The sequence below is a fragment of the Pseudoalteromonas umbrosa genome (assembly GCF_030125375.1).
Lineage (GTDB): Bacteria > Pseudomonadota > Gammaproteobacteria > Enterobacterales > Alteromonadaceae > Pseudoalteromonas > Pseudoalteromonas umbrosa.
Genome location: NZ_JASJUU010000022.1, coordinates 1 through 57,671, shown reverse-complemented (window position 1 = coordinate 57,671; position 57,671 = coordinate 1). Strand labels below are relative to the sequence as shown.

49 protein-coding genes and 1 tRNA gene (1 of these 50 running past the window's edge) are annotated in these 57,671 nt (G+C 43.5%); 29 read left to right on the top strand and 21 right to left on the bottom strand.

Features of this window, described 5'->3' with window-relative positions; genetic code table 11:
* Nucleotides 1-514, bottom strand: partial view of a (2,3-dihydroxybenzoyl)adenylate synthase gene (locus QNM16_RS25155; RefSeq protein WP_284022958.1) — the start only. The gene continues 1,085 nt to the left of window position 1, outside the view; only the first 514 of its 1,599 coding nucleotides appear in the window; its start codon is at nucleotides 512-514; its stop codon lies beyond the left edge, outside the window.
* 4 nt (nucleotides 515-518) lie between these two features.
* Entirely contained in the window at nucleotides 519-1,748 is a 1,230-nt protein-coding gene (locus QNM16_RS25150) for an isochorismate synthase (RefSeq protein WP_284022957.1), read from the bottom strand.
* 302 nt (nucleotides 1,749-2,050) lie between these two features.
* Here QNM16_RS25150 and QNM16_RS25145 point away from each other — a divergent pair, with 302 nt between their 5' ends.
* Nucleotides 2,051-3,676 (top strand): cyclic peptide export ABC transporter, encoded by a 1,626-nt coding sequence (locus tag QNM16_RS25145; protein WP_284022956.1) that lies wholly within the window; start codon nucleotides 2,051-2,053, stop codon nucleotides 3,674-3,676.
* 278 nt (nucleotides 3,677-3,954) lie between these two features.
* Nucleotides 3,955-6,321: a TonB-dependent receptor gene (locus QNM16_RS25140; RefSeq protein WP_284022955.1), complete on the top strand. Its 2,367-nt coding sequence runs from the start codon at nucleotides 3,955-3,957 to the stop codon at nucleotides 6,319-6,321.
* A 64-nt stretch (nucleotides 6,322-6,385) separates the two neighbouring features.
* On the opposite strand, the gene QNM16_RS25135 is transcribed toward QNM16_RS25140, so the two are convergent.
* From QNM16_RS25135 to QNM16_RS25115, 5 genes are all read right to left on the bottom strand, one after another.
* Nucleotides 6,386-7,066 (bottom strand): 4'-phosphopantetheinyl transferase family protein, encoded by a 681-nt coding sequence (locus QNM16_RS25135; RefSeq protein ID WP_284022954.1) that lies wholly within the window; start codon nucleotides 7,064-7,066, stop codon nucleotides 6,386-6,388.
* Nucleotides 7,067-7,153: 87 nt separating this feature from the next.
* Nucleotides 7,154-7,549: a hypothetical protein gene (locus tag QNM16_RS25130; RefSeq protein WP_284022953.1), complete on the bottom strand. Its 396-nt coding sequence runs from the start codon at nucleotides 7,547-7,549 to the stop codon at nucleotides 7,154-7,156.
* Entirely contained in the window at nucleotides 7,549-9,186 is a 1,638-nt protein-coding gene (locus tag QNM16_RS25125) for a S41 family peptidase (RefSeq protein WP_284022952.1), read from the bottom strand. The genes QNM16_RS25130 and QNM16_RS25125 overlap by 1 nt, the downstream gene beginning before the upstream one ends.
* A 189-nt stretch (nucleotides 9,187-9,375) precedes the next feature.
* Entirely contained in the window at nucleotides 9,376-10,008 is a 633-nt protein-coding gene (locus tag QNM16_RS25120; protein ID WP_284022951.1) for an endonuclease, read from the bottom strand.
* A gap of 55 nt (nucleotides 10,009-10,063) precedes the next feature.
* Nucleotides 10,064-10,777 carry a hypothetical protein gene (locus QNM16_RS25115; RefSeq protein ID WP_284022950.1) on the bottom strand — a complete coding sequence of 238 codons (714 nt, stop codon included), beginning with the start codon at nucleotides 10,775-10,777 and terminating at the stop codon, nucleotides 10,064-10,066.
* A gap of 178 nt (nucleotides 10,778-10,955) precedes the next feature.
* Here QNM16_RS25115 and QNM16_RS25110 point away from each other — a divergent pair, with 178 nt between their 5' ends.
* Complete coding sequence (locus QNM16_RS25110) at nucleotides 10,956-11,336, top strand: hypothetical protein (protein ID WP_063361578.1); 381 nt, start codon at nucleotides 10,956-10,958, stop codon at nucleotides 11,334-11,336.
* Nucleotides 11,337-11,761: 425 nt separating this feature from the next.
* Nucleotides 11,762-12,940 carry a DUF3103 family protein gene (locus QNM16_RS25105; RefSeq protein ID WP_284022949.1) on the top strand — a complete coding sequence of 393 codons (1,179 nt, stop codon included), beginning with the start codon at nucleotides 11,762-11,764 and terminating at the stop codon, nucleotides 12,938-12,940.
* 150 nt (nucleotides 12,941-13,090) lie between these two features.
* Here QNM16_RS25105 and QNM16_RS25100 read toward each other — a convergent pair whose 3' ends face one another.
* Nucleotides 13,091-14,722 (bottom strand): endonuclease, encoded by a 1,632-nt coding sequence (locus QNM16_RS25100; RefSeq protein WP_417710663.1) that lies wholly within the window; start codon nucleotides 14,720-14,722, stop codon nucleotides 13,091-13,093.
* A gap of 269 nt (nucleotides 14,723-14,991) precedes the next feature.
* On the opposite strand from QNM16_RS25100, the gene QNM16_RS25095 reads away from it, so the two are divergent.
* From QNM16_RS25095 to QNM16_RS25080, 4 genes are all read left to right on the top strand, one after another.
* On the top strand, nucleotides 14,992-16,812 hold the full coding sequence (locus QNM16_RS25095) for an assimilatory sulfite reductase (NADPH) flavoprotein subunit (protein WP_284022948.1): 1,821 nt from the start codon (nucleotides 14,992-14,994) through the stop codon (nucleotides 16,810-16,812).
* Nucleotides 16,813-16,863: 51 nt separating this feature from the next.
* The gene (cysI, locus tag QNM16_RS25090; protein ID WP_284022947.1) at nucleotides 16,864-18,588 is read left to right on the top strand and encodes an assimilatory sulfite reductase (NADPH) hemoprotein subunit; all 1,725 of its coding nucleotides are present in this window, start codon (nucleotides 16,864-16,866) and stop codon (nucleotides 18,586-18,588) included.
* A 38-nt stretch (nucleotides 18,589-18,626) separates the two neighbouring features.
* Complete coding sequence (locus tag QNM16_RS25085; RefSeq protein ID WP_284022946.1) at nucleotides 18,627-19,367, top strand: phosphoadenylyl-sulfate reductase; 741 nt, start codon at nucleotides 18,627-18,629, stop codon at nucleotides 19,365-19,367.
* Nucleotides 19,368-19,543: 176 nt separating this feature from the next.
* The gene (locus QNM16_RS25080; protein ID WP_284022945.1) at nucleotides 19,544-20,053 is read left to right on the top strand and encodes a DUF4124 domain-containing protein; all 510 of its coding nucleotides are present in this window, start codon (nucleotides 19,544-19,546) and stop codon (nucleotides 20,051-20,053) included.
* Nucleotides 20,054-20,093: 40 nt separating this feature from the next.
* On the opposite strand, the gene QNM16_RS25075 is transcribed toward QNM16_RS25080, so the two are convergent.
* Genes QNM16_RS25075 through QNM16_RS25065 form a run of 3 tightly spaced genes read right to left on the bottom strand, consistent with a single transcriptional unit; the run spans nucleotide 20,094 to nucleotide 22,065 of the window.
* The gene (locus QNM16_RS25075; protein ID WP_284022944.1) at nucleotides 20,094-21,194 is read right to left on the bottom strand and encodes an NAD(P)/FAD-dependent oxidoreductase; all 1,101 of its coding nucleotides are present in this window, start codon (nucleotides 21,192-21,194) and stop codon (nucleotides 20,094-20,096) included.
* 5 nt (nucleotides 21,195-21,199) lie between these two features.
* Entirely contained in the window at nucleotides 21,200-21,658 is a 459-nt protein-coding gene (locus QNM16_RS25070) for a PaaI family thioesterase (RefSeq protein WP_284022943.1), read from the bottom strand.
* Nucleotides 21,659-21,675: 17 nt separating this feature from the next.
* Nucleotides 21,676-22,065, bottom strand: a complete 390-nt coding sequence (locus tag QNM16_RS25065) for an RNA-binding S4 domain-containing protein (protein WP_284022942.1) — start codon at nucleotides 22,063-22,065, stop codon at nucleotides 21,676-21,678.
* 163 nt (nucleotides 22,066-22,228) lie between these two features.
* Here QNM16_RS25065 and QNM16_RS25060 point away from each other — a divergent pair, with 163 nt between their 5' ends.
* A complete protein-coding gene (locus QNM16_RS25060; RefSeq protein ID WP_284022941.1) occupies nucleotides 22,229-22,501 on the top strand; it encodes a hypothetical protein in 273 nt (90 codons plus the stop codon).
* 81 nt (nucleotides 22,502-22,582) lie between these two features.
* On the opposite strand, the gene QNM16_RS25055 is transcribed toward QNM16_RS25060, so the two are convergent.
* A complete protein-coding gene (locus QNM16_RS25055) occupies nucleotides 22,583-23,566 on the bottom strand; it encodes an extracellular solute-binding protein (protein ID WP_284022940.1) in 984 nt (327 codons plus the stop codon).
* 51 nt (nucleotides 23,567-23,617) lie between these two features.
* On the opposite strand from QNM16_RS25055, the gene QNM16_RS25050 reads away from it, so the two are divergent.
* Nucleotides 23,618-26,341 carry a putative bifunctional diguanylate cyclase/phosphodiesterase gene (locus QNM16_RS25050; protein ID WP_284022939.1) on the top strand — a complete coding sequence of 908 codons (2,724 nt, stop codon included), beginning with the start codon at nucleotides 23,618-23,620 and terminating at the stop codon, nucleotides 26,339-26,341.
* An 87-nt stretch (nucleotides 26,342-26,428) separates the two neighbouring features.
* The gene (locus QNM16_RS25045) at nucleotides 26,429-27,250 is read left to right on the top strand and encodes an arylamine N-acetyltransferase family protein (protein ID WP_284022938.1); all 822 of its coding nucleotides are present in this window, start codon (nucleotides 26,429-26,431) and stop codon (nucleotides 27,248-27,250) included.
* A gap of 25 nt (nucleotides 27,251-27,275) precedes the next feature.
* On the opposite strand, the gene QNM16_RS25040 is transcribed toward QNM16_RS25045, so the two are convergent.
* Nucleotides 27,276-27,938, bottom strand: a complete 663-nt coding sequence (locus QNM16_RS25040) for a DUF2959 domain-containing protein (protein ID WP_284022937.1) — start codon at nucleotides 27,936-27,938, stop codon at nucleotides 27,276-27,278.
* 87 nt (nucleotides 27,939-28,025) lie between these two features.
* On the opposite strand from QNM16_RS25040, the gene QNM16_RS25035 reads away from it, so the two are divergent.
* Genes QNM16_RS25035 through dtd form a run of 3 tightly spaced genes read left to right on the top strand, consistent with a single transcriptional unit; the run spans nucleotide 28,026 to nucleotide 30,297 of the window.
* Nucleotides 28,026-28,898 (top strand): virulence factor BrkB family protein, encoded by an 873-nt coding sequence (locus QNM16_RS25035; protein WP_284022936.1) that lies wholly within the window; start codon nucleotides 28,026-28,028, stop codon nucleotides 28,896-28,898.
* 9 nt (nucleotides 28,899-28,907) lie between these two features.
* On the top strand, nucleotides 28,908-29,858 hold the full coding sequence (locus QNM16_RS25030; protein WP_284022935.1) for an alpha/beta fold hydrolase: 951 nt from the start codon (nucleotides 28,908-28,910) through the stop codon (nucleotides 29,856-29,858).
* Between the two features lies 1 nt (nucleotide 29,859).
* Nucleotides 29,860-30,297 (top strand): D-aminoacyl-tRNA deacylase, encoded by a 438-nt coding sequence (gene dtd / locus QNM16_RS25025; RefSeq protein ID WP_284022934.1) that lies wholly within the window; start codon nucleotides 29,860-29,862, stop codon nucleotides 30,295-30,297.
* Here the strand turns inward: dtd and QNM16_RS25020 are convergent.
* On the bottom strand, nucleotides 30,294-30,989 hold the full coding sequence (locus QNM16_RS25020; RefSeq protein WP_284022933.1) for a spermidine synthase: 696 nt from the start codon (nucleotides 30,987-30,989) through the stop codon (nucleotides 30,294-30,296). The two genes, dtd and QNM16_RS25020, sit on opposite strands and share 4 nt — an antisense overlap.
* 163 nt (nucleotides 30,990-31,152) lie before the next feature.
* Here QNM16_RS25020 and QNM16_RS25015 point away from each other — a divergent pair, with 163 nt between their 5' ends.
* On the top strand, nucleotides 31,153-32,046 hold the full coding sequence (locus QNM16_RS25015; RefSeq protein ID WP_284022932.1) for a bifunctional GNAT family N-acetyltransferase/hotdog fold thioesterase: 894 nt from the start codon (nucleotides 31,153-31,155) through the stop codon (nucleotides 32,044-32,046).
* A gap of 44 nt (nucleotides 32,047-32,090) precedes the next feature.
* Here QNM16_RS25015 and QNM16_RS25010 read toward each other — a convergent pair whose 3' ends face one another.
* The 7 genes from QNM16_RS25010 to cysG all read right to left on the bottom strand — a co-directional run bounded on the left by QNM16_RS25010 (nucleotide 32,091) and on the right by cysG (nucleotide 40,206).
* Nucleotides 32,091-33,110 (bottom strand): phospholipase A, encoded by a 1,020-nt coding sequence (locus tag QNM16_RS25010; protein ID WP_284022931.1) that lies wholly within the window; start codon nucleotides 33,108-33,110, stop codon nucleotides 32,091-32,093.
* Between the two features lie 174 nt (nucleotides 33,111-33,284).
* Entirely contained in the window at nucleotides 33,285-34,055 is a 771-nt protein-coding gene (gene cysQ / locus QNM16_RS25005) for a 3'(2'),5'-bisphosphate nucleotidase CysQ (protein ID WP_284022930.1), read from the bottom strand.
* Nucleotides 34,056-34,067: 12 nt separating this feature from the next.
* Complete coding sequence (gene cysC / locus QNM16_RS25000) at nucleotides 34,068-34,664, bottom strand: adenylyl-sulfate kinase (RefSeq protein WP_063361557.1); 597 nt, start codon at nucleotides 34,662-34,664, stop codon at nucleotides 34,068-34,070.
* Between the two features lie 11 nt (nucleotides 34,665-34,675).
* Nucleotides 34,676-36,370 (bottom strand): SLC13 family permease, encoded by a 1,695-nt coding sequence (locus QNM16_RS24995; protein ID WP_284023006.1) that lies wholly within the window; start codon nucleotides 36,368-36,370, stop codon nucleotides 34,676-34,678.
* Nucleotides 36,371-36,434: 64 nt separating this feature from the next.
* Nucleotides 36,435-37,850 (bottom strand): sulfate adenylyltransferase subunit CysN, encoded by a 1,416-nt coding sequence (cysN, locus tag QNM16_RS24990; RefSeq protein ID WP_284022929.1) that lies wholly within the window; start codon nucleotides 37,848-37,850, stop codon nucleotides 36,435-36,437.
* Entirely contained in the window at nucleotides 37,850-38,749 is a 900-nt protein-coding gene (gene cysD, locus QNM16_RS24985; protein WP_284022928.1) for a sulfate adenylyltransferase subunit CysD, read from the bottom strand. Before cysD ends, cysN begins: the two co-directional genes overlap by 1 nt.
* Nucleotides 38,750-38,784: 35 nt before the next feature.
* Nucleotides 38,785-40,206, bottom strand: a complete 1,422-nt coding sequence (gene cysG / locus QNM16_RS24980; protein WP_284022927.1) for a siroheme synthase CysG — start codon at nucleotides 40,204-40,206, stop codon at nucleotides 38,785-38,787.
* Nucleotides 40,207-40,597: 391 nt separating this feature from the next.
* Between cysG and deoC the strand changes: the two genes are divergently transcribed.
* The 14 genes from deoC to QNM16_RS24910 form a co-directional block, all read left to right on the top strand.
* On the top strand, nucleotides 40,598-41,356 hold the full coding sequence (gene deoC, locus QNM16_RS24975) for a deoxyribose-phosphate aldolase (RefSeq protein ID WP_284022926.1): 759 nt from the start codon (nucleotides 40,598-40,600) through the stop codon (nucleotides 41,354-41,356).
* A gap of 306 nt (nucleotides 41,357-41,662) precedes the next feature.
* Nucleotides 41,663-41,739: transfer RNA gene (locus tag QNM16_RS24970), tRNA-Trp, on the top strand.
* Between the two features lie 128 nt (nucleotides 41,740-41,867).
* Nucleotides 41,868-42,245 (top strand): preprotein translocase subunit SecE, encoded by a 378-nt coding sequence (gene secE, locus QNM16_RS24965; RefSeq protein ID WP_023400589.1) that lies wholly within the window; start codon nucleotides 41,868-41,870, stop codon nucleotides 42,243-42,245.
* Between the two features lie 4 nt (nucleotides 42,246-42,249).
* Nucleotides 42,250-42,807 carry a transcription termination/antitermination protein NusG gene (gene nusG / locus QNM16_RS24960; protein WP_023400588.1) on the top strand — a complete coding sequence of 186 codons (558 nt, stop codon included), beginning with the start codon at nucleotides 42,250-42,252 and terminating at the stop codon, nucleotides 42,805-42,807.
* A gap of 185 nt (nucleotides 42,808-42,992) precedes the next feature.
* On the top strand, nucleotides 42,993-43,421 hold the full coding sequence (gene rplK, locus QNM16_RS24955; protein ID WP_010387320.1) for a 50S ribosomal protein L11: 429 nt from the start codon (nucleotides 42,993-42,995) through the stop codon (nucleotides 43,419-43,421).
* A 6-nt stretch (nucleotides 43,422-43,427) separates the two neighbouring features.
* Complete coding sequence (gene rplA, locus QNM16_RS24950; protein WP_023400587.1) at nucleotides 43,428-44,132, top strand: 50S ribosomal protein L1; 705 nt, start codon at nucleotides 43,428-43,430, stop codon at nucleotides 44,130-44,132.
* A 336-nt stretch (nucleotides 44,133-44,468) separates the two neighbouring features.
* On the top strand, nucleotides 44,469-44,963 hold the full coding sequence (gene rplJ, locus QNM16_RS24945; protein ID WP_284022925.1) for a 50S ribosomal protein L10: 495 nt from the start codon (nucleotides 44,469-44,471) through the stop codon (nucleotides 44,961-44,963).
* A 72-nt stretch (nucleotides 44,964-45,035) separates the two neighbouring features.
* Nucleotides 45,036-45,398 (top strand): 50S ribosomal protein L7/L12, encoded by a 363-nt coding sequence (rplL, locus tag QNM16_RS24940; protein ID WP_023400585.1) that lies wholly within the window; start codon nucleotides 45,036-45,038, stop codon nucleotides 45,396-45,398.
* Nucleotides 45,399-45,662: 264 nt separating this feature from the next.
* Entirely contained in the window at nucleotides 45,663-49,688 is a 4,026-nt protein-coding gene (gene rpoB / locus QNM16_RS24935) for a DNA-directed RNA polymerase subunit beta (protein ID WP_284022924.1), read from the top strand.
* 104 nt (nucleotides 49,689-49,792) lie between these two features.
* Entirely contained in the window at nucleotides 49,793-53,974 is a 4,182-nt protein-coding gene (gene rpoC / locus QNM16_RS24930; protein WP_284022923.1) for a DNA-directed RNA polymerase subunit beta', read from the top strand.
* Nucleotides 53,975-54,403: 429 nt separating this feature from the next.
* Nucleotides 54,404-54,778, top strand: a complete 375-nt coding sequence (gene rpsL, locus QNM16_RS24925; protein WP_010387308.1) for a 30S ribosomal protein S12 — start codon at nucleotides 54,404-54,406, stop codon at nucleotides 54,776-54,778.
* A 102-nt stretch (nucleotides 54,779-54,880) separates the two neighbouring features.
* On the top strand, nucleotides 54,881-55,351 hold the full coding sequence (gene rpsG / locus QNM16_RS24920; RefSeq protein ID WP_063361551.1) for a 30S ribosomal protein S7: 471 nt from the start codon (nucleotides 54,881-54,883) through the stop codon (nucleotides 55,349-55,351).
* A 27-nt stretch (nucleotides 55,352-55,378) separates the two neighbouring features.
* Nucleotides 55,379-57,493: an elongation factor G gene (fusA, locus tag QNM16_RS24915; protein WP_039611449.1), complete on the top strand. Its 2,115-nt coding sequence runs from the start codon at nucleotides 55,379-55,381 to the stop codon at nucleotides 57,491-57,493.
* 57 nt (nucleotides 57,494-57,550) lie between these two features.
* A partial coding sequence (locus QNM16_RS24910) for a GTP-binding protein (RefSeq protein ID WP_284023005.1) occupies nucleotides 57,551-57,671 on the top strand: 121 nt, incomplete at its 3' end.

Here is a 57,671-nt window from a genome sequence, read left to right as displayed (position 1 = left end):
TATGCAAATAACCCTGCTTAAGTTCACTGTTACCTTTGCTGTGATCTGTGATGATCTTATTTAAACAAGCAAAGCGATTAAATAATTCATGCGTGAACTGTTCATCACCAAATAAAGCGTGTGCAGAGGAGACGATCATGGCTTTGGGCTGCAAGATCTCACAGTAACTTTGTAACTCTGTGCGTTGATGATTGAACAGAGCACATACTGGGGCAACGCCCAGTTTGATCAAAGCAAAGTAAGTGATGTAGAACTCGATGCAGTTAGGCAGTTGCACGACAGCAGTATCACCTTTTTGCAAACCTTGTTGAGCGAGGTAGCCTGCAAGATTATCACTGTAAGTATTTAGCTCACTGTAACTAAGCTGGCGCTGACCATCCGCCACGGCAATGCCTTGGCTATTATTCTCAAGCTGATCAGATAAAATACTGGTCAGCGGTTTATCTTGCCAATAACCTTTGGCTCGGTACTGTTGAGCCAGCTCTGCTGGCCACGGAGTATATTCAATACGCATAATATTACTTATTAAACTGAGTATAAGCTTGCTGAACAGACAATGCGTTCAACATGGTTTTGAGTTTTGCTTCGGTTTCTAGCCATTCAGAGCTAGGATCAGAGGCGGCGACAATGCCAGCACCTGCGAATAATTTGGCAACATGTGCTTTGAGTTCTCCACACCGGATCACCACTACCCACTCACCATTACCGTGCTGATCGCACCAGCCGATGATCCCAGAGAAGAGGTCTCGACCATGACCTTCAAGATCCAGAATATGCTGATAAGCAGGTTTTGTTGGTTTGCCACACAGTGCGGGAGTTGGATGCAATTGATTGGCGAGATCTAAAATATGGGTGTTGGGATCTTTTAAATGGCCTGAGATCACCGTCGATAAATGCCACATGGTGGCGGTGTGCAGCAATGAGGGCTCTGCTGGGATCGATAAGTTGTCGCACACAGGCTCCAATAATTGACGCATGTCATCAATGACGACGGCGTGCTCGTATCTGTCTTTTTTAGAATTAAATAACGCTGAGCGTCGCTGTGCTTCGACTTTGCTGCACGGGTCTCTTGGGATAGAGCCTGCTAACGGGTTACTGGTGACCGTTTCATCTTGTTTTCTCAGCAGTAGTTCAGGGCTGACGCCCATTAGCACAGAGTCATGTTCCGTTGGAAATGCAAAGTGATAACCTGACTGGCTTTGTGTCAGTAATTGATTTAACACATGTTTGCCATTGATAGGGTGTTCGAAGCCGAGCTCAACCTGTTTGCTGAGCACGATTTTTTCTAGTAGCCCTTTGTCAAACAGATGTTTTGCTTCTGACACGGTTTGTTCAAAGTGCGCTCTATCTTGCAGATATCGGATCTCAGTGAGCTGATTATCTTGATGAGTGGTATCAGCGGTTTGGGTATTCAACCACTGGCTGAATACACTTTTATCCCATTTCGCAACTTGCTTAGGAATAATGAACTGTGCTGTTTGATATTTGCAAAAAGGCAGAACGCCAAAGGCAATGACGTTCTCGCTGTCGTCTTGGTGTGCTTGTAATTGTGCCTTAAGTTCATTGACCAAATAATCTGTGTTGGCGATGGGTAAATTAAATCGATGTTTAATACCATGGCCAAGCAAGCAGCTTTCACCGGAAACAAATAGACAATCTTGATCTAGGTGGAACTCACCCAAAGACTGAGCCTGCGCTAAGTTAGATATTTCGCCTGCATGCATAATTAAACCTTTTTGCGTTGTCATTTAACTGCTGCCGATATAACGGTCAGCCGTGAATGTGTGTTAAAGACGTGTCAATCACAAAAAGATTTAGTGTTCTAGTATATAGTTCTTTGAAGTCTTTACTTTGGTTGTAAGCGCAATGAGTTTTAGCCGCTGCGATGAAAGTACTGGTACAGCAAAGGGGTTATGTGACGCAATCCCTACTTAATAACTGACTAGTGCGATTTTCACTGAATATAAATCTGACCTTTACTGTGAATTTTTCGTATGCATTTTCGTCCTGTAGCTAGTCCTAGTTATTGAACCAATAAAAGAGAAGTAACGTGCTTGCTAATCTAATTCGCGCCACATGGTGGCGATTTATGGCAACAGCCATCACCAGTACTCTATTTGGCTTGGCCAGCGTCGCCCTTGTTGCGTTGATCAACGAAATAATTAACAGCTCGCCAGAAGCGCGCGCTGAGCAATTTACATATTTTGCTGTATTGGCTGTTTCAGGGGTAATTTTACAGCTATGTTCAAAAATATTTGCTGAGCAATTAACTGAGCAAAGTCAGGCCACAGTGCGCAGTCAAGTCGCAGAACATGTTGTCAATGCAGAGTTTAACGATGTGGAAGCGCAAGGTGCTGGTAAAATAAAATCATGCTTAACTGAACATAGTTTGCGAGTATCAGAATTTTTTCAGCGTCTACCAGGTATTTTAACGAATGCAATGATAGTACTCGGTAGTTTTGCTTACATGGCTTGGCTGGATTGGCGAGTTTTTATTTTTGCGGTATTAACATTGATAGTGGGCTCAGTTGGCTACAGTCTGGCAAATTCCACTGCATTTAAAAAAGTGACAGAGGCTGCAAAAATTCAAGACTCATTATACGATCAATTCGACTCGATTTATGATGGTGCGAAAGAGCTTAAGCTACATAAATCAAAGCGTCGTATATTCGTAGATCATGTTATTGGCGATACCATTTCATTGTTGCGTGCCCGCCGCGTACAAGGTGCTACGATTTATCATTATGCTGCGTCTTGGGGTGGTTTTAGTATTTTTGCTTTTATTGGCGGAGCGCTTTACTTTTTATCTGGACAAGCAAGTGATACGACAAAAGTAATGTCAGGCTTTGCCTTGTTATTTTTATACATGCTAACACCACTAGAGGTGATGTTAGCCGCTATTCCAAAAGCGGCTGCAGCAAAAGCATCCGCGAATACTATTTCAGAAATGACTGCGAAGATGAGTTTGATTTCTCAGCAATCAACTACCGAATTAACTGAATTTGAGTGCATTGAGCTCAAAGCATTGAGTCATGGCTATTATCATGAGCAAAGTGATGAAGTTTTTGCGCTAACCCCAATCAATTTGACTCTCAATCGCGGTGAAATAATCTATTTGGTAGGCGGAAATGGCAGTGGTAAAACAACTTTCGCTAAATTGCTATGTGGCCTTTACCCAGCTAAGGAAGGGGATTTATATGTTGATGGTCAGCTTATTACAGCAGCGAAACTAGATAGTTATAGACAGCTTTTCAGCGCCGTATTCAGTGATTTTCATCTTTTTGACCGATTACTTGATTGCCAAGATAAGGTACTGCAAGACAAAGGGAATGATCTGATTAAAAAGCTGAACCTACACCACAAAGTTGCTATTAAAGACGGCGCATTTACGACACAAAAGCTTTCTCAAGGTCAGCGAAAGCGCTTGGCATTGGTAGTGACTTATCTGGAAGATAGGCCATTTTATGTCTTTGATGAATGGGCTGCAGATCAAGATCCTGTGTTCAAAGATGTGTTTTATACGGAATTATTACCAGCGCTGAGTGCTCGAGGTAAAACGGTATTTGTTATCACACATGATGATAAATACTTCCACCTTGCTGACAGGTTGTTGCGTATGGAAAATGGTCAGCTTACTGAAGGAAAAAGTGGTTTGGCTCAGAAAATGGCCATATAACCTCATGTCAAAACAATATAGCCACTTCGGTGGTTATATTGTTTCATAAATTAAAACTTTTTGATTTTTCGCTATCGGCTCAGTGTCTGTTTATGGGTCAAGTTGCACAAGCTTAGAAATTTTCATCTTTTCTTTTCTCAATTATTGTTACTTTTATTTCCCATTTACATATTTATTAGATTGAAAGTTAATAAATAGCTAACTTGTCGCTTCCGTAATTATGCAGATAAAAGGTATAATGATAATGATTATCATTGTTTATACTTTAGGAGGGTGCTTTGTCTGCATCATTAGGTCGATTGGTTGGTTTGTCTCCACTTTATTGTAGTATTGCATTGGCATTGAGCACGCACAGTAGTGTTTCGCTTGCTGATGAGCAAGAGTTAGAAAAAATCGTTGTTACTGGTCAAAAGATTGATAGAAGCTTGCAAGAGACACCGACCAGTGTTGCGGTTTTAACTGCAGCGAAGATGGATAAAGAAAATATCCAAGACTTTTATGACATCACTATGCGGACTCCTAATGTAAGTGGTGATCCAAGTACGGGTTATCGCATACGTGGTATTGACTCATATACCATTACTGGCGGGGGTAATGGGGGTCTTGCGCGTATTTATATTGATGGTGCAGCCCTATCAGAAGACATGACAGCAGCAGGGGCATTTTCAACTTGGGATCTACAACAAGTAGAAGTATTACGAGGCCCTCAGTCTACTTTACAAGGGCGTAGCGCATTGGCTGGTGCTGTGATTGTAAAAACTCGTGATGCTGAACATGACCCTTCTGGCAAAGCTCGTATTATTTACGGTCAAAATGGTGAGCAGCAAGCGGCTGTTGCATTTGGTGGTAGCTTGATTGAAGATGAGCTGGCATTTCGTGTTGCCGCGCAGCATAAGCAGCGCGATGGTGATATTTATAATCCGGTGTTAAATAAAACGATGGATGATAAAGAAAGTGACTTCGTGCGAGTTAATCTAGCTTATACACCATCAGCGATGACAGCGTTGACGGCACGTTTGAGTTATTCGCAGTTTAGCAGCGAAAATGGCACGTTATTCCAATCAAGTGAATCTTCGGATCAAAATTATCCAATTACTGATATTTATGAAGAGCGATACCTCTTTGTTAATACTGACGCATTTACTGAAAATGAATCTGACCGCTGGGTCGTCAACGTAGATTATGATTTGTCCGCACAGTGGTCCCTTTCGTATACGGGGTCATATAGTGATAATGATTACACGCGTCTAAATGACAGTGATTTTGGCATTGTAAAATCAGATGTTTGGCAACAAACGAACGATGATAAACGCCGTGGTCATGAGCTGAAATTCACTTATTCTGGTGATAAATTAAGTGGTATTTTTGGTGCATTTATTGCCAATGATGAGCGTAATATGCTCACAGATTCAGTGATTGGTTATGGATTCGCTGAAACAGGGGTACGTGAGGAACTGATCGCACAATTTACACAGATGGGTTTACCGGCAGAGGCACTTGCAGATCAAGTGATTGGTATTTATAAAGCCGCCGGTGCTGACCCTGTGTTGGTTAACGGTGCTACTAACCCAATTGAAGAAGTTGATAATCAAGCTATTTTTGCTGATTTTGTCTATCAAATAAATGACCAATGGTCTGTATTTGGTGGTGCGCGTTGGGATAAAGAAACCCGTGCAAACTCTTCGGTTGCAAGTCAAACCATTGCGCCAGAAGTCGCCTTGCCAGATCCGACACAGTTTGCACAAAACCCACTAATGGCACAGCTTATAACAGGAGTTAACAGTCTGATAGTGGCTAATGCTGAGCGGGCTTCTGGTGAGCAGCCTCGTGCAGAGGAACATTTTACTAGTTTCTTACCTAAGTTGGGTGTCACGCATGATGTGAATGAAGACATGTCGTTGAGCTTGAGCTATCAAAAAGGATATCGCTCGGGTGGCCTAGGTGTGAATACGACCAAGAATAAAATCTATACTTACGATCCTGAATATACGCATAATTATGAAATTAGCTGGCGTAGTACGTGGTTAGATGACACGCTAGTATTCAATGCGAATGCCTTTTATATCGACTGGCGAGAGCAACAAGTTCGTGTACAGCTATCTGAAAACCTCTTTGATTTGGAAGTGGTCAATGCAGGTAAATCACAGGTTAAAGGGTTTGAAGCGAGCATTGATTATGCGTGGTCAGACACAATTCAAGTTTTTGCTGGTTTAGGGTATGCCAAAACTGAGATCACCGAGTTTGAATACAATGACTCCGATGTGGTAACAGGTGATGATTTTGTTGGTCGTGCTTTTCCAAAAAGTCCAAATTGGACAGCTAACTTAGGAGTTGATTATGACTCAGGCACTGGCTGGCTTGTTAACCTTAATATGAATTATCAAGATAGTGCTAAACAGTTTGCAGCACCTGTATACCAAAGCCTAGATGAAAATGGCCAACGTGTACTAGATGATCCAGAAATCCCAAGCCGTACGATTGTTAATGCACGAATTGGCTATCAGCCAGAGAACTGGGGCATATTCTTAAGTGTTGATAACTTGTTGGATAAAAACTACGTGAACTCTAAAGGTAGTCGCCGTTGGAATTATGTAGAGTTAGGTCAACAGAGACAGGTGTCATTACAACTGGAGTATAGTTTTTAAAAGATAGGTTAACAGCTTTAAAAACGATGCTTAGGCATCGTTTTTTTATCAATTGAAGTGTTACTTATTGATGTAAGCATTCTGTCAGAACCATATTGTCGATGCATTGGTAATACACGCTGACTTCGGTGCCAATTGGTAACTTGGGATGCAGGCAGGCTGTTAAAGTAAATTGCATATGTTGATCGCTGTGTCTGACGAGCTTTGCGGCATCAAAGCCAAAAAAAGTCTGTACCTGCCCATATAGCGCTTTGTAAATACTCTCTTTAGCGGAGAATACAAGTGTCAGGGGGTTGAGGTGATCTTGTCCAAGTGACTCAAATGCAGCAGCTTCATCATCTCTTAAAATTTGACTCTGCAGCTCTAATTCTTGCTTATCGCTCATCATGTGTTCGATATCGATTCCTAGGCCTAATATGGCTGGGTTATCAGTCACCACCGCCATGGCTACCCCTTTACTATGCGTGATAGAGCCACATACGCCTGTTGGCCAGATTGGAGAGCGGTCTTCAGCACTTTGTACTATGTAATGAGGGTGTTTCAATTGCTCTAATGCCTGTGCAGCACAAACGCGCCCCGCAAGGTACTCGGCTTTTCTTTTTGCCACGGCTCGTTCTAATTTACTTGGGAGAGGCTGATTAAAGTGCGCAAAGTCAGTGTCCTGATATTGTTCTGGACTGAATGCCATGCAGCGATAAGTAAATGGTAATTGAGGTTGAAATGGTGACACGGGGGTAATGTGCATATAAGACTCCTTGGCTGAACCGCCTTAGTGTCTCTGATCACCACCGTGGATGCAAGCTAGGTAAATAAAGGTTTCAATTGGGCGTTGCTAATTTTTATCTTCATAAACGATACAACGAGAAAATTGTAGCGGAACAAATTGTGCGGTTTTGGGGTAGTAAAGTACGCATTGCTTATCGCGAATTTGTAGTTCAAATGCATTAATTGGGAGATCTGATAGTTTGGTGTACGCCATACCTGTGGCATGCTCAGCTGGAGACCGTCCATGCGTTAACAACAATTGTGGAGAGCGAGTCAAAACATCAACAGCTAGTGTCGGAGCTGTCCCTCCTTTTAGTTTCACAATGGCATCACTGAGCTCTTTTGATACAGAGGGAGTAACCTCTGTGAGTAGCGCAGGTTGTATTTGCTTAGTACTTTGGCTATTGCTACAGGCACTGATAAACAGTGCCATCACAGTGCTAATAAGCAGCTTTACGTTCATCACTTATCCGTTGTTATCTCAGTATACACGGCACCATGTTTGAGCGGTTGGTATGGCATGTAAAATGGGGCTTTGTCATTCACTACGCTTGGCGTTTGAGCTGTTTGTGAATATGATGTGCGTGCCTGGCGCTCAGGTGCTGGGCAAGTACCCGTAGCAATATGATGTAATGCGCCGGCAAATAATCTCTCACTTTTGTCTCCCAAGTCTTTACTGAAATCATCATTAAGACGGCAGCCAGGTACTTTTGCATCTAGGCCTGTTTCGCCGATTATGCTTGCCTGAGGCGTGATTATAAAGCCATCTTCATAGTCACCAAACCCTTTTGCATTAGCGGACTTATTTTGAATAGTATAGTAGACTGTGCCACAGTTTTGTTCAGGGGCAAAACCAAACGGTTTGCCTCTGGTATCGTCACCAATTAAGATAACTTCAACATCGATACCACGCAGCGCGTTAATGACACTTTCACTGGCAGAAGCAGTGTCTTGAGTCGTGAGCATATAAACTCGTTTCATCTGAGGAGATGGCAGTAAATCGTCATTATATTGTAGCGTAGTCCAGTTAATTGACTGTTTTACAAACTCAAGAGGCTCATTTTTGCTACTTTGCTTATCGTTGTGTGTTTTTATTGAGAAGGCACGTCCATTGGACTGGCTACCCGCTATCATATAGCTGACTTGTGAGGCTTGAAATACAAGCCCACCACCGTTGTAACGCATATCCAAAACAAGTTCGTCGATGTTACTTTGATTAAACGATGTAAATGCATCCACTAAGCCACTTTGTGCGCTGGCAACAAATTGATTGAACTGCATATAACCAACTAGCTTGCCTTGATGTTCAAATACTTGGGTATTGTTAACAGGCACCAGCTGTAGATCTTGTGCAGTCATCGTAACGACCTTTTCTTGCTCATTACGGTCAAGCAGGGTTAATGTAACAACTTGATCTTTTTGCGGCGTAAATGCTGTGAGGATTTGAGCTCTGTCTTCGCTTGTGAAAGTTGCAAAGTCAATATCACCAACTTTGAGTAGTCTATCACCGCGTTGTACACCTGCACTGGCTGCTGGAGTATTATCATTTACATAGGCGACATAGGCCATGCGGGACTGAGGAATAGTCCAAGTTAGGCCAAAACTTGCAGAGACGCCATCTTGCGATTCTTTTTTGAAGTCTTCATAGCTTTGGCTAAAGTGAAATTGATCTCTATCTTGACCGCTGGCCGTTTTCTGGAATGTTTTTAACTGAGCAAAATAAGCGGCAACTGTGGGGAAGGCGTTAGGATCATTATCAATGACCTCGTCGTACCAAAGGTAGGTTTCATGACTAAATGAACGCAACCACATTTTTTCATGCATCATGGTGCCTGCAACATCAGGGTAAGGGGTGTTCTCAAATGGATCAATACCACTGCGAGGCGCTTCACAGCGATGTGCAAATTGCGAAGCGGGTGCAAATTGACCTGCTTGCCAATTGGGTGCTGTAGTATCAGGAACGGCAGGGGGAGTAACAGGTGTGCTTACAGCATTTGTATTACTCGTATTTGTACCACCAGAGCCGCCACAGCCAGCGATAAAGGTTGATGTGAGTGCCATGCAAACTGCAAGGTATAACGTGTTATTGCTCAATCTCATATCCGTTCCTAACTTTTTACTGCATTACCCTAAATGATTAGACCTGAATTAATCGGTGATGCTTTCAATTGTACGTGCAATATCAATATTAGAGTCAAATTATCAATTGCAGCTTTGGATTACAATCTAATTAGTGCGTGTTACCAATTTAAATACACTGACATGAAAATTTTTATGTCAGTGGGTACTTTAATGCTCAACTTTGGCCCATGTCTCGAATAACTTCTTTTGTTTGTCGCTAATGACCAAGCCATAAGTTTGCTGCATATAAAAATAGGCATGTGCAATTTGCTTGCGAGCTGATGGGGGGGGCTCGATAACGCGTTGTTTAAAACTTATCTTCACTGCGCAGTTGCCATGTCTAAAGGGGGTGTCCGGTAACATACCAAAGCGATAATTACTGCGGTCTCCATTTATTTCCCCGATCGTGGGAGCAAGGTTATTGGGGTCAGCCTCCATACGACGAAATAGAGCGTTGACTTTGCGACAGTTGGCGCGACCACCTTCTTGCCAGCATTGCAGTTGATGGCCAAACTCCCATGCCGGCACTATGTGTTCCCATTCAATTCGGGTGGTACGACTATTTGGCTTGCCATTGCGTGTAATCGGTTTTCTTGGCCGATAACCGCATTCTTGTGTTTTTGGGATTAGCTTTTTTCCCTGCCGAGTAATACCACATTCGCAATATAGTGTTTTAGTTGTGTCGCTGAGCTGCGAAGAGAGATGTTTTTTTGCTTGATAGAAGCTTGTGAAGGTATTTGCCGCTGTATGTTGTGTACAAAGCAGTAAAAACAGTAAGCAAATTATTGATACAAAGGGCATGTCTCTCACCTGAAGTGAACGTCGAAACTGCCCTTAGATTATCCTATTTTACTGCTTAGTTGTACTTAGGTTGATGACGACGACGTCGCCATGGAGGAGATTGTAGTAATAAAACAAATCCTGAAATACAGAACAATACGCTGGTAGCTGAGAAAGAAATGAGCAGTGGGTTATTAAAGTCATCTCTTTCGTCATAATCCATAATATGTAACATCCAAAAGAAATCAAAAATACGCCATATTGTACTGCGTACAGTGATCACTTGTCCGCTATCACTATCAAGATAAAGCGTGGTACTGACAGTATCGGCAAAAACAACTTGCCAAATATTTTTTCGATATTGCACTTCTCTTGGTCCTTCTGCCAGAAATGTTACGTGTGCAATTTTGGCGTCTCCTAGATAATGTGCTTTGGCTTGTTGTTCGATATGAGTTTGGCTCGGCGCTTGAAATAAAGCCCCCGTTTTGCCATCAAAATAAGCAGTCGTATTGCCATTTAATTTGATTATTGGGGTATGTAAAAAATGTTTGTATTCAATACTAGTAAGCTCAGCAACTTGTTGCTTTAGGTTGTCTAAGCTTGCGGTGTAATGCAATGCATTGAAAGGGTTGTCTAGCTGTCGATTGGCGAGGTGTTTACCATGTACCATTTCTAACGGAATAGCACTCATAACGAGTCCACCAAGTAGCCAAGCAAATATTTGTAGAGCCAGTAAATAGCCAAGGTATTTGTGTATTTTTCTGGCGGGTTTTAATGCGCTTTTGATCATTGCTCTGTTATTTAGTCAAAATTGCTGATAGCTTATTGAAATTGGCGTAAAATCCACAGTGACAAATTGTCGCACCCAAAAGTATGACTTGTGTATATTGCAAATGTCTATGCTTGCGTGCGGACTGTGTATAAACATAGGGCCTCAGGTCCACTCAAAGCAAGGTAACGCATTCGCAATGTCAGAAATCCAATTTTTAAATGTCGACTTAGAATTAGAATCCAAACATGACATCTCCGCTTTGGTTGCAGATTTAAAACGCAATGCGGTTGTATTGCACTATGACAAAGATGAGTATCGTGAGCTTGCACGCATTGAAGCGAGTGTTGAAGTGAGTAGCCCGAATAAAGCGATAAACCACCTTTGTGAACTCATTGAGTCATGTTCAAAAGCGGCACTTAAGCAGTGGCTTAGCTGTAAAAAACGCACATTTGATATTGGTTTTGTATCTGGTGAAGCACCAAAATGTTATTCACAGGCAATTGATGTAGATACTTTATTGCGGATCTCTGCCATTGGTGCAGGTATTGAGATCACACTTTATCCAATCGAAAAGTAATCTCGTCTTCCTAAAGGGCCTCTGTACAGAGGTCTTTCCTCCTAGTGAACTTTACTGTTTAGACCAACGTGTAGCGTTTAATCTACTTATGTTTCCAGCCTCATTTGCTAATCGCTATTAAACTGGATCGTGGTGATTTCGAAGAGGTTGGATCAAAAAGAGATTCAACCGTTTTTCAACTAACACTCGTTATGACTAATTATTAATCAAAACGAATTGTTGCTAAAAATTTATTATTTTAAGTTTCATAAAATACTAATATTATCCATTAAATTCATGGGTATAGTGAAAAGTTAAATTTTTACATGTTAATTCATTATTAATTTCTTGATAAATTAAGTGGGCTGTTTTAATGTGGCTATGCGAGTAAACACACTTTAATCGCTGCTTTTGAGCAAACACACGGATTATTTCAAGGAAATGTTATGCATAGGTTACTAAAATTAGCCTCAGTGACTATCGCTATGGCTTTTATGAGTGGAAAAGCGTCAGCACAAGCGCTTGATATACAGTCAAGTTTAGATTCTTCGTTACACTCGGTTGATAAGTTTAATGCTGCAAGCTTTCAGGTGGCTGACATCAAGCGCGTTGTTGCCAAAGCCGTTGCCCGAGATATTATCAGTCATGAGCAGGCTTGGTTAGGGCAGCTTGATAGTTTCAATAAACTTAATCTCTCAACAATGATGCTTTCTAGTGATGTGTCTGCACTTGGTGTTAAAGCCAGTGGCTTGACGCGTCAATTGAAAGGTTTATCAAATGGTGGTCATCAGGTTTATCAAGTTCGTTTGGCAGATCCAGCAATGTTGGATGCTTGGCAGCAAGGTCAGTCGCCTCTAGTTGCATTTGCGCCTCGCGGTGAAGATACACAGTGGCTGCATGTAGAAGCTTTTGATAAACATGGTCAGCTCCATTTACTCGATGCGACACAATTGCCACAACAGCCAGTATTGGTGGTTGAACTTGATAAGCAAGTCGTGCACAAGGCGGGGATTGCGGTAATGCGTGAGGTGTTTACTCAGTATCAAACCCGTAATTCTTCAGTGGATGACGTTGTGTCGCTTAGCTTGATGCAAACCGAAACAGCTATTTCCACTTCAGTGATCAACCGTATCCGTCTCAATGATGACAAAGAACCTTGGGTATCTGGTGCAGCAGAGGTCTATGCGATAGTCAATGGCGTCAGTCCAAGCAGAGATGAACCTGTGCTCGATGTTGTCGATTTACCGTATCTAGATCATGATGGGCAAGACTACACGCCGAACCAAATTTTAATTCATTGGGAACGTTATCGCTGGCAAGCAGCCGATGTATTGCTAATGGAGCATGACGACAATACGAATTACCAAGAACTGGCAGTTGCTTTTTTAGATGTGGTCACACAAGCGATGAAGTTGATCCCTAACCCGAATGTGCAAGGCTATGCCATCATTCCTCAGTTAACCAATGAGCTTATTAAAGCGATGCCAAGTCATTGGTTTAGCAATGATGATGACTACGTTGATGTGTTTTACACTTTATTCGAAAACCGCAGGTACTCTAACTTAATGGGGGCCAGCAACAATGCGAAAATGACTTTATCTCCCTTAACGATAGAGCCTAGGTAAGTGCACTTTTAAATCGCAGCGGTGGTGGAAGATCGATTCGATTTATGAGTTAGGAACATGGTTACCTTACCTACTTTAACACTCACGTAGACTCTGCGCTGAGTATGTTATGCGGCCCAATGGAATGGGCCGCTTTTTTATGTTTTATTTTTACCAAATGAGGTCGACAAACTCTGGGTGGTCTACATACGGGTTGCGATTGCCTTGATATTCATAGGCAGCTTGATTACGCGCACGTTCAATCTCATCGACAGGATCTTGTTGATGCCAGCGTTTAAGCATATTAATTACCCAAGTTTCATAGACAAGCCCTGACGTGCCATTGAGCACATCACTGCCATAACTTGATTTGTTGTGCCAGCTAGCAATGACATTCTCATATCGTGTCGCCATATAGAAATAAATCCGTGCAAAATCACCTTTGAAAGCATCAATTGGCTCAAAGACTGTGCCATTGTAGCCAATGCCAGACGCGCTCCCGACTTTACTACCGTTTGAAGAGGTATAACTGGCACTGCCAACTTCACCAAATGGGAAGCTATTGCGCTTTGCATTAACGTAGCCGTCAGATGCAACAATGTGGTGTACATCTGAATTCATAGGTTCCACTTTGCCACCAAACCAACTTTTTGGGAAAGAGTGTTCACGGTTATAACAATCTCCTTCACCACGATAACTGCCACACTGATCGCCTACGGCAACAAAATTAATCGCATCTGAATTGGTTGGTTGTTCTGAGTAGCGATCAAGCACCGAGTTATCTTTTTCGAAATAGCGGTCGCGTTCATGTTGGTCGATGAAGGACCATAAAGCACCATAGCCTTGGTTGTTGTGGTTTTTAATGATGGCGTGTAGTTCTGATTTGAGGGCTAGGCCAGTTAAGCCTGCGGCAGTGGCATAATAGCCTGTAGGGTCTTGGCCGTTGCCACCATCGTTACCTAGAGTAAATTGCTTTTGTTCTTGATTGGTGAATTGCCCACCAGATATCAGAGTCTGACCGTTGTGAGAAAATTCGTAACGGCCATTGCCCTGTGAGCAGCAAATACCGTCACCATAGCTATCAAAAATAGTGAAGGTATAGGTATCATCGGTTAAACATAGAGTGTCAGTGACGGTTTGATTATTACTATAACCGCTGCCATTTTTTATGATTTGCCCAGCTTTGTTTGCCAATTGCCAGCTGGTTTCGCTGGCGTAGTTATCTGTTTTGAGCGTAAAGCTCACCGAATTGTGTTGGCAATCTGAGGGTGGTGGGGGTGGCGGTGGAGTTGTTGCGTTGCCTGTACTGTAGTTGTCGATATATACGACTTCGCTACCGTCAAATCCAGTGACATCATAAAATCGTAAGCCCACTTCAATATTTTTTGAAGTGCTTGCCTTGTATTGGTAGCTTATTTGCTGCCATTGAGCTGTAAGTTGTGGGTTTGAATAGCCTCGATAGCCATCAATATAAAGGCGGGCCTTCACTCTCCCTTCGGTGTGATAAACCCAGGTGCTGAAGTCATACGTTTGCCCTGCAACAACGGCAATACTTTGGCGTAAATCTGTATTGCCTTGTGTTGCAGTATTAACGGTAATGGCAGCCGCTGTCTGACCTGCCTGTACCGGAGTAGTGACTGGAGAGGTTGTGATCCCAGAATCAATAGTAGACCAATTACTCGGTCTATCGTATTGCCATTGTTCAAAGCTACCATTATTGATCTGCGCTTGGCTTCCTGCACTAAAAATCATTGCTAAAACAGCTGGTTGGTAATGTTTTTTTATTGTCTTATATAATTTCATTATGTTCTCTTATTGTGTTGGGCTGATAAAACACGGAAGAAGAACTGCACCCCCGTTATTAAAATGTTAATAAAAAACAGATCAAAAAATAAACACTTCTTTTAATCTGTTTTCGTTGGTGTTTTTTTCTTTTCATAACTAAAAGGAATAACAAAGCAGATACTGTTCTTTTTGTTGAGGGATAGGAACAGTATCCTGCATGCTATTAAATGACCTGCACACTAAAGTGCCAGAGCAAGTAAATCGAAATGGGTTACGGGGAATAAACAATGTTGTTAAGTCAACTGAGTGCTGCGGCAAGTCCGCTTTCACAAGAACAACTGCAAAAGTTACAGGGGTTAGTGGCTGAACTAAACCCTATTCAACAAGCTTGGGTGAGTGGTTACTTGGCTGCAAATGCCAATACTGCGGCGCTTGGTGGCGTGCTTGGTCAAGCTGCGGCACCTGCGCAAGATGCTGCGCCATTAACCATCTTATATGGCTCGCAAACAGGCAATGCAAAAGGCGTTGCTGCTCAGCTAGAGGCACAGGCTAAATCACGTGGCCTAGATGCTAAGTTAGTGAACATGGCAGATTATAAGCCTGGCAACTTAAAGAAAGAAAAATTTATCGCCGTTGCTGTGTCAACTTACGGTGAAGGTGAGCCGCCAGAAGATGCTGAAAATCTACATGAGTTTTTAGTTGGCAAGAAAGCGCCTAAATTAGACGGCGTTAAAATTGCAGTGCTAGGCTTGGGGGATTCAAGTTACGAATTTTTCTGTCAAACGGCCATTGATTTTGAAGAGCGTCTACAAAAATTAGGTGCTGAAAGTGTCGTTGCGCGTGCTGATTTAGATGTTGATTATGAAGAACAAGCTGAGGCGTGGATTTCATCAGCACTTGATGCGTTTGAGCCAGAGCTCAAAGCACAGCAAGCTGCTGGTGGTGCTACGAATGTTGTGAATGCTCCGTTTGGTGCCCCTCAACCTGCACATAGCCAGTATACAAAGCAAAATCCATTTACCGCTGAAATTTCTTCGGCTGTGAAGATCACGGGTCGTGATTCAACTAAGGATGTGCGTCATATTGAAATTGACCTTGACGGTTCTGATATTAGCTATCAGCCAGGTGATGCATTAGGTGTGTATTTCTTAAATGATGAAGCACGGGTTGATGAGATACTAAGCTCATTAAATATTGACCCTCAAAGCGAAGTAAAACTCGGTGATGACACTTTCAGTGTACGTGATGCACTGATTGAAAAACTTGAACTGACTCAGTCATACCCTGGATTCGTTGAAAAGTATGCAACAGCCACTGGGAATGAGGAATTGGCTAAGCTAGTGACAGACAAAGCCGCGCTGCGTGAATATTTAGAAGCGCGTCAGATCTTTGATGTTATCAAACAAAACCCAAGCGAGATTGCAGCGCAAACACTGGTTGAATGTTGTCGTAAACAACAAGCGCGCTTGTATTCTATTGCATCGAGCCAAGCTGAGGTGGAAGAAGAAGTCCACCTAACGGTTGGTCTAGTTGAATTTGAAGCATTTGGCGAGCAGCACTTTGGTGGCTGTTCTGGTTTCTTGGCGCATCGCGTCGAAGAAGGTACCAAAGTCAAAGTGTTTAGTGAGCACAATGATAACTTCCGTTTGCCAAGTGATGATAACACACCTGTGATCATGGTTGGTCCAGGTACAGGTATCGCGCCATTCAGAGCATTTTTACAAGAGCGTGATGCGCGTGAGGCTGAAGGAAGCAATTGGTTGTTCTTCGGTAATCCTCACTTTACACAAGACTTCTTATATCAAGTAGAAATTCAAGGGTATGTGAAGTCAGGGCTGCTAAATCGCGTTGATTTAGCATTCAGCCGGGATCAGGCAGAAAAAATTTACGTTCAAGACCGCTTACGTGAAAAGGGCGAAGAAGTTTTTGCTTGGTTGGAAAAAGGTGCACATTTCTATGTATGTGGCGATGCTACACGTATGGCCAAAGATGTGCATCAGGCCCTGTTAGACATCGTGAAAACCTATGGTGGTAAAGATGATGAGCAGGCCGAGCAGTATTTGAAAGAGTTGCGTAGTGCTAACCGTTATCAAAAAGACGTCTATTAATAGACGTCATCACGCACTTTTACCGTCACTGTATAGAATTTAGGAAAAACCATGAGCAATCAAGATTTTAAGCCCAACAGTAAGCACGATCCTGAGGCTAAATTTGCTGACAACGAACGTTTAAAAACAGAAAGTCAGCACTTACGCGGCACCATTGAAACCGATTTAGGCGATCAACTAACTGGCGGCTTTACCAAAGATAACTTCCAGCTGATCCGTTTCCACGGTATGTATCAGCAAGATGACCGTGATATTCGTGCGGAGCGTGCTAAACAAAAGTTAGAGCCGTTGCACAATGTGATGTTACGTGCACGTATGCCAGGTGGAATCATTCAGCCAGATCAGTGGCTAGCTATTGATAAATTTGCTGAAGAGAAAACCTCTTATGGCAGTATTCGTCTGACAACTCGTCAAACTTTCCAGTTTCATGGAGTGTTAAAGCCACATATCAAAGAAATGCACTTAACTTTGCATGATGTGGGTATCGACTCAATTGCAACTGCGGGTGATGTGAACCGTAATGTATTGTGTACAACGAATCCGGTTGAGTCAGAGCTTCACCAAGAAGCGTATGAGTGGGCTGCGAAGATCTCTGAGCACTTACTGCCAAAAACACGTGCTTATTTAGAGATTTGGCTAAATGGCGAGCGTAAAGACTCCACAGATCTTGAGCCAATTTTAGGCTCTACTTATCTACCTCGTAAGTTTAAAACTACGGTAACAATCCCACCAAATAACGAAGTGGATGTGCACGCGAATGACTTGAACTTTGTTGCGATTGCTGAAGAAGGCAAATTAGTTGGCTTCAACGTACTTGTCGGTGGTGGCCTTGCAATGACGCACGGTGATGTGAACACTTACCCGCGTCGTGCTGATGACTTTGGCTTTATTCCACTAGAGCATACGCTAGCAGTGGCAGAGCATGTTGTCAGTGTGCAGCGTGACTGGGGTAACCGCGTAAACCGTAAAAACGCAAAAACCAAATATACACTAGATGCATTCGGTATTGACGCGTTTAAAGAAGAAGTGGAAAAGCGTGCAGGTGTTAAGTTTGCAGAGAGTCGTCCATATGAATTTACTCACCGTGGCGATCGCTTTGGTTGGGTTGAAGGCATCGATGGCAAACACCACCTGACGTTATTCTTACAAAGTGGTCGTATTCTAGATTACCCAGGTCAGCCATTGAAAACAGGTTGTCGCAAGATTGCAGAGATCCACAAAGGTGATTTCCGCATGACTGCAAACCAAAACTTAATCATCGCGGGTGTGGCTGAAGAAGACAAAGCAGAAATTGAAAAAATTGCCCGTGAGCACGGTTTAATTGATGACACGCATACCGAGCAGCGTAAGAGCTCAATGGCGTGTGTAGCACTACCTACTTGTCCACTGGCGATGGCAGAAGCAGAACGTTACTTACCTGAGCTGGTAGAAAAAACAGAAGCGTTATTAGCAAAACACAGCATTCCAAACGATGACATCATCATGCGTGTGGTGGGTTGTCCAAATGGCTGTGGCCGTGCGATGTTGGCGGAAGTGGGCTTTGTTGGTAAAGGTCCAGGTAAATACAATGTTTATCTTGGCGGTAACCGTGAAGGTACGCGTGTTCCTAAGCTTTATCTAGAAAACGTCAGTGAAGATGTTTACCTTCCTGCGCTAGATGAGTTGATAGGTCAGTGGGCTGCTGAGCGTCAAGAGCAAGAGTGCTTTGGTGATTTTGTGATCCGCAAGGGTATTGTTGCGGAAGTTAAAGTTTCAAAAACAGATTTCCACGCTTAATAATAAGGGCCCGATAGGGCCCCATAATAGGACAAGCTATGAGCGAATTTAAGCAAATATTAACCCTAGACAAAGCAACACAGCAGGCATTGCTTGCAGATGCAAATGGCATGCTGGCGCAAAAAAGTGTCGAAGAACGTGTTGCTTGGGCGCTTGAGAATCTGCCTGACACCCATATGCTGTCGTCAAGTTTTGGTATTCAAGCGGCGGTGATGCTGCACCTCGTATCACAGCAAAAAAATGACATTCCTGTGGTCTTAACTGACACCGGTTACCTATTTCCAGAAACCTATCAGTTTGTGGATGAATTGACTGAAAGGCTGAAGTTAAACCTCAAAGTTTATCGCAGCGAATATAGTCCAGCTTGGCAAGAGGCAAAATTTGGTAAGCTGTGGGAGCAAGGTGAAGAAGGCATTAAACAGTATAATACCTTGAATAAGGTTGAACCAATGACACGTGCACTGCAAGAGCTGCAAGTTGGAACTTGGTTTAGTGGTCTGCGTCGTCAGCAATCTTCAACGCGCTCTGATAAGCAGATCCTAGAAATTAGCCGAGGTAGTGTAAAGGTTTACCCGATCATTGACTGGCACAACCGAGATGTTTATCAGTACTTAACTAAGCATGACTTGCCTTATCACCCGCTTTGGGAGCAAGGGTATGTGTCTATGGGTGATGTGCATACGACTCGTAAATTAGAGCCAGGTATGACTGAAGAGGAAACTCGCTTTTTTGGTCTTAATCGTGAATGTGGTTTACACATTGATGGAGATGGCATCTAAATGTTTTATGAGCCGCGATAAAAGTCGCGGCTTTTTTTGGCTTTTCAAAACAACGCAATTCTACCTGTCATTTCAAACTCATTTCCTATTGATAATTTTTTGCCCAATTGTCAAACTGTGCGCAATACCAAGCTATACTTTACAAGTGTGGCCTCAAGTGAAAAAGGAGTGCCGAAATGAAATCCGCGAGTTATATGTTAATTATGATGATGTTAGTTGGATTAGCGTCGTTATTTATCATCAAACGTCCTGACGGTAAGCCCTATCTCAGCATTGATATGATTTTTGGCAAAGCTCAACAAGAAGCAAATGCGTTGTTTGACAAGTCGAAGCGTGAGCTTAATGATGCGGTTAATAGCGCGAAAGGAATGCTGGATGGCGAAGCACCTAAAGCGTCACAAGCGACCATTTATAAATGGCAAGATGCCAAGGGAAACTGGCACTATTCAGATAGACCAAACACCCGTGTTAATAGCCAAGTACATACTTTGGACCCGACGAAAATAACCATCATGGCGGCCGAGAATACCGATATTTTGAAGGAAAAAGCACAGAAAGCAGACGGTTTAGAGGGTAAAAACGGTATAAATGGCATGAACCCTAGTGATGTGAAAAAGCTGGTGCAAGATGCACAGAATGTGCAAAAGTTAATGGATCAAAGAGCAAAACAGCTTGATGATACATAAAATCGAAATAATAAAAAAGGCGACATAGATGTCGCCTTTTTTATTCAGCAATGAGTTGTTCTGTGACAGTCTGAGCAATGGAGAGGCTGGCTGTTAACCCAGGTGACTCAATTCCATATAAATTAATGAGACCGGCAATGTTATGGACACTTTGATTTTCAATTATAAAATCCTGGGGACCTGCAGTTTGTAATTTAGGTCTTATTCCCGCGTAATCAATTTGCAATTTACTCTTCTCAACCTGTGGCCAGTAGCGTTGTATGGCTTGATAAAACTTATCTAACGCGCTGCTATCTGTTGCGTAATCAATCGAGTCGATAAATTGAGTATCTGGGCCAAAACGCAATTGACCTGCCAGATCGACAGTAGCATGTATACCGAGCCCATGCTGCTCTGGCACAGGATAAATCAGGTGCTTAAAAGGATGCGCCCCTTGATAGCTAAAATACTGTCCGCGACAATAGTGAATTGGCGGTATATTTGGGTTGCTTAGCCCTTCAATTTTTGCCGCATTGTGCTGCGCAAACAGCCCGCCCGCGTTTATCAAGTGGGAGCAGCTGAGTGAGAAGGTTTGTCCCTCACAATCTAGTGTTACCAAAAAACCATTTTTTACTGGTGTTGCGCTGATAAATTGAGTATTTGCGACAAAATGTCCCTGCTTTTGCTCAAGTTGGCCTATCAAAGAGAGCATAAACTGATGGCTGTCGATAATACCAGTGGAAGGGGAAAATAGCCCCTCTTTGGCTTTTATCTGCGGTGCTTTTTGTTGCAGCTCTGCTTGGCTTAGCCAGTGTAGGTCATCAACACCATTTTGCTCAGCTTGCAATATGAGCTTTTCTAGTGTCTGTATTTCAGCATCGTTTTGCGCTGTGATGACCTTACCGAGCATTTTGACCGGCACGCCATAGTCTTTACAGTGCTGATAAAGTAGTGCTTTACCTGCGACACAATGGCGCGCTTTTGCACTGTCGGCGGGGTAATAAATACCGGCATGGATTACTTCACTATTACGGCTGCTGGTATGCTCACCAAAGTGTTTGGCTTGCTCAACCACAAAGACTTCTCTATGTTGGCTAAGCTTGGCTGCAATGGATAGTCCGACGACGCCAGCACCAACGATCAGTGTATCAATATGATCCATGACTTTTAGTTACTCCGTTGTTTTTCGGGTCGCTCGATCACTGCTGCGGTCATACGTGATACACAGCATAGTTCGCCTTTAGCATTCGTTATTTTCACTTCCCATACCGATGTGCGTTTGCCGATATGTAGTGGTTTTGCTACCGCGCGCAGTATGCCGTTTCTAGAGGCTTTTAAATGATTGGCATTGATCTCTTGGCCGACACAGTAAAAGTGCTCAAAATCTACGACAAAGTTTGCCGCATAGCTGGCGACTGTTTCTGCTAAAGCAACATTAGCACCGCCATGCACCATACCGATTGGGTTGTGGTGATGGACGGTTGCAGGCATGGTGGCCACTAAATAGTCATTTCCAATTTCGCTGATTTCGATGCCAAGGGTGGCCATTAATGAGCCTTTACCATGCATGCCTTTATCGAGAGACCGGCAAAGTTCCTTGGTAATGGGTTTAAACCAAATGCTCATTGATTGAGAACTCCTTGTTATCCAAAAGAAATAGGTTTACGGCCTGTCTTACTGTCGACCTGCCCTTGTTTTTTACGCTTTTTATTCCCGCTTTTACTTTTATTAGCTGTGCTTTTTGTGGCGGCTTTAGGCGCTTTAGGTGGTGTAACAGGCTCGGGAGGGCGCGGATTAGGGATTGCATCTTCGGCGAGCGTCAGCATAAAGATCTCACCGTCAAAGTGTAATGTATCCCCAGAATAAATTTTCCTGCGTTTTTGCGTACATAACTCGTTATTTACGGCAATGTAGCCAAGCGTGATCAGTTGCTTGGCTTGTCCGCCAGTTTCTGCGAAATCGAGTACTTTGAGTAAATTGCAAAGCTCGATAGGTTCTTCTTCAAGTTCAATTTCAACGTATTCTTGATTCATATCACAACTCATAATGCGACTTTGCGACAGTATACCGCGCAGTTAAGATGAATGACGAAACTTTTTCGTGATTGTTGTGGTCTTTAATGTAATTGCAGCATTTGGTGTGTATTTTGCTTGCAACTTTGATTGATTCCATTTTGACAACACAGGGAGATCAACCATGGGTATTCGCTCTAAACTAAAAAAAGAGCTAATGAATTTGGATGCACTGGGCTTAATGACCGCTGATGACGTGCGTGCTTACCTAAATGTTCACCTTAAGATTGCGCGTGATAAACTCTCGCTGATCTCACGTTTCAATACGCATCACAGCCAAGTCCAAGCTGGTTTGCCGAGCACTGAAAAGGCGTTGAAATTTGAACGTCATAGATTATTTAAGGATGTGCTTTATCCAAGAAAGGCGGTGCAAAAGTGGCTTGCGCAAGCAAGTTAGCATGCGGATTAGTATTACTTCGAGGTGCACCAAGTTAGGTCATAGGGTGCACTTGTTTGTGTCGAATATCACAACATAGCTTCAAACGGCGGGGACTTTATTCGCTTTTTCAGTGTACTCTAAACTTAAGTTAATGTTTTTTAATGCCGGCTTGAAGGGCAGTTGATAGCCTTCGATGGCAACTACAGGAAATTCATTCAGCAGCTGTGCATACATTTTTTGCGTTTTTGGGAGGAGTAAAAAGTCGATAAATGCCAATGCATTCTCTTTGTTTGGGGCATGTTTCGCGATGGCTGCAGTGGTGGTAGAAACGGGCGTTGTGCCATTTGCCATTTGCAAAAAATGCATTGCAAGTTGCGAAGCGATTTTTACTTCCTGCTTATTATTCGACTGCTTCATCATATGCCAGTAATAATGATTTGCCAGTGCATATTGGCACTGTCCTTTAGCAAGCCCACGTAGCTGATCTCTATCACCACCTGAAGGGCGCTTTGCTAGTAGCTTGTTGGCGTTTTTTATCCACTGGGTATCTTGTTCACGGTTGCCTGATAGCAAACTAGCAAACAAGGTTTTGTTATAGCTATGACGCCAGTCTCTAACACAAAACTTGCCCTGTATTTGCGGCTCACTGAATTGCGCAAAGTAGGTCGGAATAAATGAACTGGATGTGTCATTTTTTCGGGTGAATAGTGCACGAGTTCGCATGGAGAGGCTCACCCAGTGCTGATCTGGGTCTTTAAACACATCAGGCAGAACAGACCAACCTTTTAACTCTGTCATTGGCTGCAATAGCGCGCGATGGGCACTGAGTTGCACCAAATCTGAGCTGAGAATTACATCTGCTCGAGACTGTGCACCGTCGGCTTTTAAACGTGAAAGTAAAAAGTGCGACTTGCCATTGACCAAGTTTACTTTAACCCCACTGTGTTGTTCAAAAGCTTGCAGCATTGGCTTGATAAGTTCGTACTTGCGGAACGAATAGACGTTAAGCTCGTCATCATTGGCTAAAACTTGGGTACTTAGTAGCAAAAACGGGTAAAAACAACAAAGTTTACTTTTAATCATCGCAAATAAGAATTATTATCAAGTGGTGCAATGGTACAGTGTTATGAGCGGATGTCTAGAGTAAAAAAGTGGGAAAAATTCTTTCAATCACCAATTAAGTTTGGCGGTTGGATTTACAGCATATACTTGTTCGTGATCTGCTATATGGCCGTGATTTTCCACGACCATTACACTCAGCGCAGTCACCATCAGCTTGAGCAGCAAGTGGCGCAATATCAATCTAGAATGAGTGAGCAACTGCAGCGTTTTGCTCATTTGTTATATTCGATAGAAGCTTATCTAAGGGCAACGCCAGAGATCACGCCGGAACAGTTTTATCATTTAGCCCAATCTCAATTAGCGGGTTTAGAACTTGAACTGAGTTTGGAATCCTACGCAATTATCGAGCGGGACCAAGTTGCTCAGTTGGAGCAACAATATCGTGAATTGGGCTTTTTCGACTTTACGGTACACTTGCCAAACACGCAAAGCATTCGCTATTTAACCATGGTTAAGACCGCGCCAGTGTCTGAGTTTGGTCATTTGCTAGGAAGTGCTGTAGCGATATCGGATGCGTTATCTGAGCGTCTAAAAAATAGTGAGCTACAAGCGGTGAACTGGCCGATGTCTGATCGTTGGAGCGTTGTTATTGAGCAATTTCACAGTGCCAGTATCGCTAAGGCATTGGGTATAGGCTTTGAGCTCCAACACTTATTGGAAGGCTTATTCAGTCAAGTTTACCAAGACAATGGCCATCAAGTTAGAGTGCTTTCTGGGGATAAATTACTGTTTACATCAGATTGGCAAAGCCATCATCAATTATCCGATAAGCAACCGGGTATCATTGAAAATATGGACTTCTTTGGTCATCAAATTGAAATTCATCTCTATACGCAAGAACAGCTTGAGCCATCATTTTTCAATAATTATTCGCTGATTATTGCCATGGTGGTATTAATTGCAGCAGCACTGGGGTTGATGGTGTTGTTTCAAGTACGTTATTTATCAAGACAGCATCAAACAGTGAATATGCTTGTAGAAGAGCGCACGGCAAGCTTGGCGCAGGCAAACGATCAGTTAAAACATGCCTCTGACAAAAGACTATCTGCACTGCAACAGCAAATTGTTGCTGAGCGCAAATATAAAAGTTTATTTGTTAACAGCAGTGAAGGACTATTTGTCCTAGATAAACATGGTGTGCTGGTTGATGCGAACCCGGCTTTTAAAGCGTTGCTCATCGGTCAAGCGTCGCCATTTAATGGCCTTAAACTCAGTGATTTAATGCTTGATAGTGACTTCGCTGCGACGTGGCGCAAGATGGTCTCAAGGTTTGAGCAGCATGAGGAATTGGAGTGGTTAGCGGGTTCAAACCACTCCAGTGGAGTTTGGTTGCGACAGACTGGCTCATGGATCTGCCACAGTCATGACACCATCTATGAAGGACGTGTGACAGATATTACGCAAATCAAGCTATTTAATGAGCAGCTTAAATACAAGGCCCAACATGATAGCTTAACGGATTTGCTAAATCGGCAGACTTTCTTACAGTTGGTTGAAACCTGCCGAACACGTAACTCAGGTCAATTTATTTTACTTTATATTGACCTTGATCGTTTTAAACTGATCAATGACACATTGGGTCATCTTGCAGGTGATAAGTTGCTGGTTGAATTTGCTACGCGGATGCGTGAACTAGTTGGCAGCTACGCGGATATTGCACGCTTAGGTGGCGATGAATTTGCTATATTGCTGGATGCTAATGCACTACAGGCGCCTTTAGAGTTACTGCTTGAAGATATTTTAGTTGCCGTGCGAGAACCATTTAGTTATCAAGGAAGCAAGCATTCGGTCAGCGGCAGCGTTGGTGTTCGCCGCTTTACGGCACCTTGCCACAATTATGAAGCAGAGAAATTACTGCATGATGCAGATGTAGCAATGTATGAAGCGAAAAAGCGAGGTAAAAATGACTTTCATATCTTTACCTCGGCCATTGCAGATGAAGCTGCTCGCCGTTTATTGATTGAACGCGAATTACAAACGCTGAATATGGACACTGAGCTATCACTGCGATTCCAGCCTATTTATTGTCAACTTGGAAAATCCATCATTGGGTTTGAAGCACTCTTGCGTTGGCATAGTCCAAAGTTGGGCATTGTCAGTCCTGCTGAGTTTATTCCAATCGCTGAAGAGTGTGCGCAAATTGTTAAATTAGGGCATTGGGTTTTTTGGCGTGCCATGCAGTGTGTACAGCGCTTTCCCAATAAACGCATTTTTATGAGTGTGAATGTCTCGCCTTTGCAGTTGCAGCATAAAGGGTTTATGACTTGGTTATTGCAACAATTCAAACAGACAGGGTTAGATCCTACGCAATTTAAAATTGAGCTCACTGAATCGGCTATGATGGCGCAGGAAAATAGCTTGGTTGCGCCACTGCAAAAATTGCATGATGTGGGTTTTGGTATTTATATTGATGATTTTGGCACAGGTTATAGTAGCTTGTCTCGCTTAAATGTATTACCTGTGGATGGCTTGAAAATCGATCGTGCATTCGTTAACGGGATTGAAAATGTAGGTAATCCACGTCAGTTGATAGAGGCTATCTGTGCGATTGCCAACAGTTTTAACTTGACGGTGACTGCAGAAGGGATTGAGCAACCTGCTCAGTTGTCTGTACTGTCCTCTCTTTATTGTCAGCAAATGCAAGGGTATTTGATGAGTAAACCTTTATTAGAGGAAGAGGCTTTGCATTTGCTGTATCTTGATCAGGGTAGAAAAATCACAGAATTTGCCAGTTAACAAGTTGACCTCAACTTCGCTTTAGGTTTTATCTTACTGCGCGAATGATAGCGCTATATAAAATTAAGCAAAATTAAAGGAGGTGTTATGACACCGTCGCAATTGGCACTGTATTTATCTAAGTTAGGGTTAGAAACACCCAAAAATTGTAATTTAGCGTTTGTTGAACAGCTGATAAAGGCCCACCTCGCGCGGTTTAGTTTTAGCAGTATCAATGCAATGCAAGATAAACTATTAAGCTTAGAGTTTGATGTTGTATTTGTTCGTGTGGTTGAAAAAGAGCAGGGCGGTTATTGTTTCGAGCACAATAAAATCGTGATGCTAGCATTGCAATCGTTGGGTTTTGATGTTTCTCCTTTGCTTGCTAGAGTCTTACTAAATGGTAAATGGGACAATCCACGTTCACACCGAGTGACGTTGCTTAAATACAATCACAGCGAATATTTGATAGATGTAGGCTTTGGTAGTAAAACGCCACGTATTTTAATACCCATTGATAATACTACCGATGTATGTGATGAAAATTTTGTTTACCATATTGAGCGCAGTGCACAGCGTGTAGTACTGACGCTCACATCTCCTAAATCAATGCCCTTGTATGATGTTGAATTCTCAGAGACCTTTGAAAGTGATTGCGATGTGGCGCACTTTCATTGTCATCAGCATCCAGACTCACTGTTTGTAAATCACTTAGTATTATCACGGATGACGGAAACAGAGCGCCATACGCTAAATAACCTGTTATATGTATATCGAAATGAAGAGACCGCAGAGGTCCGAGAGACACTGATCAAGGATGCTGTGCAGTTAAAGATAATTGTCAAAGAAGCGTTTTTATTGACTATCTCTGAACATGAGATCAGCTGGGTGCATGATAAGGCGGCTTTAAATATGCCAGAGACGCACTAAGCAGCTGCTTAGTGCGTCTAGGTACTTAGGTTTTGTTCATTTGCTCTATAAAGGCGGTGGAGTCAGCAATTGAGCGGTTCATATCCGTGATAAGGCCCTGAATATCACGTTTTAAATTAGTAAACTCCCCTCTGATTGCCGCAATAGCCTGCGCATTGAGGTTGTGTTTTAGGTATAAAACATTGTCTTTCATGGAGTCGAGCACCGGCTGCATTTTTGACTCGCTCTTACGCATTGAGCGAAGTAGTTTGTCATACTGCTTTTGAGTTTGTCGCAGTTTTTGTTCGCTACTGCGCTTTAACTTTGGATTGCTAAACTGTTCAAGTTCAGTTTCCCACTCTTCGAATAAGGCATCTGCAACAGACTCTACTTTATCAATATTGTCAGTGACAGATTGCGCCGCTTTTTCACTCGCTTCAAAGTCACTATTTAATTGCTCGTAGACACTTTGTAACTCTCCGCCATCAAAATCAATGAGAACGGATAAGCGCTCAAGTGCGTTTTGGAACTCTTGTTGGGAGGTTTGTTGAGATTGTTGAGTATCTTCGACGCGATCGACAAGAATATCACGTTTATGTACACCAACCTGCTCCCACGCAGAATAGTAGGCATTTTGCGCGCTTTTACAGCCACTCAACAAGGCGCAAGCGGCAATTAAAGCATAAATTTTGAGGTATTTTAGGGGCATACTTTATCCTTTTACTTAATAGGGCTACTTTAAATTATGAAGTGGATTGGTAAGATGTGCAAAGCAATCATCAATGTATAAATAATTATGAAACAACATTGGCCACAAATAAAAGCGCAAGCGCGCGCTGCTTTAGATGCGCAGCCCAGTTGGTGGCGGCGCTTTTTCCAGCGCTGTAAAGAAGATCAGCTCACTATTAATGCCGGTTACTTGGCGTATGTCACCTTACTCTCACTGGTGCCACTCATTGCTGTAGGCGTTGCGATTTTCACAGCATTCCCAGGGTTTGAGAATACCCGTTTGGCAATCGAAAACTTTATTTTTACTAATTTTGTCCCGACTTCTACTGACACCATAAAGGCACATATCAGTGCGTTTGCCGGAAATGCAAACCAAATGACCGCAGTGGGGATTAGCTTTTTGGCTGCGGTGGCATTGCTACTGATCCGCAATGTGGACAGTGCGTTAAACCGTATATGGCGCGTTGAGAGTAAACGTCCGTTGATGATTTCATTTGCGATTTATTGGATGGTACTCACGCTTGGGCCTGTATTACTGGGGGCCAGCATCGGTGTCACTTCTTACATTGTGTCTTTGGTATCGTTCGCCGATCAAGGGATCCCAGGATTTAGTGGTTTGCTATTAAAATTACTGCCTTATGTAATTTCAATGGCAGGCTTCATTATGCTCTATACTTTAGTTCCAAATACACGTGTGTCGTTTAAAGCCGCGGTACCGGGCGCATTATTTGCTGCCTTTTTATTTGAGCTGACGAAAAGAGGGTTTGCTATGTATATTAGCCACTTTCCGTCATATGAGGTCATATATGGTGCGCTGGCAACTATTCCTATTTTATTTGTTTGGGTGTATTTATCATGGATGGTGGTGTTATTAGGCGCTGAGTTTACAGCTTGTTTAGCCGAGCATCATGAACAGGAGAGCGACACACCTCAATCATGAGGTAAATCCATGACCCTACTGTATCAGCCAACAGAGCCGCTGCGCAGTTTTCATTTACCGCTTTCTCACGGTCACCAGATGCACGTTGAGGAATATGGTAACGCCGCAGGCGTTCCGTTGTTGGTTTTGCATGGCGGCCCCGGAGCTGGGTTGCATAGGGCAGCTCAAAGCTATTTTAATCCAAAGCGCTATCGAATTATTTTGTATAGTCAAAGGGGATGTGGCAATTCTTCCCCTCAATCACTTGAGCATAACCACACCGCATTACTTGTTGATGATATTGTGACGCTATTGGATTATCTCGACATTCCACGTTGTGTTTTGGCAGGTGGGTCATGGGGGGCGACGTTAGCCTTGTGGTTTGCAATGCAGCATGTTCATCGAGTATCTGGGGTGATCACATGGGCGAGCTTTTTCGCGACCTCATCAGATATGGCTTGGTTATATGGTGACAAAGGCGCGGGGGCTCAGTTTTATCCAGAGCGCTTTTTGCAGTTTTCACAGGGGCTCGTGTCACATAAGCAGGTGTTATCTCATTATCAACAGCAGCTATTTGGTGAAGATGAATTATCACAGCACAAAGCGGCGCAGCTTTGGCATGATTGGGATATGCAATTGAGCGTGGAAACGCAATTGCAGCGGTATCAACTTCCCTCACCGGCACATATTGTCGCCCAAGCTAGATTAATGGTGCATTACATGTCTAATCAATGTTTTTTAGAAGATGAAGCGTTATTTAAGCATGCTCATAATTTAAAATCTCTGCCTATTTGGATGATCCATAGCCGTCATGATTTAGTGTGTCGTTTTGCCATGGCACAAAAATTTGCTGCATCATTAAATACTCGGCTACTTATTTTAGAAGGCGTTGGGCACTGCACGTCAAATCAAGTATATTCTGAGGCTATTCGACGTGCGGCAGATTTACTGCTGTGCAAAATAGATAAAAACAGAGGTTAAAGTGCAAGGATTAATTCAAAGGGTCAAGTTTGCGAAAGTTGAAGTTGATGGAAAAGTTGTTGGAGAAATTCAGCAGGGCATTTTACTTTTACTCGGTGTTGAAAAAGTCGATGAAGAGCAAAGTGCGGATAAATTACTGCACAAAGTTAGTAACTATCGAATTTTCACCGATGATGCCGGTAAAATGAATTTGAGCCTTAAAGACATTGGTGGTGAATTACTTGTTGTCTCACAATTTACGTTAGCCGCAGATACGAAAAAAGGCATGCGACCTAGCTTTTCTTCAGCAGGCACGCCAGAGCAAGCAAAGCGGCTATATGAATACTTTGTTGAACAGGCAAAAGCGCTTGGGATTACGGTTGCAACAGGACAATTTGCTGCGGATATGCAAGTGAGCTTGTGTAACGATGGACCGGTGACATTCAACTTATCGGTTTAGCGCTCAACCACGATAATATGGTTAGCATAGCCTGGCACTTGATGTATATGTGGCTTTTTCCCAAAGTTGATTATAAGCAGATGCTCTAACTGTTTTAATTGTGATTCGTGCTCTGCAATAAAGTTGATAAATAGCACCCCCTGCTCTGCAAGTGTGTTGCGCAGTAGGGTGTAAAATTTATGCTGGTATAAAAATCGTGGCGCATCCAATTCACTGAACAAATCTAAAATAATCCAGTTAAAAGGACGACTATGCTCAAGTTCTAAGACTTTGTAGGCGTCACTGCAATTGACTTCACTTATATGGTCCCCGCCAAAGTAGCGCTTATAGCAGTGTATAATATCGGGGTTGTTCTCTACGGAAATTACCTGACAATCTTGGTGCACGCTATGCAGATAGTCTCGAATAGCACCGGCCCCCAACCCTAATTCAAGTACGCGGTCTGGTGTAGGGTATTTTTGCCATAGGCCATCTAACACTTGCAAATGAGGAAAAAGCAAGTGTTCCGGGTGATTCAGTTCAACGATTGACTGTAACGTATTGTTTATTAATAGCCAACGAAGCGTTTTTTCTTGTCTAACTTGTATGCTCGTTTTCCCGTGCTTATGCCAATATAACAAGTGGCCAAGCTCATGGCTTTGGGCTACAAAATCGTTGCTGACGGTTCCTGATTCAGTCAAAAAATCTTGCATAGTTCCATCAGCATAGACAAGGATTGAGGTAATTCCACTGTGTTTAGATGATTTTACACAATTAGTCGATGATTTTACGTTGAACATTTCCTGTTCAGGATTTTTCTTGTAAGGTAGAACACAAAAATGGCACGCACATGGGTGTGCATAAGAAGGAGTAAATATGTTTCCAGTCATTTCGCCGCAAAGTAGCCAAGATTGGCAAGACTATTATCAATTGCGTTGGCAGGTACTAAGAGCACCTTGGGATCAACCAAGAGGCTCAGAGCAAGACGATTTAGAGCAAGATTCTGAGCACAGGTACATTAAAAATAACGAAGGCGAAGTGCTAGCAGTTGCGCGTTTACACTTTAATAATCACCTTCAGGCACAAGTGCGTTACATGGCCGTGGGTGAAGGGCACCGAGGTCAGCATTTGGGTAGCCGACTGTTACATGAACTAGAAAAGATAGCTTGGACGCAAGATGCGCAGGAATTGGTGCTGTTTGCTAGAGAGCGCGCTTTGGCCTTTTATGAGCGCCATGGCTATAAAGTGGTTGAAAAAGCACACCTTGCTTATGGTGATGTACAGCATTGGAAAATGGTCAAGCAAAAGCCATCAGAGCCAGGTTGGTTCAGACATCCTGATTGGACACAAGTGTTACAAGACACGTGGCGTGAGTCTATTCCAATCAGTGATGCTATGGGCATTAAAGTTGAAAGTTACACCGATTGGCAGTTCTCTACAAAAGCGGATTTGAAAGCCAACTTGAATTTACACAATTCTATGTTTGCAGGTTCAGTTTACAGTATGGCAACTTTGACTGGGTGGGGTGCAACTTATCTGGCGTTAAAAGAGCTTAATCTCGAGGGCGATATCGTTCTTGCGGATGCTGAAATTAAATACCTTAAACCGCTTACGACAGCGCCAGGCGCAACAGTGACTTTGTCTGAATGTAGTGGAGAGTTGATAGAACTTGAGACTGAAGGCAAGGCCAAGTATACAGTGCCAGTTAACGTGTACGATGGTGATGTATTAGTGGCGAAGTTTTGCGGAGTCTTTTTTGTGAAGCGCTAAAAAACCATATCCGGTCAAGCATGTCTTGACCGGATATATGAGGTTTACAGTAAGTCTGTGATGGCGATACCTAGGCCCAATCTTTGAATATGAGCGTTGTAATCGATGAGACTCTCTCCATATCCGTTGAAGTATTGCGCATATCCACGAACGCGCCCTGTGATAGGGAATGACCAATCTAACTGAACAGCACCACGGTTATCACCGCCCGCATTGTTACGCAGCATCATGCCCACTTCATGATCATTGTTAAAGCGATAGGCACCGCTAAGTTCAAAATAGCCCATATATTTATGGATATCAGGGTTATCATCGCCCTTTGCTAAGTTATCTTCTGGTTTTTCATCTTCAGGTAACCTGTACCAAGGTTTGAAGCTAAAAACAAAGCCATCATATTCCCAAATGAAATTAGCATAGATGCGGTTCCATGAACGTGAATTAGGCTGACTTCTACCATTTGACTGGTGCGAGATACCCAGTACAAAAGCCATTTCATCGCCCCATAAGACATTCTCATCATCTAAGAAATTAACCCAGAATATTTCAGGCTCATAGTTGGTCTCTCTAAAAGGAGATGAGATGTCTTTGTTATAGACTTGCCAATATGACTGCAGTGTGACACCCATATAAATGGCCTGATCTTTATCTTCAAAGTTGTGATAAATCGGCAGCTTTAATGAAATTTGATACTTTGCTTCTACGTTATCAAGTGGTTCGCCCTCTTTATTGGTTTTGTCAGCAAAGCCATCAAATGGGCGGTTATTAGGGTTTTTTATGTATGACACCGGCAGAATATAATTTCTATGGTGTGGGGTCAGCACGTTGCGGTTCTCTTCAGTGACTCGCTCTCTGGCCATGCGTTTATCAAGTTGGCTCAGTGCACTCACTTGCTGCTCACAATACTCGCGTACCTCTTTAATTGTACGATTATCATCTCCAGAAATAGTCTGATTTAAAATACACTGATTGAGGGCAGCAACCTCATCTTCTGAGGCACTTGCAGCATGTGCGCTTTGGGCAAAGAGAGCCACAAGCAAGGTAGCTGAGAGCTTAGTAAAGTCCATATTTAATTCCAACAAGAAAGAGAGTTTCCAAACAAAACAGACAGGTTATTCCGTGCGTAATAACCAAGATTCATTGGCCGCTATAGTATAAGTAAGTGGTGTAAAAGCCCAGCATAATCAACACAAAGGTGGTAAAGCGGAAGCAAAGTGCTCATAAAGAGCACTCAAATTAGATTAGGCGTCGAGTCTTGAAACGACAAAGTAAGGATTAAGGTAAGACTCTTTTTGATTATAGGTCAGTGGCGAGCCATCGATTTGGCTAACAGTCGCACCGGCTATGCTTGCCACTGCGTGGCCTGCACCTGTGTCCCATTCGCTGGTTGGGCCAAGGCGTGGATAAATATCTGCTTCGCCTTCAGCCACTAAACACAGCTTAAGAGAACTGCCTTTTGGCACCATTTCCACATCATCAAACTGTGCAAGATAGTCTGCTAATTCAGTTGATGGGTGTGAGCGAGAGCCAACCACTTTGATGGTACCTTGATTTGGCTTCTTAGTTACTTTGAGCTCAATGCGGGCTTCACCGCATTCTCTAAATGCGCCAATGCTTTGTGCAGCTAAGTAACAAATATTTAGTGCTGGGGCAAATACCACCCCCATGGTTGGTTTGCCCTTCTCAATCAGAGCAATGTTTACAGTAAACTCGCCATTCTTTTTGATAAACTCTTTAGTACCATCGATTGGATCAACCAGCCAATAGCGTTGCCAAGTTTGTCGTTCTTGCCAGCTGATATTAGCGCTTTCTTCGCTGAGAACCGGAATGTCAGGCGTCAAGCGCGCCAGACCTGCGGTGATAACTCTGTTAGCAGCCAAGTCAGCTTCAGTCACTGGGCTATCATCGTTTTTAAACTCGATGGCAAAATCTTTGGCATAAATTTGCATAATCTCTTCGCCTGCGAGGCGAGAAAGCTCGACGAGTTCTTCGAGCAGGTCGGTATCATTCATAGGTTATCCTTGCTACTGGATGATGTTTTTATCTTTCAGGTAATCTATCAGTTGCTGGACAGACTGCTCAAGTGAATTCTCACCTGTGTTTAATCTTATCTCAGGGGCAACGGGGGGTTGATAATCAGAATCGATACCTGTGAAGTTTTTAATTTCACCCGCGCGGGCTTTTTTATATAAACCTTTTGGGTCACGTTGTTCACATACTTCCAGCGGCGTATCTAAAAATACTTCGATGAATTCACCGTCTTCAACGAGATTTCTTACCATATCTCGCTCTGCTTGGAACGGCGAAATAAACGCTGTCAGTACGATAAGTCCTGCATCAACCATGAGCTTACTTAGTTCACCCACTCGGCGAATATTCTCGACACGATCTGCATCACTGAAGCCGAGATCTTTACACAGGCCGTGCCTTACATTATCACCATCGAGTAAATACGTATGCACACCACTTTGGTGAAGAGCACTTTCAAGGGCATTGGCCACAGTACTTTTCCCTGAACCAGAAAAGCCAGTGAACCAAAGGATCACAGGTTTATGGCCTTTGAGCTCACTGCGATGTGTTTTTTCAACGGCATAATTATGCCAAACAATATTTTTATCCATGAAGCTATCCATTAAAAGGGAAAGACCAATGGGATCAAGGTCAGGACGGTAATAGAATAAATAATTGATAGCGGAACGCCTACCGTAACATAGTCTTTTATGCGGTAGTTTCCGGCACTATACACCATCAAGTTTGTTTGATAACCAAAGGGTGAAATAAAGCTGGCTGACGCACCAAATGCAACAGCCATAATAAAGGGAAGTGGGTCTACGCCAAAACCAATGGCTAGTGCATAAGCCACTGGAAAAGACAATGCAGCTGCTGCATTGTTGGTGATAAGTTCCGTAAAGACCACTGTCATCACAAAGATGGCGATAAAGGCACCATAAGGCCCAAAGTCTCCGAGTAATAAAAAGAGGGCATCAGAGAGCTGAGCAGCCAAGCCGGTTTCTATCATTAATTTGGCAAGGCCAATTGCGCTGCCGACAATCGCCAGTAACTCAATCGGGAAGCGGCGTTTCATTTCGTTCACCTTTATGGTGCCAAGGGCAACCAGTGCAAGTAGCAGCACCATCAGCCCTTTTACTAAAGGCACGATGTCAAAGATCCCCAAACCAATGACCGCTGCAAATCCAATTAATACATGGCCAGATTGCTTTTTAGTTAAATGTGTTTGTAAATCTAGTCCTGAGATATACACAAACTCGCGCTTGAGATCTGGCAGATTATAAAAGTCACTGCCAGGCGCCAGAATGAGTGAGTCGCCCGCTTGCAATTTTACTTTACCAAGGCCGCCTTGTAAGCGGTCATGACCACGACGTATGGCGATAACGGCGGCATGAAACTGCTCGCGAAAACGGATTTCTTTAATGGTTTTACCAATATATTTGGATGACTGACTCACCACGACTTCGACCAAGTGTTCTACGTCTTTTTCGTGTTTATCATGGACCACTTGAAGGCCATCAAAGCGACGTAATAAAGGTACTGATTTTATGTCGCCAACAAAGAGTAAAACGTCTCCTTGGCAAATTTCTTGCTGTGGGGTTACAGCGCAAATGCGTCGTTCACCGCGGATAATTTCTGCTAGGAATAAGTCTTTTAAATCACGCAGTCCATTCTCTTCTACAGTGCGACCAATTAGTTTTGAGTCTACAGCGACCTTGCCTTCTAAATAAAAGGGCACCACTTCTTGGTCTTCGGTACCGTGGTCAGGAAGGAATTTAAGCAGTAATAGTATGGTCATTAGGCCCACGACAAGTGCGCCAATACCCACTAACGTAAAATCAAAAAAGCCCAGCGGAGCCATGCCAGCATCAACGGCAAAACCATTGACGATTAAATTTGTTGATGTGCCAATGAGCGTTAATGTACCGCCTAAGATTGCGGTATATGACAATGGCAAAAGTAATTTAGAGGGCGAATGCGTTTGGCTCTCTTTGATGGTACTGATAAGCGAAGCCACAACCGCAGTGTTGTTCGTGAAAGACGATAAAAACGCGGTAGAGAGGCCAAGCTTCATCACTGATTTTGATAAGCTGCCACTGGCAAGTGTGCTGGCAAGCTTTTGAACCAATGTGGTTTTCTCAATGGCAATAGAAACTAAGATCAATAAAACAAGGGTGATCAAAGAGGGGTTGGCGTAGTTCACCAACATAGATTCCAACTCGATTAATCCGGTTAAATAACTCACGCCAATGGCGCTGACGAATAGCCAAGCTGGATTGAGTCGTGTGCCAAATAAGCACACGACTAAAGCGAGCATAATGCCTGTTAAGATGATCTGATCAACTAGCACGTTTTTCTCCCAATAACAGGCATAAATCCACTTACTTCAACTTACTGATATCAAGCGCTTGCCAGTGTGGGAAGTGCTTGCGTACTAATGCGTTGAATTCAAGTTCAAAAGCACTGAACTCAGAGGTTGTTGCAGAGTCTTCAGCCAATAGCGCTTCAATCATACCTGCGCCAATCGTCAGATTGCTGATACGGTCAATCAGGATGAATGAGCCTGTTTCGTGGTTGCTGCGATAGATATCTGCCACAATGCTTTCGGTTAGCTCAAGCGTGACAATGGCAATTTCATTCAATTGCAGTTGCTCAGCTTGGCCTGTCTCAAGCGTGTTCACATCAATGGTGTGATCAATTTTGCGTACGATGGCTGAGGTATTTTTACTGCCCAACTTGAAGTTATAGTTTTTACCCAGTACAAGCGGCTCTTCATGCATCCACACGAGTTTTGCTTGGATCAGGTTAGTCACTGAGGCTGTTGAGTCTGCAGGAACAATTACGTCACCACGGCTAACGTCAATCTCATCTGCCAATGTAATTGTAAACGCTTGACCAGTCTGCGCTTGCTCTAGGTTACCATCAAAAGTGACAAGCTCTTTGATAGTTGAAGACTTACCCGATGGTAGGACTTTAACAGCTTGGCCTGCACTTAATGAGCCTGATGTTAGTGTGCCTTGGAAGCCACGAAAATCTAAGTTTGGACGTACCACATACTGTACTGGGAAGCGCGCTTCAAAAGCATGGTTTGCTTCAGCTGCTGGAGAGTCTTCCAGTAGCTCAAGTAGTGGCTTATCAGTGTAGTAAGGCGTCTTTTCAGAGCGTGTTACTACGTTGTCGCCTTTAAGAGCAGACATTGGAATAAACTTGATATCTGAGACATTAAGTTGCTCAGCAAACTGCAAGTAATCTGCTTTGATCTTCTCAAAAACGGCTTCGTCAAAATCAACGATGTCCATTTTGTTGATAGCGACCACAAACTGCTTGATGCCTAAAGAGTCACAAATAAAGCTATGACGTTTAGTCTGTACCTGCACACCGTAACGAGCATCAACCAAGATAATCGCTAGATCACTCGTTGAAGCACCGGTAACCATGTTGCGGGTGTACTGCTCATGTCCAGGGGTGTCAGCAATGATGAACTTACGCTTTGCCGTTGAGAAATAACGGTATGCAACGTCAATGGTGATGCCTTGCTCACGCTCAGCTTGTAGACCATCTACAAGTAGAGCTAAATCTAGCTCTTCACCAGCGTTACCAACTTTCTCGTTATCTTTGTGAAGTGCAGCAAGCTGATCTTCATAAATTTGATGGCTGTCATGTAGCAAGCGGCCGATAAGTGTCGACTTACCGTCATCAACGCTACCACAAGTCATCATGCGTAATAAGCTTTTGTCTTGTTGACGAGACAGATAGGCCTCAATGCCCAGTTCTCTTACTTCGTTCGCTGTCGACATTAGAAATACCCCTCGCGTTTTTTCTTCTCCATAGAGCCCGCAGAATCGTGGTCAATAACACGACCTTCACGCTCCGATGATGTGGATAGCAGCATTTCTTCGATGATGCCGGTTAATGTATTGGCTTCAGATTCAACTGCACCTGTCAGTGGGTAGCAGCCTAGTGTACGGAAGCGCACAGACTTCATCTCAGGTACTTCGCCTTCTTCTAGTGGCATACGCTCGTCATCAACCATGATCAATGTACCGTTACGCTCAACTACAGGGCGCTTATCTGATAAGTACAGCGGGACGATTTCGATGTTTTCTTGGTAGATGTATTGCCAAATATCTAGCTCTGTCCAGTTAGATAGCGGGAAAACACGGATACTTTCGCCCGGGTTAACTTGACTGTTATACGTATTCCAAAGTTCTGGGCGCTGATTTTTAGGGTCCCAGCGGTGGTGCTTATCACGGAATGAGTAAACACGCTCTTTAGCACGTGATTTTTCTTCGTCACGTCGTGCGCCACCAAATGCCGCATCAAAGCCATACTTATCAAGCGCTTGCTTTAAGCCTTGGGTTTTCATCACGTCAGTGTGTTTTGCTGAGCCGTGTGTAAACGGGCCGACGCCCATGGCGATGCCTTCAGGGTTCTTGTGAACAATCAGATCAAAGTTATATTCTTGTGCTAGGCGATCGCGAAACTCAATCATTTCACGGAATTTCCAGTCTGTGTCTACGTGTAGTAGTGGGAATGGAATCTTCGCTGGGTAAAATGCTTTACGAGCCAAATGCAGTAACACTGAAGAGTCTTTACCAATAGAGTAAAGCATCACTGGGTTATCAAACTCTGCAGCGACTTCGCGAATAATCTTTATACTTTCAGCTTCAAGTTGCTGAAGGTGGGTTAAAGCCATTGTTCGTCGTCCTACTGTTAATTAAATTAATTCTATTAAGCTACTTGGGTAATAGGCTGTGCAAAACTACTGACTTGCTCCGTTTGCCCAAACCATGCTAATTCTTCGTGTAGTGCAGCCACCTCACCAATGATCAACAGTGCGGGTGATTGAATATTATGCTGCTCTATTTTTGTTGCCAATTCACCGAGTGTGCCGCGAACGACACGCTGTGACTGACGTGTGCCATTTTCAACAATGGCAATAGGTGTTTCAGGTGCTCTACCGTGTTCTAGTAGTTTGGCCTGAATATGCGGTGATTTAATCACGCCCATGTAAACAGCCAAGGTTTGGTTTGATTGCGCAAGACCACGCCAATCCAACTCTTGACCATCTTTTTTACAGTGCCCAGTTACAAACTGAATAGCTTGTGCATGGTCTCTGTGTGTTAATGGAATACCTGAATATGCACTACAACCTGCCGCTGCGGTGATACCAGGGACAATTTGATATTTAACGCCGTGTTTAGCCAGTACTTGAACTTCTTCGCCGCCGCGGCCATAAATGAATGGATCACCGCCTTTGATACGGCATACCTTTTTACCTTGCTTGGCATAATTCACCAGCATTTGGTTCGTGTCTTCTTGCTTAACACTATGATGGCCTGCTTTTTTACCGACACAGACTAAATCCGCATCGCGTCTCACTAGCTCCATAATTTCATCAGACACTAGGTAGTCATAAACCACAACATCCGCTTGTTGCATAAGTTGTAGGGCTTTAATGGTCAGTAACTCTGGGTCGCCTGGACCTGCACCGACAACATACACTTCGCCTTCTGGCGCACTAGGCTGCGTCAACATGTCATTAAGTTGTTGCTGTGCACCTTGCTCATCGCCCACTTGGACTTTACTGACGACACTTGAATCAAACACGCGCTCCCAAAATTGACGGCGGTCTGAAAAAGTATTGAAGCGTGCTTTAACTTGCTCTCTGAATTCCCCAGCAAGTTTGGCTAACTTCCCCGTATGATGAGGTATTAGTGTTTCTAATTTTTCTCTTATTCTACGAGCTAATACAGGTGCTGTACCGGCACTTGAAATGGCGATGGTGATGGGATCCCTATCAACGATAGACGGGAAGATAAAACCACATTTAGGTTGGTCGTCTACCACATTAACGAAAATGTTTTGCGCATTGGCAGCATCAAAAACCGCTTTATTAACCGCTTCATTGTCGGTCGCGGCAATGATTAGCATCATGCCCAATACGTGATGTGTGTCAAAATATTCATTAATGAGTGTTAGGCGGCCCTGATCGGCCAGCTCTACAAGTTCTGTACAAAATTCAGGGGCGACAACAGTTACATTGGCGCGTGCTTTTAAAAATGCTTGGCATTTTCGTAACGCGACGTCACCGCCACCGACGACCAATACTGGTTTATCGTCTAACTTAGTAAATATTGGTAAGTATTGCACAAACATTCGCCCCTAAATGCATAACCTTGATTTAAGCCAACTCAAATGACTTAGTAGGAGAGCAGAATATAACGCCCTTAAAAGACGAAAAAATAATATTAACCCAAAATATATAACTAAAAGTTATATGCAGCCTTTGATTTTGGTTTAAGGCTTATATTTCAAGGCTTAGAGCCTAAAATGTATCGATATTAGCAACTTATAGCGATTGGTTATGAGATATAATTGATCGACTAGCGTCGTTCAAACTAAGTTTCCAAGGATCAAAGCACGTTTTTGCGGACAAATGTCCTGTAGAGGCGGCGTGTAATTGATTTTACTGGGAGCATACGAATAAAACTGTTTGATAGCTATTAAACCATCGGGTGGTTTGAAGTTTTAAGGAGACGTCATGAGTACACAGCAGCAAGCTACGGCGAGCGATGCGATACGCGTGCTTGAGCTAATGGATTTAACTTCGCTTAATGAAGATGATACACCTCAAAGTATTATTGCTATGTTGGATAGCATTGATGCAAATATTGCGTTGCCTGCCGCAGTATGTGTTTATCCGCAATTTGTTGCATTATGCAAAGAGGAGTTGGCATCACGGGGTTGGCAAGGTGTGAAAGTGGCAACAGTGACTAACTTTCCATGTGGTGAGCAACCTCTTACTCAAGTACTGGCGCAAACACAACAAGCCATTGATGACGGTGCTGATGAGATAGATTTGGTGATGCCTTACAACCAAGTAATTGCAGGCGATCCGGATACACCGTGGCAATATGTTCACTCAAGCAAAAAAGCCTGTGGTAACTCTGTGACACTCAAAGTGATTATTGAAACTGGTGTACTAGAACAGCCAGAATTAATTGCACAAGCAAGTGATATCGCGATACTAGCAGGCGCAGATTTTATAAAAACTAGTACAGGAAAGGTACCTGTAAATGCGACTTTAGCAGTTGCACAAGTGATGCTTGAACGCATTAAAATCAATGGTAAAGCGGTTGGCTTTAAGGCTGCTGGCGGGGTTAAGACTGTTTCGCAAGGGATCCCTTACCTCGATATGGCAGCTAATATCATGGGCCATGATTGGGCTCAGGCGTCTACTTTCAGGTTTGGGGCATCTAGCTTGCTAGCAGACGTAAAAAAAGTGGTTACGCAAGATTAAGTTCATTAATAAAGCGATGCATTTCAAATGTCGCTTTATTTTTTCATCTTAACTATTCACGTCAGTTTATCATACAAAAAAGACGAGTTTGGTCTGACTAACACTTGATATTTAATCTAATCTCACCAATATCCCTTATATTGCTACAGATAATCGTGCTTGTAGCGATGACTATTGTGTTAAATGTGATGGCTTGCAACTGTGTTTAATAACTGATTGAAAAACAAAAGTTGTGAAAATCGTACGATGTATAACTTTTACACTTGTTTTCAGTTTGTTCGTCAGTATAATGGGCATCCACTTTGCAGGGGCGTAGTTCCAATTGGTAGAACAGCGGTCTCCAAAACCGATGGTTGCGGGTTCGAGTCCTGCCGCCCCTGCCACTCAATACTTTTTAGTCCAAATTTAAAATAATGTGTGTTGCACTCGTCGCTTATTTGTAAATTTGGATTTAATGGATTAACCCTGTCTAAGACAGGGTTGTTGTGTCTGTATTTAAGGTAAAACAATTATGAGCACTAATGTTGAAAACCCGTCTAGCTCGATGGACACGGTAAAATGGCTAGTTGCAGTTGTACTACTCACTGGCGCAGTAGTTGGTAACTATATGTACGCAGATATGTCTGCGTTAGTACGCGCAGTAGGTGTAGTAGTTGCTGTGGGTGCCGCTCTAGGTATCGCTGCGACGACTGAAAAAGGTCGTACTTTTATTGCGTTTGCAAAAGAGTCTCGTATTGAGGTTCGTAAAGTTGTATGGCCTACGCGTCAAGAAGCAACGCATACTACAATTATCGTGATGGCAGCAACTGTAGTAATGGCACTTATCCTTTGGGGATTAGATGGCTTGCTATTCCGTGCTGTTGGCTTTTTAACTGGATTGGAGATCTGATCCCATGTCGGATGAGAACAAAGAAAAGAAATTACGTTGGTACGTAATTCAGGCGTTTTCTGGTTTTGAAAAGCGCGTTGCTCAAACTATCATTGAGCACATTAAAATTGAAGGCTTAGAAGAAGACTTCGGTGAAGTACTAGTACCTACAGAAGAAGTTGTAGAGATGCGTGCTGGTCAAAAGCGCAAGTCTGAGCGTAAATTCTTCCCAGGTTACGTCCTTGTTCAAATGGTGATGAACGACGCAACTTGGCACTTGGTGAATAGCACACCACGTGTAATGGGCTTTGTTGGCGGTACATCTGATCGTCCTGCACCAATTAGTCAGCGTGAAGCTGATCGTATTCTTAACCGTCTACAAGAGAACGCTGAAGCGCCTAAGCCAGCGACGCTGTTTGAGCCGGGTGAAGTGGTTCGTGTTATTGATGGTCCATTCGCAGACTTCAACGGTGTTGTTGAAGAAGTGGATTATGAAAAGAGTCGCTTAAAAGTATCTGTACTTATCTTCGGTCGTTCGACGCCGGTTGATCTTGAGTTCGGTCAGGTAGAGCAAGATACTTAATTTGCAGTAATTTTGTACTATTGCAAAAAATAATTGAAAAAGGCCGCTGATTAAACTATAATCAGCGGCCTTTTTGTAGGTAGGCTACGTCTGCCACGAAAAGAAAGAATTTTTTAATCGGGAAGCCGTTTGAGTACGCGTCCTCGCGCGCACAAGGCTAAGACCCATTTAACGAGGTTATTAACATGGCTAAAAAAGTTGAAGCTTTAATCAAGCTACAAGTTGCTGCTGGTATGGCTAACCCTAGTCCTCCAGTAGGTCCTGCACTAGGTCAACACGGTGTAAACATCATGGAATTCTGTAAAGCGTTCAACGCACGTACAGAGTCTATCGAAAAAGGTGCACCGGTTCCTGTAATCATTTCTGTTTACAACGACCGTTCATTCACTTTTGATATGAAAACTCCACCTGCATCTTACCTTCTTAAGAAGGCTGCAGGTATCAAGTCTGGTTCTGGCCGTCCAAACACTGAGAAAGTTGGTACTGTAACACGTGCACAACTAGAAGAGATTGTTGAGACTAAACGTCCTGACCTTACTGCTGCTGATATGGACGCAGCTGTACGCACGATTGCAGGTTCTGCACGTGCAATGGGCTTGAATGTAGAAGGGTAATTGAGAATGGCTAAATTAACTAAGCGTATGCGCGTAATCCGCGAGAAAGTTGACGTAACTAAAGAGTACGAAATCAACGAAGCTGTTGCTCTTCTTAAAGAACTAGCTACTGCTAAATTCACTGAAAGTGTTGACGTTGCTGTAAACCTTGGCATCGACGCTCGTAAATCAGACCAAAACGTACGTGGTGCAACTGTACTACCACACGGTACTGGTCGTGAAGTACGCGTTGCTGTATTCACTCAAGGTGCTAACGCAGACGCTGCTAAAGAAGCTGGTGCTGATTTAGTAGGTATGGAAGACCTTGCTGAGCAGGTTAAGAAAGGCGAAATGAACTTTGACGTTGTTGTTGCTTCTCCAGATGCAATGCGCGTTGTTGGTCAACTAGGTCAAATCCTAGGTCCACGTGGTCTTATGCCTAACCCTAAAACTGGTACTGTAACACCTAACGTTGCAGAAGCAGTTAAAAACGCTAAAGCTGGTCAGGTTCGTTACCGTAACGACAAGAACGGTATCATCCACACTACAATCGGTAAGGTTGACTTTGACGCGAACCAGCTTCAAGAAAACCTTGAAGCACTTATCGTTGCTCTTAAGAAGGCTAAGCCTTCTCAAGCGAAAGGTACTTACTTGAAGAAAGTAAGCATCTCAACGACTATGGGCGCGGGTGTTGCTGTAGACCAAGCTACTCTAAACACGCAACTAGCGTAATTTAGATTTTAGCGTTTACATGGCGTAAAAATTAGACTATAATTTTGCGCCATTTCGTTGAGAAGTCACTTCCAACGAAGCAAAGAATTCGGGTTGAAGCGTATAATTTCGAACTGTTGTTTATCAAATTTGGTCTACAATAAAATCGATAAATTGCGTTTCCGTCCAAGACCGTAGGTGTAACCTAGTTACTTAATCTTCCTACGTAGACGGTGTGAATCCCAGCTAGATTTTCCTAATCTTCTGGTTCTCGCCGTAAAAAGCAGCTCAGAGTCATTTGACTGTGAGTAAAGTAGAACTGGGGACTTGTTCCCATATTAACCAGGAGTAACACCCATGGCTTTAAATCTTCAAGACAAAAAAGCAATTGTTGCTGAAGTCAACGAAGCTGCCAAAGGTGCTCTATCTGCAGTAGTTGCAGATTCTCGTGGTGTAACAGTAGATGCTATCACTGCGCTTCGTAAAGAAGCTCGTGAAGCAGGCGTATGGATGAAAGTTGTCCGTAACACGCTTGCAAAACGCGCTGTTGAAGGTACTGATTATGAGTGCCTTAACGAATCGCTAGTAGGCCCAAGCCTAATCGCTTTCTCTTCAGAGCACCCAGGTGCTGCTGCTCGTATCTTTGCTGATTTCGCAAAGAAAAACGAGTTGTTCGAACTGAAAGCGGCTGCATTTGAAGGCAATGTTGTTGACGTAGATATGCTTGCTAAGCTACCTACTTACGACGAAGCTGTTGCACGCTTAATGAGCGCTATGAAAGAAGCGTCAGCTGGTAAATTGTGTAAGACAATTGAAGCTGTACGTGTTCAGAAAGCTGAAGAAGCTGCTTAATCGCACCTTTTACACTTTCATCAATAAATTTTTTTGAACCTCATGGGTTCGTGATTAATTAGGAAACTTAAAATGTCTGTAACTAAAGACCAAATCCTTGACGCGATTGCTGAAATGTCAGTAATGGAAGTTGTTGAACTAGTTGAAGCAATGGAAGAAAAATTCGGCGTAACTGCAGCTGCTGCTGTTGTTGCTGCTGGTCCAGCTGAAGCTGCTGAAGAGAAGACTGAGTTCGACGTAATCCTAGCTGGCGCTGGCGGTAACAAAGTTGCTGCTATCAAAGCTGTACGTGGTGCAACTGGTCTTGGCCTTAAAGAAGCAAAAGCTCTTGTTGAGTCTGCTCCTGCGCCAATCAAAGAAGCTGTTTCTAAAGAAGAAGCTGAAGCACTTAAGAAAGATCTTGAAGAAGCTGGTGCTGAAGTTGAGATCAAGTAATCTAGCATACGCTAGGTTCGCTGCCTGAGAAATCAGGCAAGGGCTGGTGATTTTTTAATCACCGGCCCTTTTGCGCTCTAGAGCGAAAGTATTACTATTGCGCAATAAAAACCTAAATTCTTCAAGTTTTTCAATAATTTAAACCTTTTGGGAAACTGTTGGGTTTAGGTAGACAATTTAGATGTTGTTATCATGGCTTAGATGCCAATGAATGCTGTTCTGCATGAACAGGTTGGGTCAAAGATCAGCAAGCTGAGGAACCCCATGGCTTACTCTTATTCTGAAAAGAAACGTATCCGTAAGGATTTTGGTAAACGTCCACAAGTTTTGGATATACCTTTCCTTTTGCAAACGCAGTTGGAATCGTTTAAAAAATTCATTACGCCGGACGCGGATGGCGATACTGGATTGGAAGCTGCATTCCGTTCTGTATTCCCTATCAAAAGCTACTCGGGCAATTCTGAACTTCAATACGTGAGTTACCGTATCGGAGAACCAGTATTCGATGTAAAAGAATGTCAAATTCGCGGCGTGACTTATTCTGCTCCACTTCGCGTTAAATTACGTCTTGTGTTAATGGACAAAGAAGCTCCAGGCACAGTCAAAGACATTAAAGAGCAAGAAGTTTACATGGGCGAGATCCCGCTCATGACAGACACAGGTACTTTCGTTATTAACGGTACCGAGCGTGTTATCGTTTCTCAGCTACACCGTTCACCTGGTGTATTCTTTGATAACGACCGCGGTAAATCACACTCATCGGGTAAAGTGCTTTATAACGCACGTGTTATCCCTTACCGTGGTTCATGGTTAGACTTTGAATTTGATGTTAAAGATAACCTTTTCGTTCGTATTGACCGTCGTCGTAAGCTACCGGCTTCAATCATTTTACGTGCACTAGAGTACACAACAGAGCAAATTCTTGATCTGTTCTTCGAAACAACTAGCTTCGAAGTAGTAAACGGTAAAGTGATGATGGAACTAGTACCATCTCGCCTACGTGGTGAAACTGCTGCATTTGATATTAAAGATGCAGACGGTGAGGTATTGGTTGAACAGAGCCGTCGTATCACAGCTCGTCACATCAAAAACATCGAGAAAAAAGGCATCACGCAACTTGAAGTACCACATGAGTACATCATTGGTCGCGTAGTTGCTAAAAACTACATCGATGAGTCAACAGGTGAGATCATTGCTGAAGCGAATGCTGAATTATCGCTAGAGCTAATGGCTGAGCTTGTGAAAGCGGGTCACACTAAGATCGATACGCTTTACATCAATGAAGTAGACAGCGGTGCGTACATGTCAGAGACTGTTCGTATTGATTCTTCTTCAAACCGCCTAGAAGCATTGGTAGAAATTTACCGCATGATGCGCCCTGGCGAGCCACCAACGAAAGATGCTGCTGAAGCACTATTCGATAACCTATTCTTCTCTGATGAGCGTTATGATCTATCAACGGTAGGTCGTATGAAGTTCAATAGCCGTGTTGGTTATGATTCAGATACAGGCCCAGGCACACTGAGCAAAGAAGACATCGTTTCTGTTATGAAAGTCCTTATCGACATTCGTAACGGTAAAGGTGAAGTGGATGATATTGACCACTTAGGTAACCGTCGTATTCGTTCTGTTGGTGAAATGGCTGAAAACCAATTCCGTGTTGGTCTAGTACGTGTTGAGCGTGCTGTACGTGAGCGTCTAAGTCTAGGTGATCTAGATAACGTGATGCCACAAGATTTGATCAACGCTAAGCCGATTTCTGCAGCTGTTAAAGAATTCTTTGGTTCTTCTCAGTTGTCACAGTTCATGGACCAAAACAACCCGCTTTCAGAAGTAACGCACAAGCGTCGTATTTCTGCATTAGGTCCGGGTGGTTTGACACGTGAGCGTGCAGGCTTCGAAGTTCGAGACGTACACGTAACGCACTACGGTCGTGTTTGTCCAATCGAAACGCCTGAAGGTCCAAACATCGGTCTAATCAACTCATTGTCAACGTATGCTCGTACAAACGACTATGGTTTCCTAGAGACTCCATACCGTAAAGTTGTTGACGGTATCGTTACTGACGAAGTTGATTACCTATCTGCAATTGAAGAAGGTCAGTTCGTAATCGCACAGGCGAATACAAACTTGACTGAAGAAAATCAGTTCGCAGAAGAGCTAATTCCATGTCGTCACAAAGGTGAATCAACCTTTATGCCTAGCGACAGCATCCAGTATATGGATGTATCTCCACAGCAGGTTATCTCTGTGGCAGCGGCACTTATCCCATTCCTTGAACACGATGATGCAAACCGTGCATTGATGGGATCGAACATGCAACGTCAAGCAGTACCAACACTACGCGCTGATAAGCCGTTAGTAGGTACAGGTATCGAGCGTACACTTGCAAAAGATTCAGGTGTAACAATCGTTGCTAAGCGTGGCGGTGTAGTTAAGTACGCTGATGCGAGCCGTATCGTTGTTAACGTTAATGAAGATGAGCGCGTTCCAGGTGAAGCGGGTATCGACATTTACAACTTAACTAAGTACACGCGCTCGAACCAAAATACATGTATCAACCAAAAACCAACTTGTATGGTTGGTGAGCCAGTAGTACGTGGTGACGTACTTGCTGATGGTCCTTCAACGGACTTAGGTGACTTGGCACTTGGTCAGAACTTACGTGTTGCGTTCATGCCTTGGAATGGTTACAACTTCGAGGATTCAATCCTACTTTCAGAGCGAGTTGTACAAGAAGATCGTCTAACTACGATCCACATCCAAGAGCTACAGTGTATCGCTCGTGATACGAAGCTTGGTCCAGAAGAGATCACAGCGGATATTCCTAACGTAGGTGAGTCTGCACTTGGCAAACTAGATGAATCTGGTGTTGTTTACATCGGTGCTGAAGTGAAAGGCGGCGATATCCTAGTAGGTAAAGTAACACCGAAAGGCGAAACGCAGCTTACACCTGAAGAAAAGCTTTTACGTGCAATCTTCGGTGAAAAAGCGTCTGACGTTAAAGATAGTTCTTTGCGTGTACCTAACTCTGTATCTGGTACTGTTATCGACGTTCAAGTATTCACACGTGATGGTGTTGAAAAAGATAAGCGTGCACTAGAAGTTGAAGAAATGCAGCTTCGTGAAGCGAAGAAAGACTTCAACGAAGAGTTCAAGATCCTTGAAGGCGGTATTTTAAACCGTGCGCGTAAGCTACTTGTTGAATCTGGTCAAAATGAAGATGCAATTGCACTTCTAGGTGCTGAAAAGCTACTTACTCAGAGCCTTGCTGATGAAGCACAACAAGCAGAACTTGAGCAACTTGCTGCACAGTACGATGAGCTTAAAGCTGAATACGACAAGAAGTTTGAGAACAAGCGTCGCAAGATCACACAAGGTGATGACCTAGCGCCGGGCGTACTTAAGATTGTTAAAGTTTACCTAGCTGTTAAACGTCGTATCCAACCAGGTGATAAGATGGCTGGTCGTCACGGTAACAAAGGTGTTATCTCGACAATCGTACCAGTAGAAGATATGCCTTACGATGAAAGAGGTCGTACGGTAGACATCGTTCTTAACCCACTAGGTGTACCATCTCGTATGAACATCGGTCAGATCCTTGAAACGCATATGGGTCTGGCAGCACGTGGTATCGGTGAGCGCATCGAAGACATGATGAAAGAGCAAGCGGAGCTTCATGAGCTACGTGATTTCATCAAGAAAGCGTATGAGCTTGGTGACTGCCGTCAAGAAGTAGACATTGCTAGCTTCTCTGATGACGAAGTTCGTCGTCTAGCTAACAACCTTAAAGGTGGTCTACCAATCGCGACGCCAGCATTCGATGGTGCTAAAGAAAGCGAAATCAAAGAGCTACTAGAGCTGGGTGGTTACCCATCAAGTGGTCAGGTTACGCTTTATGATGGTCGTACTGGTGATGCGTTTGAGCGTCAAGTAACCGTTGGTTACATGTACATGCTGAAACTAAACCACTTAGTAGACGACAAGATGCACGCGCGTTCAACGGGTTCTTACAGCCTAGTTACTCAGCAGCCGCTGGGTGGTAAAGCACAGTTCGGTGGACAGCGTTTCGGTGAGATGGAGGTATGGGCATTAGAAGCATACGGTGCTGCCTATACACTACAGGAAATGTTGACAGTTAAGTCGGATGACGTAAACGGTCGTACTAAGATGTATAAGAACATCGTAGACGGTAACCACAAGATGGAACCGGGTATGCCTGAGTCATTCAACGTATTGTTGAAAGAAATCCGCTCGCTAGGTATCAACATCGAGTTGGAAGAAAGTTAATCCGACCGGCAGCTCTACTGAGCTGTCAATCCGGACTGTAACTGTAAAGAATGAAGGGGTGAGCAATGCTTGCCCTCAAGATTAACTCCGACAGGAGAGCTAAGGTGAAAGACTTACTTAAGTTTCTGAAGCAACAAAATAAGACCGAAGAATTCGATGCAATTCGCATTGGTCTTTCTTCGCCAGACATGGTTCGCTCATGGTCATACGGTGAAGTAAAGAAACCTGAGACAATCAACTACCGTACTTTCAAGCCTGAGCGTGACGGCTTATTCTGTGCCCGTATCTTCGGCCCAGTAAAAGATTACGAATGTTTGTGTGGTAAATACAAGCGATTAAAACACCGTGGTGTTATCTGTGAGAAGTGTGGCGTTGAAGTTACACTAACTAAAGTGCGTCGTGACCGTATGGGTCACATTGAGCTTGCAAGCCCAGTTGCGCACATTTGGTTCCTTAAATCACTACCGTCTCGTATCGGCTTAATGCTTGATATGACACTTCGTGACATCGAACGTGTACTTTACTTCGAATCTTTCGTAGTAACAGAGCCTGGTATGACAACGCTTGAGCGTGGTCAGCTATTAGGTGAAGAAGAGTACCTAGATGCACTTGAAGAGCACGGTGATGAGTTCGAAGCTAAGATGGGTGCAGAAGCTGTACTTGATCTACTTCGCGAACTAGACCTTGGTCAGCTAATCGCAGAAATGCGTGAAGAGTTACCTACAATTAACTCTGAGACTAAGCGTAAGAAAATTACTAAGCGTCTTAAGCTTATGGAATCATTCCACCAATCAGGTAACAACCCTGAGTGGATGATCATGAGCGTGCTACCAGTACTTCCACCAGATCTACGTCCACTAGTACCACTAGATGGCGGTCGTTTTGCGACTTCAGATCTGAACGACTTATACCGTCGTGTTATCAACCGTAACAACCGTCTGAAGCGTCTATTAGACTTAGCTGCACCAGACATTATCGTACGTAACGAAAAGCGTATGTTACAAGAAGCGGTAGATGCATTACTAGATAACGGTCGTCGTGGTCGTGCGATCACGGGTTCTAACAAGCGTCCACTTAAATCGCTTGCAGACATGATCAAAGGTAAGCAAGGTCGTTTCCGTCAAAACCTTCTTGGTAAGCGTGTTGACTACTCAGGTCGTTCTGTAATCACAGTTGGTCCAACGCTTAAACTTCACCAGTGTGGTCTTCCGAAGAAGATGGCACTAGAGCTATTTAAGCCATTCATCTACGGTAAGCTAGAGCGCCGTGGTATGGCGACTACCATCAAAGCTGCGAAGAAGATGGTAGAGCGTGAAGTACCAGAGGTTTGGGACGTACTTGATGAAGTGATCCGTGAACACCCAGTTCTATTGAACCGTGCTCCTACACTTCACAGACTTGGTATCCAAGCATTTGAACCGGTACTAATCGAAGGTAAAGCAATCCACCTACACCCATTGGTGTGTGCGGCGTATAACGCTGACTTCGATGGTGACCAAATGGCGGTACACGTACCGTTGACATTAGAAGCACAGCTTGAAGCACGTGCACTAATGATGTCTACAAACAACATCCTTTCACCTGCAAGTGGTGAGCCTATCATCGTTCCTTCACAGGACGTTGTACTAGGTCTTTACTACATGACACGTGATCGCATCAATGCGAAAGGCGAAGGTATTGCGTTTAAAGACCCGAAAGAAGCTGAAAAAGCATACCGTACAGGTAGCGCAGAGCTTCACGCACGCGTTAAAGTTCGTCTAACAGAGACAATCGTTGACGAAGAGACTGGCGAGCGTTCGGAAAAAACTCACGTTGTTGATACAACAGTAGGCCGTGCGATCCTTTCATTGATCATGCCAAAAGGTCTACCGTTTGAACTTATCAACAGAGCGCTTGGTAAGAAGCAGATCTCTGGTCTTCTTAATGAGTGTTACCGTCGCCTAGGTCTGAAAGACACAGTTGTGTTTGCCGACCAAGTGATGTACACAGGTTTCCACTATGCGATGAAGTCAGGTGTATCTATCGGTATTAACGATATGGTTATTCCACCTACTAAGACTGAAATCATCGAGCGCGCTGAAGCTGAAGTTGCTGAAATCAACCAACAGTTCCAGTCAGGTCTTGTAACTGCAGGTGAGAAATACAACAAAGTTATCGATATCTGGTCACGTGTTAACGAAAACCTTTCACGTGAAATGATGGCGAACTTATCGAAAGACACTGTAGTGAATGCACAGGGTGAAGAAGAGCAACAAGACTCTTTCAACTCAGTATTCATGATGGCCGACTCGGGCGCACGTGGTAGTGCAGCTCAGATACGTCAGCTAGCGGGTATGCGTGGTCTAATGGCACGTCCAGATGGTTCAATCATCGAAACGCCAATCACAGCTAACTTCCGTGAAGGTCTAAACGTACTTCAGTACTTCATCTCGACGCACGGTGCACGTAAAGGTCTTGCCGATACCGCACTTAAGACAGCGAACTCGGGTTACCTAACTCGTCGTCTAGTAGACGTAGCACAAGATTTGGTTATCAACGAATCAGATTGTGGCACGTTAGAAGGTCTAGTAATGAAGCCGCTAATCGAAGGTGGTGACGTTGTAGAACCACTTCGCGAGCGTGTTCTAGGTCGTGTTGTTGCAGAAGACGTATGTAAGCCAGGTACTGACATTGTACTTGTTGAGCGTAACGTAATGCTTGACGAAAAACTGTGTGACCTTTTAGAAGAGCACTCAGTAGATGAAGTTAAAGTACGTTCTGTAATCACTTGTGAAAATGACTTTGGTGTTTGTGCATTCTGTTACGGTCGTGACCTTGCACGTGGCCATATCATCAACCCAGGTGAAGCAGTCGGTGTAATCGCTGCTCAGTCAATCGGTGAGCCAGGTACACAGCTTACGATGCGTACGTTCCACATCGGTGGTGCGGCATCAAGAGCATCTGCTGAAAACAGCGTACAAGTTAAAAACAACGGTAGCATGAAGTTACACAATGCAAAATATGTATTGAATACTGATGGCAAGATCGTTGTAACTTCACGTTCGACTGAAATCACAGTTATCGATGAGCAAGGTCGTGAGAAAGAGCGTTATAAAGTACCTTATGGTGCGGTTCTTTCTGTACAAGATGGCGCTGAAGTTAAAGGTAATGATATTGTTGCTACGTGGGACCCGCATAGTCACCCAATCGTTATCGAGCACCAGTCAAAAGTATCGTTCAGCGATATCGATGACTCAAACACAGAAGCACAGACTGATGAGCTTACTGGTCTAACGCGTGTTGTTGTTAAAGACTTAGCTAAGGTGAATGCAAAAGAGCCTAAGTTAATCATTGAAAACGAAGAGCGTGGCCTACAAGAGATTCGTCTACCTTCATTCACCACGATTGAAATCACAGACGGCGCAACTGTTCAGCCGGGTGACGTATTAGCACGTATCCCGCAAGAAGGTTCGAAGACTCGTGATATCACCGGTGGTCTACCTCGAGTTGCTGACTTATTCGAAGCACGTAAGCCAAAAGATCCTGCAATCCTTGCAGAGATCACAGGTACTGTGAGCTTCGGTAAAGAGACGAAAGGTAAGAAGCGTCTAGTCATTACACCTGAACAAGGTGATGCTTACGAAGAGATGATCCCGAAATGGCGTCAGCTTAACGTGTTCGAAGGTGAACAGGTTGCTAAAGGTGAAGTTATTGCCGATGGTCCTGAGTCTCCACATGACATCCTACGTCTACGTGGCGTGACTGATGTATCAAACTACATCACGAACGAAGTTCAGGAAGTATACCGTCTACAGGGTGTAAAGATTAACGATAAGCACATTGAGACGATCGTTCGTCAGATGCTGCGTAAGTGTATCATCATCGATGGCGGTGACACTGAGTTCCTAGCAGGCGAGCAAGCTGAAGTTGCACGCGTTAATATTGCTAACCGCGAACTTGAGAAGCAAGGTAAGATCCCAGCGAAGTTTGAAATTCAGCTTATGGGTATTACTAAAGCGTCACTAGCGACTGAGTCATTCATTTCAGCAGCATCGTTCCAGGAAACAACACGTGTTCTAACTGAAGCAGCTGTAAACGGCAAGAGCGACGAGCTACGTGGTCTGAAAGAAAACGTAATCGTTGGTCGTTTGATCCCAGCAGGTACAGGTTTTGCGTATCACCAAGAGCGTATCAACCGTCGTAAAGAAAGCGAACTACCAGCTGAAGAGCAAACAGTAAGTGCAGAAGAAGCGTCACAAGCGCTAACAGACGCACTTAATGCTGACCTACTAGGTGGCAATAAGTAAGCTCTAAAGACGACATAGTCGATATTTAAAAGGCCGCCCAATAGGGCGGCCTTTTTGATCTTGCGCACAAATAAGCTTAAAGCAAAGAATATAGGTGTCATCTTGATGTCTTATAAAACTGTCAATATCTAGCGTTTTGCACTGTTTCTGATTGAGGGATAGCTAACGAGATAATTATCTGACACGGTTAAATCGTGGTTGTGCTATTTCATGCTATCGGTTTTTTGAGATCAGACACATTGTCAGTGAGTGGACGTAAAAATCCACAAAATCGACGAAAAGTAGTGCTGTAAAATGGATTTTTATTGACAGGTTAATCTTTGCTCATTAAAATTCGGCCACCCATTTATTCGTTCCATTAAAATGGAAGGAAAATTTGGGTCGATTTTATTTTTTCAGTAGTAATTTTAACTAATCAGGAGCTATTTAATGGCAACTATTAACCAGCTAGTACGTAAGCCACGTCGCAGCAAGGTTACAAAGAGCAACTCTGCTGCTCTTAAAGCTTGTCCTCAAAAGCGTGGTGTATGTACTCGTGTATATACAACTACACCAAAGAAACCAAACTCTGCATTACGTAAAGTAGCGCGTGTTCGTCTTACGAACGGTTTCGAAGTAACTTCTTACATTGGCGGTGAAGGCCACAACCTTCAAGAGCACAGTGTAATCCTTATCCGTGGTGGTCGTGTTAAAGACTTACCAGGTGTGCGTTTCCACACTGTACGTGGTGCGCTTGACTGTGCGGGTGTTAACGATCGTAAACAAGGTCGTTCTAAGTACGGTGCAAAACGTCCTAAGGGCTAATGGTTCTCCGTTAGTAAGGCCAAGCACTTAAGTTTTAATATTGAATAATTTGTTTTGGGTATTCGTTGAAAAAAACGAACCTGAAGATATCGGAGAGATAAAATGCCTAGAAGACGCGTAATAGGTCAACGTAAAATTCTTCCAGATCCGAAGTTCGGATCAGAACTTCTTGCTAAATTCGTTAACGTAGTAATGTTAGACGGCAAGAAATCTACTGCTGAAAAAATCGTATACGGTGCGCTAGACGTGGCTGCTGAAAAATCAGGCAAGTCGCACCTAGAAATCTTTGAAGCTGCACTTGAAAATGTACGCCCTGCGGTTGAGGTTAAGTCTCGTCGTGTTGGTGGTTCTACATACCAAGTACCAGTTGAAGTACGTCCAGTTCGTCGCAACGCATTAGGTATGCGTTGGTTAGTAGACTCTGCACGTAAGCGTGGCGAGAAATCAATGGGTCTTCGTCTTGCACAAGAGATCCTTGACGCTGCGGAAAACAAAGGCACTGCGGTTAAGAAACGTGAAGACGTTCACCGTATGGCTGAAGCGAACAAAGCATTCGCTCACTACCGTTGGTAATCTGCCCAAGACCTTTAAGAGGATATTATGGCACGTACTACTCCAATTGAGCGCTACCGTAACATCGGTATCTGTGCTCACGTAGATGCAGGTAAAACCACCACGACAGAACGTGTACTTTATTACACGGGCTTATCTCACAAAATTGGTGAGGTACATGATGGTGCTGCAACTATGGACTGGATGGAGCAGGAGCAGGAGCGTGGTATTACCATCACTTCTGCTGCGACAACGTGTTTCTGGAAAGGTATGGATGCTCAGTTCCCTGAGCATCGCATCAATATCATTGATACTCCAGGACACGTAGACTTTACTATCGAAGTAGAACGCTCTTTGCGTGTACTTGATGGTGCAGTTGTTGTTCTTTGTGCTTCATCAGGCGTACAACCACAAACAGAAACTGTTTGGCGTCAAGCCAATAAATACGAAGTTCCTCGTATGATCTTCGTTAACAAGATGGACCGTACTGGTGCAGATTTCTTGGCAGTTGTGGATCAGGTGAAAGACCGTCTTGGTGCGACACCTGTGCCTATTCAGTTACCAATTGGTGCTGAAGACGAATTTAAAGGTGTTATAGATCTCATCAAAATGAAAGCCATTAACTGGAACGAAAGTGACCAGGGCATGACTTTCACTTATGAAGAGATCCCGGCAGAACTTCAGGATTTAGCTGAAGAGTGGCACTCTCACTTAGTTGAAAGTGCAGCTGAAGCGACTGAAGAACTAATGGACAAATATTTAGAAGAAGGTGAGTTGAGCGAAGAAGAGATTAAATCTGCGATTCGCCAACTAACATTGAGCAATGAAATTGTGCCAATGTCATGTGGTAGTGCATTCAAAAACAAAGGTGTTCAAGCTGTGCTTGATGCTGTGATTGAATTCATGCCTTCACCAACAGAGGTTAAAGAGATTCAGGGTATCCTTGAGGACGACTCTGAAGCTACTCGTCCAGCAAGTGACGACGCGCCGTTTGCGGCGTTGGCGTTCAAGATTGCGACAGACCCGTTTGTTGGTACATTGACTTTCTTCCGAGTTTATTCTGGTACAGTTGGTCAAGGTGACTCTGTCTATAACCCTGTTAAGGGTAAGAAAGAGCGTTTTGGTCGTATTGTTCAGATGCACTCAAATTCGCGCGAAGAAATTAAAGAAGTTCGCGCCGGTGATATTGCTGCTGCGATTGGACTTAAAGACGTTACCACTGGTGACACGCTTTGTTCTCAAGATTCAGTGATCACATTAGAGCGTATGGAATTCCCAGAGCCAGTGATCTCAGTAGCGGTAGAGCCGAAAACAGTCGCTGATCAGGAAAAAATGGGCATTGCGCTAGGTAAACTAGCTGCAGAAGATCCGTCTTTCCGTGTTGAAACTGACGAAGAGTCAGGTCAAACGATCATCTCTGGTATGGGTGAACTTCACCTAGATATCATTGTTGACCGTATGAAACGTGAATTCAACGTTGTATGTAACGTTGGTAAGCCACAAGTGGCATACAGAGAAACCATTCGTGGTTCTGTAGAAGCTGAAGGTAAGTTCGTACGTCAATCTGGTGGTCGTGGTCAATATGGTCACGTATGGCTGAAATTGGAACCAATGGACTTTTCTGATGAAGACGCACCAACTTACGAATTCGTTAATGAAATCGTAGGCGGTACGGTTCCTAAGGAATACATTCCAGCGGTTGATAAAGGTATTCAAGAGCAAATGAAACAAGGTGTGCTTGCGGGCTATCCTCTGTTAGGTGTGAAAGCGACGTTATTTGACGGCTCTTTCCACGACGTTGACTCAAATGAAATGGCCTTTAAGATCGCCGGTTCAATGGGCTTCAGAAATGGTGCTTTAGAAGCGCAACCAGTGCTTTTAGAACCTGTTATGAAAGTTGAAGTCACTACCCCTGAAGAAAACATGGGTGACGTAGTAGGCGACTTAAATCGTCGTCGCGGCATGATCGAAGGCATGGAAGACGCTTTTGGTGGTCTTAAGCTTGTCAATGCACAAGTACCACTGTCTGAAATGTTCGGTTATGCAACTGATTTACGTTCTGCAACGCAAGGTCGTGCTTCGTACTCAATGGAATTCTCCAAGTACGCAGAAGCGGCGAAAAACGTTGCCGACGCAATAATTGCAGCTCGCGCTGTTAAGTAATTTTAGTTCGGTCCGGTCTTAGGACTGGACTTTAATTTCTTTATAGGAAATTTTAAAATGGCAAAAGAAAAGTTTGAACGTTCGAAACCGCACGTAAACGTAGGTACAATCGGCCACGTTGACCACGGTAAAACAACTCTAACAGCAGCAATCACTAACGTACTTGCAAAAGTATACG

Excerpts from the sequence above, each read along its gene's own strand:
- QNM16_RS24995 (WP_284023006.1), bottom strand. The coding sequence starts at position 36,370 with ATGCTCGCTTTAGTCGTGTGCTTATTTGGCACACGACTCAATCCAGCT.
- fusA (WP_039611449.1), top strand. The coding sequence starts at position 55,379 with ATGGCACGTACTACTCCAATTGAGCGCTACCGTAACATCGGTATCTGT.
- QNM16_RS25120 (WP_284022951.1), bottom strand. The coding sequence starts at position 10,008 with ATGCCCTTTGTATCAATAATTTGCTTACTGTTTTTACTGCTTTGTACA.
- QNM16_RS25095 (WP_284022948.1), top strand. The coding sequence starts at position 14,992 with ATGTTGTTAAGTCAACTGAGTGCTGCGGCAAGTCCGCTTTCACAAGAA.
- cysN (WP_284022929.1), bottom strand. The coding sequence starts at position 37,850 with ATGTCGACAGCGAACGAAGTAAGAGAACTGGGCATTGAGGCCTATCTG.
- QNM16_RS25065 (WP_284022942.1), bottom strand. The coding sequence starts at position 22,065 with ATGAATCAAGAATACGTTGAAATTGAACTTGAAGAAGAACCTATCGAG.
- QNM16_RS25035 (WP_284022936.1), top strand. The coding sequence starts at position 28,026 with ATGAAACAACATTGGCCACAAATAAAAGCGCAAGCGCGCGCTGCTTTA.
- QNM16_RS25020 (WP_284022933.1), bottom strand. The coding sequence starts at position 30,989 with ATGCAAGATTTTTTGACTGAATCAGGAACCGTCAGCAACGATTTTGTA.
- QNM16_RS25080 (WP_284022945.1), top strand. The coding sequence starts at position 19,544 with ATGAAATCCGCGAGTTATATGTTAATTATGATGATGTTAGTTGGATTA.
- QNM16_RS25050 (WP_284022939.1), top strand. The coding sequence starts at position 23,618 with ATGTCTAGAGTAAAAAAGTGGGAAAAATTCTTTCAATCACCAATTAAG.
- QNM16_RS25040 (WP_284022937.1), bottom strand. The coding sequence starts at position 27,938 with ATGCCCCTAAAATACCTCAAAATTTATGCTTTAATTGCCGCTTGCGCC.
- QNM16_RS25150 (WP_284022957.1), bottom strand. The coding sequence starts at position 1,748 with ATGACAACGCAAAAAGGTTTAATTATGCATGCAGGCGAAATATCTAAC.
- cysC (WP_063361557.1), bottom strand. The coding sequence starts at position 34,664 with ATGGATAAAAATATTGTTTGGCATAATTATGCCGTTGAAAAAACACAT.
- cysI (WP_284022947.1), top strand. The coding sequence starts at position 16,864 with ATGAGCAATCAAGATTTTAAGCCCAACAGTAAGCACGATCCTGAGGCT.
- deoC (WP_284022926.1), top strand. The coding sequence starts at position 40,598 with ATGAGTACACAGCAGCAAGCTACGGCGAGCGATGCGATACGCGTGCTT.
- secE (WP_023400589.1), top strand. The coding sequence starts at position 41,868 with ATGAGCACTAATGTTGAAAACCCGTCTAGCTCGATGGACACGGTAAAA.
- QNM16_RS25105 (WP_284022949.1), top strand. The coding sequence starts at position 11,762 with ATGCATAGGTTACTAAAATTAGCCTCAGTGACTATCGCTATGGCTTTT.
- rpsG (WP_063361551.1), top strand. The coding sequence starts at position 54,881 with ATGCCTAGAAGACGCGTAATAGGTCAACGTAAAATTCTTCCAGATCCG.
- nusG (WP_023400588.1), top strand. The coding sequence starts at position 42,250 with ATGTCGGATGAGAACAAAGAAAAGAAATTACGTTGGTACGTAATTCAG.
- QNM16_RS25130 (WP_284022953.1), bottom strand. The coding sequence starts at position 7,549 with ATGAACGTAAAGCTGCTTATTAGCACTGTGATGGCACTGTTTATCAGT.
- rplJ (WP_284022925.1), top strand. The coding sequence starts at position 44,469 with ATGGCTTTAAATCTTCAAGACAAAAAAGCAATTGTTGCTGAAGTCAAC.
- rpoB (WP_284022924.1), top strand. The coding sequence starts at position 45,663 with ATGGCTTACTCTTATTCTGAAAAGAAACGTATCCGTAAGGATTTTGGT.
- QNM16_RS25100 (WP_417710663.1), bottom strand. The coding sequence starts at position 14,722 with ATGAAATTATATAAGACAATAAAAAAACATTACCAACCAGCTGTTTTA.
- QNM16_RS25055 (WP_284022940.1), bottom strand. The coding sequence starts at position 23,566 with ATGATTAAAAGTAAACTTTGTTGTTTTTACCCGTTTTTGCTACTAAGT.
- QNM16_RS25125 (WP_284022952.1), bottom strand. The coding sequence starts at position 9,186 with ATGAGATTGAGCAATAACACGTTATACCTTGCAGTTTGCATGGCACTC.
- QNM16_RS25030 (WP_284022935.1), top strand. The coding sequence starts at position 28,908 with ATGACCCTACTGTATCAGCCAACAGAGCCGCTGCGCAGTTTTCATTTA.
- QNM16_RS25135 (WP_284022954.1), bottom strand. The coding sequence starts at position 7,066 with ATGCACATTACCCCCGTGTCACCATTTCAACCTCAATTACCATTTACT.
- rplK (WP_010387320.1), top strand. The coding sequence starts at position 42,993 with ATGGCTAAAAAAGTTGAAGCTTTAATCAAGCTACAAGTTGCTGCTGGT.
- QNM16_RS25110 (WP_063361578.1), top strand. The coding sequence starts at position 10,956 with ATGTCAGAAATCCAATTTTTAAATGTCGACTTAGAATTAGAATCCAAA.
- rpsL (WP_010387308.1), top strand. The coding sequence starts at position 54,404 with ATGGCAACTATTAACCAGCTAGTACGTAAGCCACGTCGCAGCAAGGTT.
- QNM16_RS25085 (WP_284022946.1), top strand. The coding sequence starts at position 18,627 with ATGAGCGAATTTAAGCAAATATTAACCCTAGACAAAGCAACACAGCAG.
- QNM16_RS25010 (WP_284022931.1), bottom strand. The coding sequence starts at position 33,110 with ATGGACTTTACTAAGCTCTCAGCTACCTTGCTTGTGGCTCTCTTTGCC.
- rplA (WP_023400587.1), top strand. The coding sequence starts at position 43,428 with ATGGCTAAATTAACTAAGCGTATGCGCGTAATCCGCGAGAAAGTTGAC.
- cysQ (WP_284022930.1), bottom strand. The coding sequence starts at position 34,055 with ATGAATGATACCGACCTGCTCGAAGAACTCGTCGAGCTTTCTCGCCTC.
- QNM16_RS25060 (WP_284022941.1), top strand. The coding sequence starts at position 22,229 with ATGGGTATTCGCTCTAAACTAAAAAAAGAGCTAATGAATTTGGATGCA.
- rplL (WP_023400585.1), top strand. The coding sequence starts at position 45,036 with ATGTCTGTAACTAAAGACCAAATCCTTGACGCGATTGCTGAAATGTCA.
- QNM16_RS25015 (WP_284022932.1), top strand. The coding sequence starts at position 31,153 with ATGTTTCCAGTCATTTCGCCGCAAAGTAGCCAAGATTGGCAAGACTAT.
- cysD (WP_284022928.1), bottom strand. The coding sequence starts at position 38,749 with ATGGCTTTAACCCACCTTCAGCAACTTGAAGCTGAAAGTATAAAGATT.
- QNM16_RS25075 (WP_284022944.1), bottom strand. The coding sequence starts at position 21,194 with ATGGATCATATTGATACACTGATCGTTGGTGCTGGCGTCGTCGGACTA.
- QNM16_RS25115 (WP_284022950.1), bottom strand. The coding sequence starts at position 10,777 with ATGATCAAAAGCGCATTAAAACCCGCCAGAAAAATACACAAATACCTT.
- QNM16_RS25045 (WP_284022938.1), top strand. The coding sequence starts at position 26,429 with ATGACACCGTCGCAATTGGCACTGTATTTATCTAAGTTAGGGTTAGAA.
- QNM16_RS25070 (WP_284022943.1), bottom strand. The coding sequence starts at position 21,658 with ATGAGCATTTGGTTTAAACCCATTACCAAGGAACTTTGCCGGTCTCTC.